The 57299-nt window shown below is 60.6% G+C and carries 49 protein-coding genes (1 of these 49 only partly in view); 27 read left to right on the top strand and 22 right to left on the bottom strand.

Annotation, left to right across the window (positions count from 1 at the left end):
- A protein-coding gene (locus K0H47_RS09725) for a DUF4404 family protein (RefSeq protein ID WP_003218929.1) crosses the window boundary here: on the top strand, positions 1–42 show its 3' portion. 225 nt of this gene lie to the left of the window's left edge; 42 of the gene's 267 nt are visible here — the last part of the coding sequence; the start codon falls outside the window, past its left edge; it ends in the stop codon at positions 40–42.
- A gap of 126 nt (positions 43–168) precedes the next feature.
- Here K0H47_RS09725 and queF read toward each other — a convergent pair whose 3' ends face one another.
- A complete protein-coding gene (gene queF / locus K0H47_RS09720) occupies positions 169–999 on the bottom strand; it encodes an NADPH-dependent 7-cyano-7-deazaguanine reductase QueF (RefSeq protein WP_219272457.1) in 831 nt (276 codons plus the stop codon).
- Between the two features lie 57 nt (positions 1000–1056).
- Positions 1057–1581: a plastocyanin/azurin family copper-binding protein gene (locus K0H47_RS09715; RefSeq protein WP_219272455.1), complete on the bottom strand. Its 525-nt coding sequence runs from the start codon at positions 1579–1581 to the stop codon at positions 1057–1059.
- Between the two features lie 156 nt (positions 1582–1737).
- Here K0H47_RS09715 and K0H47_RS09710 point away from each other — a divergent pair, with 156 nt between their 5' ends.
- Both K0H47_RS09710 and K0H47_RS09705 read left to right on the top strand, forming a co-directional pair.
- Positions 1738–2418 (top strand): heavy metal response regulator transcription factor, encoded by a 681-nt coding sequence (locus K0H47_RS09710; protein ID WP_219272453.1) that lies wholly within the window; start codon positions 1738–1740, stop codon positions 2416–2418.
- A complete protein-coding gene (locus K0H47_RS09705) occupies positions 2418–3770 on the top strand; it encodes a heavy metal sensor histidine kinase (protein ID WP_307877323.1) in 1353 nt (450 codons plus the stop codon). Before K0H47_RS09710 ends, K0H47_RS09705 begins: the two co-directional genes overlap by 1 nt.
- A gap of 115 nt (positions 3771–3885) precedes the next feature.
- Here K0H47_RS09705 and K0H47_RS09700 read toward each other — a convergent pair whose 3' ends face one another.
- Genes K0H47_RS09700 through K0H47_RS09690 form a run of 3 tightly spaced genes read right to left on the bottom strand, consistent with a single transcriptional unit; the run spans position 3886 to position 7130 of the window.
- The gene (locus K0H47_RS09700; RefSeq protein WP_201142785.1) at positions 3886–5130 is read right to left on the bottom strand and encodes a lipoprotein-releasing ABC transporter permease subunit; all 1245 of its coding nucleotides are present in this window, start codon (positions 5128–5130) and stop codon (positions 3886–3888) included.
- A 58-nt stretch (positions 5131–5188) separates the two neighbouring features.
- Positions 5189–5872, bottom strand: coding sequence for a lipoprotein-releasing ABC transporter ATP-binding protein LolD (gene lolD / locus K0H47_RS09695; RefSeq protein ID WP_017477213.1), 684 nt, complete (start codon positions 5870–5872; stop codon positions 5189–5191).
- Between the two features lie 7 nt (positions 5873–5879).
- Positions 5880–7130 carry a lipoprotein-releasing ABC transporter permease subunit gene (locus tag K0H47_RS09690; protein WP_063032243.1) on the bottom strand — a complete coding sequence of 417 codons (1251 nt, stop codon included), beginning with the start codon at positions 7128–7130 and terminating at the stop codon, positions 5880–5882.
- 94 nt (positions 7131–7224) lie between these two features.
- On the opposite strand from K0H47_RS09690, the gene K0H47_RS09685 reads away from it, so the two are divergent.
- Together K0H47_RS09685 and K0H47_RS09680 are read left to right on the top strand one after the other, a co-directional pair.
- Positions 7225–7809, top strand: a complete 585-nt coding sequence (locus K0H47_RS09685; protein ID WP_063032246.1) for a PilZ domain-containing protein — start codon at positions 7225–7227, stop codon at positions 7807–7809.
- A 66-nt stretch (positions 7810–7875) separates the two neighbouring features.
- Complete coding sequence (locus K0H47_RS09680; RefSeq protein ID WP_219272449.1) at positions 7876–8598, top strand: glycerophosphodiester phosphodiesterase family protein; 723 nt, start codon at positions 7876–7878, stop codon at positions 8596–8598.
- Between the two features lie 42 nt (positions 8599–8640).
- Here the strand turns inward: K0H47_RS09680 and sthA are convergent, their stop codons facing one another.
- Positions 8641–10035, bottom strand: a complete 1395-nt coding sequence (sthA, locus tag K0H47_RS09675; protein WP_063032248.1) for a Si-specific NAD(P)(+) transhydrogenase — start codon at positions 10033–10035, stop codon at positions 8641–8643.
- 235 nt (positions 10036–10270) lie between these two features.
- On the opposite strand from sthA, the gene K0H47_RS09670 reads away from it, so the two are divergent.
- Both K0H47_RS09670 and K0H47_RS09665 read left to right on the top strand, forming a co-directional pair.
- Entirely contained in the window at positions 10271–10813 is a 543-nt protein-coding gene (locus K0H47_RS09670; RefSeq protein ID WP_063032250.1) for a chalcone isomerase family protein, read from the top strand.
- Positions 10814–11099: 286 nt separating this feature from the next.
- Positions 11100–12398, top strand: a complete 1299-nt coding sequence (locus tag K0H47_RS09665; protein ID WP_063032252.1) for an MFS transporter — start codon at positions 11100–11102, stop codon at positions 12396–12398.
- 161 nt (positions 12399–12559) lie between these two features.
- Here the strand turns inward: K0H47_RS09665 and K0H47_RS09660 are convergent, their stop codons facing one another.
- A complete protein-coding gene (locus tag K0H47_RS09660) occupies positions 12560–14023 on the bottom strand; it encodes a glyceraldehyde-3-phosphate dehydrogenase (RefSeq protein WP_023659083.1) in 1464 nt (487 codons plus the stop codon).
- Between the two features lie 339 nt (positions 14024–14362).
- Here K0H47_RS09660 and mfd point away from each other — a divergent pair, with 339 nt between their 5' ends.
- The 3 genes from mfd to K0H47_RS09645 are packed head-to-tail and all read left to right on the top strand — an operon-like array spanning position 14363 to position 21093.
- Positions 14363–17812, top strand: a complete 3450-nt coding sequence (gene mfd, locus K0H47_RS09655; RefSeq protein ID WP_063032254.1) for a transcription-repair coupling factor — start codon at positions 14363–14365, stop codon at positions 17810–17812.
- 11 nt (positions 17813–17823) lie between these two features.
- A complete protein-coding gene (locus tag K0H47_RS09650) occupies positions 17824–18393 on the top strand; it encodes a CsiV family protein (protein WP_063032256.1) in 570 nt (189 codons plus the stop codon).
- Positions 18394–18402: 9 nt separating this feature from the next.
- The gene (locus K0H47_RS09645; protein ID WP_219272447.1) at positions 18403–21093 is read left to right on the top strand and encodes a DEAD/DEAH box helicase; all 2691 of its coding nucleotides are present in this window, start codon (positions 18403–18405) and stop codon (positions 21091–21093) included.
- Between the two features lie 93 nt (positions 21094–21186).
- Here the strand turns inward: K0H47_RS09645 and nagZ are convergent, their stop codons facing one another.
- Together nagZ and psrA are read right to left on the bottom strand one after the other, a co-directional pair.
- Entirely contained in the window at positions 21187–22197 is a 1011-nt protein-coding gene (gene nagZ / locus K0H47_RS09640; RefSeq protein WP_003218962.1) for a beta-N-acetylhexosaminidase, read from the bottom strand.
- A gap of 170 nt (positions 22198–22367) precedes the next feature.
- The gene (gene psrA / locus K0H47_RS09635) at positions 22368–23075 is read right to left on the bottom strand and encodes a transcriptional regulator PsrA (RefSeq protein WP_003218964.1); all 708 of its coding nucleotides are present in this window, start codon (positions 23073–23075) and stop codon (positions 22368–22370) included.
- A 262-nt stretch (positions 23076–23337) separates the two neighbouring features.
- Here psrA and lexA point away from each other — a divergent pair, with 262 nt between their 5' ends.
- Together lexA and sulA are read left to right on the top strand one after the other, a co-directional pair.
- The gene (gene lexA, locus K0H47_RS09630) at positions 23338–23946 is read left to right on the top strand and encodes a transcriptional repressor LexA (protein ID WP_003172575.1); all 609 of its coding nucleotides are present in this window, start codon (positions 23338–23340) and stop codon (positions 23944–23946) included.
- Positions 23947–23956: 10 nt separating this feature from the next.
- Positions 23957–24430 (top strand): SOS-induced cell division inhibitor SulA, encoded by a 474-nt coding sequence (sulA, locus tag K0H47_RS09625; protein WP_017477202.1) that lies wholly within the window; start codon positions 23957–23959, stop codon positions 24428–24430.
- Positions 24431–24541: 111 nt separating this feature from the next.
- Here sulA and K0H47_RS09620 read toward each other — a convergent pair whose 3' ends face one another.
- From K0H47_RS09620 to K0H47_RS09590, 7 genes are all read right to left on the bottom strand, one after another.
- Entirely contained in the window at positions 24542–24775 is a 234-nt protein-coding gene (locus K0H47_RS09620; protein ID WP_003218969.1) for a hypothetical protein, read from the bottom strand.
- 108 nt (positions 24776–24883) lie between these two features.
- Complete coding sequence (locus tag K0H47_RS09615; RefSeq protein ID WP_063032262.1) at positions 24884–25405, bottom strand: DUF6586 family protein; 522 nt, start codon at positions 25403–25405, stop codon at positions 24884–24886.
- Between the two features lie 126 nt (positions 25406–25531).
- Positions 25532–28153 (bottom strand): type I DNA topoisomerase, encoded by a 2622-nt coding sequence (topA, locus tag K0H47_RS09610; protein ID WP_017477200.1) that lies wholly within the window; start codon positions 28151–28153, stop codon positions 25532–25534.
- A gap of 114 nt (positions 28154–28267) precedes the next feature.
- Complete coding sequence (locus tag K0H47_RS09605; RefSeq protein WP_010176359.1) at positions 28268–28504, bottom strand: DUF1653 domain-containing protein; 237 nt, start codon at positions 28502–28504, stop codon at positions 28268–28270.
- A 97-nt stretch (positions 28505–28601) separates the two neighbouring features.
- Positions 28602–29777, bottom strand: a complete 1176-nt coding sequence (gene fadA / locus K0H47_RS09600; RefSeq protein ID WP_003218978.1) for an acetyl-CoA C-acyltransferase FadA — start codon at positions 29775–29777, stop codon at positions 28602–28604.
- A 29-nt stretch (positions 29778–29806) separates the two neighbouring features.
- Positions 29807–31954, bottom strand: coding sequence for a fatty acid oxidation complex subunit alpha FadB (gene fadB, locus K0H47_RS09595; RefSeq protein WP_219272445.1), 2148 nt, complete (start codon positions 31952–31954; stop codon positions 29807–29809).
- A 452-nt stretch (positions 31955–32406) separates the two neighbouring features.
- Entirely contained in the window at positions 32407–32844 is a 438-nt protein-coding gene (locus K0H47_RS09590) for a hypothetical protein (protein WP_063032266.1), read from the bottom strand.
- Between the two features lie 105 nt (positions 32845–32949).
- Here K0H47_RS09590 and K0H47_RS09585 point away from each other — a divergent pair, with 105 nt between their 5' ends.
- Positions 32950–33387, top strand: coding sequence for a universal stress protein (locus K0H47_RS09585; RefSeq protein WP_003218985.1), 438 nt, complete (start codon positions 32950–32952; stop codon positions 33385–33387).
- Between the two features lie 198 nt (positions 33388–33585).
- Here the strand turns inward: K0H47_RS09585 and K0H47_RS09580 are convergent, their stop codons facing one another.
- On the bottom strand, positions 33586–35505 hold the full coding sequence (locus K0H47_RS09580; protein ID WP_063032268.1) for an ATP-binding cassette domain-containing protein: 1920 nt from the start codon (positions 35503–35505) through the stop codon (positions 33586–33588).
- A gap of 212 nt (positions 35506–35717) precedes the next feature.
- Here K0H47_RS09580 and K0H47_RS09575 point away from each other — a divergent pair, with 212 nt between their 5' ends.
- Positions 35718–37646, top strand: coding sequence for a transglycosylase SLT domain-containing protein (locus tag K0H47_RS09575; protein ID WP_219272443.1), 1929 nt, complete (start codon positions 35718–35720; stop codon positions 37644–37646).
- A gap of 63 nt (positions 37647–37709) precedes the next feature.
- On the opposite strand, the gene K0H47_RS09570 is transcribed toward K0H47_RS09575, so the two are convergent.
- On the bottom strand, positions 37710–39479 hold the full coding sequence (locus K0H47_RS09570; RefSeq protein WP_093200343.1) for an ABC transporter transmembrane domain-containing protein: 1770 nt from the start codon (positions 39477–39479) through the stop codon (positions 37710–37712).
- 255 nt (positions 39480–39734) lie between these two features.
- Here K0H47_RS09570 and K0H47_RS09565 point away from each other — a divergent pair, with 255 nt between their 5' ends.
- The gene (locus K0H47_RS09565) at positions 39735–39908 is read left to right on the top strand and encodes a PA1571 family protein (protein WP_010176367.1); all 174 of its coding nucleotides are present in this window, start codon (positions 39735–39737) and stop codon (positions 39906–39908) included.
- Positions 39909–39959: 51 nt separating this feature from the next.
- Here K0H47_RS09565 and pdxB read toward each other — a convergent pair whose 3' ends face one another.
- The gene (gene pdxB, locus K0H47_RS09560; protein ID WP_177026878.1) at positions 39960–41102 is read right to left on the bottom strand and encodes a 4-phosphoerythronate dehydrogenase PdxB; all 1143 of its coding nucleotides are present in this window, start codon (positions 41100–41102) and stop codon (positions 39960–39962) included.
- A 189-nt stretch (positions 41103–41291) separates the two neighbouring features.
- On the opposite strand from pdxB, the gene K0H47_RS09555 reads away from it, so the two are divergent.
- On the top strand, positions 41292–42680 hold the full coding sequence (locus K0H47_RS09555; protein WP_003218996.1) for an MATE family efflux transporter: 1389 nt from the start codon (positions 41292–41294) through the stop codon (positions 42678–42680).
- On the opposite strand, the gene tusA is transcribed toward K0H47_RS09555, so the two are convergent.
- Together tusA and rlmM are read right to left on the bottom strand one after the other, a co-directional pair.
- Complete coding sequence (gene tusA / locus K0H47_RS09550; protein WP_063032275.1) at positions 42677–42928, bottom strand: sulfurtransferase TusA; 252 nt, start codon at positions 42926–42928, stop codon at positions 42677–42679. The genes K0H47_RS09555 and tusA overlap by 4 nt on opposite strands.
- A gap of 27 nt (positions 42929–42955) precedes the next feature.
- Entirely contained in the window at positions 42956–44029 is a 1074-nt protein-coding gene (gene rlmM, locus K0H47_RS09545) for a 23S rRNA (cytidine(2498)-2'-O)-methyltransferase RlmM (RefSeq protein WP_003219000.1), read from the bottom strand.
- 191 nt (positions 44030–44220) lie between these two features.
- On the opposite strand from rlmM, the gene acnA reads away from it, so the two are divergent.
- From acnA to K0H47_RS09530, 3 genes are all read left to right on the top strand, one after another.
- Positions 44221–46962 carry an aconitate hydratase AcnA gene (gene acnA, locus K0H47_RS09540; RefSeq protein ID WP_201142791.1) on the top strand — a complete coding sequence of 914 codons (2742 nt, stop codon included), beginning with the start codon at positions 44221–44223 and terminating at the stop codon, positions 46960–46962.
- A 111-nt stretch (positions 46963–47073) separates the two neighbouring features.
- Positions 47074–47865 carry a CPBP family intramembrane glutamic endopeptidase gene (locus tag K0H47_RS09535; RefSeq protein WP_177026880.1) on the top strand — a complete coding sequence of 264 codons (792 nt, stop codon included), beginning with the start codon at positions 47074–47076 and terminating at the stop codon, positions 47863–47865.
- Between the two features lie 84 nt (positions 47866–47949).
- Entirely contained in the window at positions 47950–49515 is a 1566-nt protein-coding gene (locus K0H47_RS09530; protein ID WP_093200349.1) for a PAS domain-containing methyl-accepting chemotaxis protein, read from the top strand.
- An 84-nt stretch (positions 49516–49599) separates the two neighbouring features.
- Here K0H47_RS09530 and K0H47_RS09525 read toward each other — a convergent pair whose 3' ends face one another.
- Entirely contained in the window at positions 49600–50292 is a 693-nt protein-coding gene (locus K0H47_RS09525; protein WP_219272442.1) for an alpha/beta family hydrolase, read from the bottom strand.
- A gap of 79 nt (positions 50293–50371) precedes the next feature.
- On the opposite strand from K0H47_RS09525, the gene ccoN (K0H47_RS09520) reads away from it, so the two are divergent.
- The 8 genes from ccoN (K0H47_RS09520) (at position 50372) to ccoP (K0H47_RS09485) (ending at position 57258) form a co-directional block, all read left to right on the top strand.
- Positions 50372–51796: a cytochrome-c oxidase, cbb3-type subunit I gene (gene ccoN, locus K0H47_RS09520; protein ID WP_219272441.1), complete on the top strand. Its 1425-nt coding sequence runs from the start codon at positions 50372–50374 to the stop codon at positions 51794–51796.
- Between the two features lie 10 nt (positions 51797–51806).
- Entirely contained in the window at positions 51807–52415 is a 609-nt protein-coding gene (gene ccoO / locus K0H47_RS09515) for a cytochrome-c oxidase, cbb3-type subunit II (RefSeq protein WP_003219010.1), read from the top strand.
- Between the two features lie 3 nt (positions 52416–52418).
- Complete coding sequence (locus K0H47_RS09510) at positions 52419–52625, top strand: cbb3-type cytochrome c oxidase subunit 3 (RefSeq protein ID WP_008437576.1); 207 nt, start codon at positions 52419–52421, stop codon at positions 52623–52625.
- Positions 52622–53569 (top strand): cytochrome-c oxidase, cbb3-type subunit III, encoded by a 948-nt coding sequence (ccoP, locus tag K0H47_RS09505; protein WP_219272439.1) that lies wholly within the window; start codon positions 52622–52624, stop codon positions 53567–53569. The genes K0H47_RS09510 and ccoP (K0H47_RS09505) overlap by 4 nt, the downstream gene beginning before the upstream one ends.
- A 473-nt stretch (positions 53570–54042) precedes the next feature.
- On the top strand, positions 54043–55485 hold the full coding sequence (gene ccoN / locus K0H47_RS09500) for a cytochrome-c oxidase, cbb3-type subunit I (RefSeq protein WP_063032286.1): 1443 nt from the start codon (positions 54043–54045) through the stop codon (positions 55483–55485).
- Positions 55485–56093 (top strand): cytochrome-c oxidase, cbb3-type subunit II, encoded by a 609-nt coding sequence (gene ccoO / locus K0H47_RS09495; RefSeq protein WP_003193167.1) that lies wholly within the window; start codon positions 55485–55487, stop codon positions 56091–56093. Before ccoN (K0H47_RS09500) ends, ccoO (K0H47_RS09495) begins: the two co-directional genes overlap by 1 nt.
- Positions 56094–56098: 5 nt before the next feature.
- The gene (locus K0H47_RS09490) at positions 56099–56284 is read left to right on the top strand and encodes a CcoQ/FixQ family Cbb3-type cytochrome c oxidase assembly chaperone (protein WP_008437575.1); all 186 of its coding nucleotides are present in this window, start codon (positions 56099–56101) and stop codon (positions 56282–56284) included.
- Positions 56281–57258, top strand: coding sequence for a cytochrome-c oxidase, cbb3-type subunit III (gene ccoP / locus K0H47_RS09485; RefSeq protein ID WP_177069559.1), 978 nt, complete (start codon positions 56281–56283; stop codon positions 57256–57258). The genes K0H47_RS09490 and ccoP (K0H47_RS09485) overlap by 4 nt, the downstream gene beginning before the upstream one ends.
- Positions 57259–57299 lie beyond the last annotated feature (41 nt).

Genomic DNA, 57299 nt, shown 5'->3' with positions numbered 1-57299 from the left:
TTGCGCAATATTGTGGTGACCCTGGGTAACATCGGGATTTAACAGCCCGACACCTCTCAAATGTGGGAGCGGGCTTGCTCGCGAATGCGGTCCGTCAGCTGATAAATAGGCTGGCTGATACACCGCATTCGCGAGCAAGCCCGCTCCCACATTTATTTTGTGTGAAGGCTACTGTCGAGCCAGGCGCAGGTTCTGGAACTGCAGATCTTCAGTACTGCGGTACGGGTTGATATCCAGCCCGCCGCGACGCACATACCGCGCATACACCGTCAGCTTTTCCGGCTTGAGCAAGCGTTGCAGATCGAGAAAGATCCTCTCCACGCACTGTTCATGGAAGTCCGAATGCTGGCGGAAGCTCACCAGGTATTCCAGCAGGCTGGCATGATCCAGCGCCGCGCCGCGGTACTCCACCGCCACACTGCCCCAGTCAGGCTGGCTGGTCACCGGGCAGTTGGACTTGAGCAGATGGCTGTGGACGCTCTCCTCCACCACCCGCGAATCGTCGCAACGCAGCAGCTCCGGACGCGGGTGCTCATAGTTGCTGACGGTAATGTCCAGGTCATCAATGCACACACCCGGCAACGCGACCACGCCTTCGGCTTCAACCTCGCTCAGGCTGCGGATGCGCACGCCAACCGGCTTGCCGGCAGCGGCACTCAGGTCAGTGCGCAAGGTGGCCTCAAGGCTTTGCACATCGACAAACGCAGTCTGGTTCAGCGAGTTGAGGTACAGCTTGAACGACTTCGACTCAATGATGTTCGGCGAGTCGGCCGGGATGCTGAACTCACCGATGGCCACCACGGGCTTGCCGGAGGGCAGGAGCCAGGACAGTTCGAAGCAGTTCCAGAAATCCACGCCTTTATACGGCAAGGTCTCGGCGCTCAGGCCAAGCTCGGCCCACTTGGCGGCGCGGGGAATCGGGAACAGCAACGACGGGGTGTAGGTGGAGATGTATTCACTGGACTTGCCCAGCGGCGAATGTTCGGCTGCGGGATGCATGGCGGAAACCTGGCTAAATAAACGCGCCTATTCTACCCGCCTTTGCATCCCAGTTGCTTACTGGCTGACCGTCAGCTTGCCCACCATGCCCGCCTGATAGTGGCCGGGGATGTTGCAGGCAAACTCCAGGCCGGTGGCCTTGGTGAAGGTCCAGGTCAGTTCGGCGGTCTTGCCCGGCTCTACCAACACACTGTTGGGGTCGTCGTGTTTCATGCCGGCCATGTCGCCGTGGCCCATCGCACTGTGGTCCATTTTGCCCATGCCGGTAGGCGTCAGCATGCCGCTGGCCTGCATTTTGAGCATTTCTTGCTGATGTGCGGCGTGCATCGCAGCGTCACCGAGGTTGAACTCGTGGAGCAACTGGCCTTTGTTGATCAATACGAAGCGCACAGTCTCACCGGCTTTTACATCGATGGCCTTGGGCGAAAAGGAAATGTCCTGCAGTACCACTTCCACGGTGCGCGTGGCCTTGGCAGCGGGCGCGGCCTCACCGAAGTCAAAGGTTGCAGCCGGGGATGCCAGCACCGGAAGACTCAGCGCCATCAGACAGCCAGCCAACAGCCAGGATTTACGCAAAAACATGGTCACACTCCAAAGGTTCGGAATCAGTCTGTGGGACACTTTACGAACGCGCCGCTGCCAGCCAGCTGACGGCCAGATTACAACTTTGTCAGCTTGAGCCTGCCGTAGGACCTGCGCTGTATAAAGTCTGTGTTTACGTAAAACCATGAGCCGCCCATGAAACTGCTGATCGTCGAAGACCAACCGAAAACTGGCCACTACCTGCGCCAGGGCCTGGCCGAGGCTGGGTTCAACACCGAACTGGTGGCTGACGGCACCAGCGGCCAGCATCTGGCGCTGACCGGTGACTACGACCTGTTGATCCTCGATGTGATGCTGCCGGGTCGCGATGGTTGGCAGATCCTCCAGGCCGTACGCAACGCCGGGCTCGACATCCCGGTACTGTTTCTTACCGCGCGGGACGCCGTGGAAGACCGGGTGCATGGCCTGGAACTGGGCGCCGACGATTACCTGGTCAAGCCCTTCGCCTTCTCCGAACTGCTGGCCCGGGTGCGCAGCCTGTTGCGCCGTGGCAGCAGCCCGCCCCAGGAAACCAGCCTGCAACTGGCCGACCTGCGCATGGACCTGATCCGCCGCCGGGTAGAGCGCGACGGCCAGCGCATCGACCTCACGGCCAAAGAGTTTTCCCTGCTGGAACTGCTGCTGCGCCGTCAGGGCGAAGTACTGCCCAAGTCGCTGATTGCCTCTCAGGTGTGGGACATGAACTTCGACAGCGACACCAACATCATCGAAGTCGCGATCCGCCGCCTGCGCCTGAAGGTCGACGATAACTTCCCCAACAAATTGATCCATACCGTACGCGGCATGGGTTACGTGCTTGAGGAGCGGTTCGGTTGATGAAACGGATTTCCCTGACCAGCCGCCTGGCACTGCTGTTTGCTGGCTGTACCGCCGTGGTTTCATTGCTGGCAGGCGTGCTGTTCAACCATGCCAGCGAGGCGCACTTTATCGAGCTGGACCAACAACTGCTCGACGGCAAGCTGATCGCGCTGCGCAGCACATTGCAAGGTGCCGACACGCCCGAACGATTTGCCTTACGAGAAACGAAGCTGCGGGAGGAACTCAATCGCCAGCCCGACCTGGCCCTGCGCATCACCGCCGGCGATCAGCGCTGGTTCGACGGTGCTCCCGGCATCGCCTTGCCCCAGGCGCCTGGCCTGTACAGCGTGCAGAACGCCGGCACCGATTACCGCGTGTACAACGCGCCACTGATTCCTGGTAACGCTGACTCGCCACGACTGACGCTGATGCTCGACATCACCCACCACCAACATTTCCTGCAACGCATGCAGCATCTGATCTGGTTGACCGTCGGCCTTTCCGCCCTGGCCACTGCCCTGCTCGGCGCCTGGGCCGCCCGTAGCGGGTTGCGGCCACTGCGGCGCATGAGCGAAGTCGCCAGTGGCGTGTCTGCCCACTCCCTGACCCAGCGCCTGCCCCAGGAACAAATGCCCGTCGAACTGGCGGAACTGGCCCAGTCCTTCAACGCGATGCTTGGTCGCCTGGACGATGCCTTCCAGCGGCTCTCGGCATTTTCTGCCGACATCGCCCATGAACTGCGCACGCCACTGTCGAATTTGCTGACACAGACTCAGGTCATCCTCACGCAGCCACGGGCGCTCGAAGACTACCGCGAGGCCCTGCACAGCAACCTCGAGGAACTGCAATGGATGGCACAGTTGGTCAATGACATGTTGTACCTGGCCAAGTCGGACCATGGGCTGCTGGCGCCCAAGCGCGAAACTCTGGTGCTGGCTGACGAAGTGGATGCATTGCTGGAATTTTTCGCGCCGCTGGCGGAGGACGTCCAGGTGCGGTTGGTTCGGGAAGGTGGCGCCAACACTTCAGGTGACCGCAGCATGTTGCGCCGGGCGATTTCCAATCTCCTGGATAACGCGCTGCGGTTCACACCACCGGGTGGCGACGTCAGCGTGAGGATTATCGAAGGCATGCAAGGCGTGACGTTAAGCGTGGAAAACACTGGGGAAGGTATTCCGGAGGCGTTGTTGCCAAGGTTGTTTGACCGGTTTTACCGGGCAGATCCGGCGCGTCATGAAGGGAGCAGCGAGCATGCGGGGCTGGGGCTGGCGATTACCCAATCGATTGTGCGAGCCCATGGAGGGCGGATTTTCTGTGAGTCGGGGGCGGGGTGGACGCGGTTTGTGATGGAGTTGCCGCGAGGGTATTGATGCAAGCTGCACCGGCCTCATCGCGGGCAAGCCCGGCTCCCACATTAGACTGAGTTGTTCTGGCGAACGCGGTCAAATGTGGGAGCTGGCTTGCCTGCGATAGCGGTCTTAAGAATTACGAATACCTGAGGGCATGCGCCGGCTCAATCTTCGCCGCCCGATACGCCGGATAGATCGTCGCCAAAAAGCTCAACACAAACCCCGCCGAGCAAATCAGCAACACATCCCCGCCCTGCAGTTCCGAAGGCAGGTTGCTGACGAAATACACGTCCGAACTGAAGATATGCTGCCCGGTCACCCGCTCCAGCCAACCCACCAGTTCACTGACGTTCAGCGCCGCAATCACGCCCAGGATGCCGCCGATCAAGGTACCGACGATCCCGATCACCGTACCCTGCACCATAAAGATCGCCATGATCTGCCGTGGCGTGGCGCCGATAGTGCGCAGGATCGCAATGTCGGCGCCCTTGTCGTTCACCACCATGATCAAGGTCGCGATGATGTTGAACGCGGCCACCGCGACGATCATCAGCAACAGCAGGCCGATCATGGTCTTTTCCATCTTCATTGCGCTGAACAGGCTGCCCTGGGTGTGAGTCCAGTCGTCAGCCTTGTAGTCGGCGCCGAGGCTGGCGGCGATATCCGCCGAGACCTTGGGTGCGGCATACAAGTCTTTCACCGCCAGGCGCACGCTTTGTACCTGGTTCGGTTCCCAATGCTGAATCTCGGCGGCGTCGGCCATGTGGATCAAGGCCATGGAGCCATCCAGCTCAGCGCCTACCTTGAACACACCGACCACGTTCAAGCGCTGCATGCGCGGGGTGATGCCACCCGGTGCGCTGCTGATTTCCGGCACGATCAGGGTCAGCTTGTCGCCAACGTTCAGGCGGAAACGCCGGGCCGTAATCTCACCGATCACCACACCGAACTCGCCCGGTTTCAGGTCTTCAAGGTGGCCCTGGACAATGTGCTGGGCCACGATCGACACCTTGCCTTCCTGGGCCGGATCAACACCACTGATCTCGATCGGCTGCATCGCGCCCTTGTAGGAGAGCATGCCGTCCATCTGTGTGAACGGTACGGCAGCGGTGACTTCCGGATTCTTCATCGCCGCAGCCGCCACCGGCTGCCAGTCGCTGATGGGCTTCACGCCAACGATGGTCGCGTGGGGCACCATGCCAAGAATGCGTGAGCTCATTTCTCGCTGGAAACCGTTCATTACCGACAACACCACGATCATCGCCAGCACGCCCAGGGCGAGGCCAATCATCGAGGTCATCGAGATAAACGAAACAAAACGGTTGCGGCGCTTGGCGCGGGTATAGCGCGTGCCGATGAAAATCGATAACGGTCTGAACATTCGCGGGCACCGTTGAAAAAATAGAAAACCCGGCGCCGGGCGCCGGGCTTGAAACAGGTCAGATGGCGACCAGATGACCTTCCTGCAGGTGCAGCACACGGTCCATCTGGCGGGCCATGCTCATGTCATGGGTCACCACCAGGAACGCGGTGCGCATCTGGGTGCTCAGTTCCAGCATCAAGTCCTTGATGCCCTGGGCGGTGTGGGAGTCGAGGTTGCCGGTGGGCTCGTCGAGCATCACCAGGCCCGGGTTGTTGACCAGGGCACGGGCAATTGCCACACGCTGGCGCTCGCCGCCGGACAATTCGGCCGGTTTGTGCTCCAGGCGATGGCCCAGGCCGACCCGCTCCAGCAGCGCCTTGGCACGCTGACGCGCCTCGGGAATCGCGGTCTTGCCGATCAACAGCGGCATGCAGACGTTTTCAAGGGCGGTGAACTCAGGCAGCAAGTGGTGGAACTGGTACACGAAACCCAGCGAACGGTTGCGCAACTGTCCACGGGCCTTCTCGCCCAGGGCCGACAGTTCTTCGCCGGCCAGCCAGACGCTGCCCTGGGACGGCGTATCAAGGCCGCCCAACAGGTTCAGCAAGGTACTTTTACCGGAACCGGAACTGCCGACGATCGCCACGCGCTCGCCCGGGTGCAGTTCCAGTTGCAGGTTGGACAGCACCACCACGGATTCCGGGCCTTCCTCGTAGGATTTGCCCAGGTTGCGGCAGCTCAGGATTGCTTTTTCACTCATGCCCGATTCACTCATAACGTAAAGCCTGCGCCGGCTGGGTACGTGCCGCGCGCCAGGCTGGATACAGGGTGGCAAGGAAACTCAGGACCAACGCAGCGGCGCCGACCATCAACACGTCCTGGCTCTGCACCTGGGACGGCAAGTAGTCGATGAAGTAGACGTCGGAGTTCAAGAATTTGTGGCCGATCAACACTTCCAGCCCGGCGATGGCGGCACTCACGTTCAGCGCGGCGAGAATCCCCACCGCGGTGCCGATCAAGGTACCGACCACGCCGATCACCGTGCCCTGGACCATGAAGATCGCCATGATCTGCCCCGGCGTGGCGCCAAGGGTGCGCAGGATGGCGATATCGCCCTTCTTGTCATTCACCACCATTACCAGGGTGGAAATGATGTTGAAGGCGGCGACGGCGACGATCAGCAGCAACAGCAGGCCGATCATGGCTTTTTCCATGCGGATGGCCTGGTACAGGTTGCCGTGGGTGCGAGTCCAGTCGCGAGCGTAGTACTGGTTTTCACCCAGGTGCTGGGCGATTTCCCACGAGGTGCGCGGCGCGTCGAACAGGTCGTTGAACTTGAGGCGCAGGCCCTGCACTTGATCCGGCTTCCAGCGATGCAGGCGGGCCAGGTCGGTCAGGTTGGTGAGGCCCAGGTAGCCGTCGATCTCACCGGCGCCGACATGGAAGATGCCGACCACGGTAAAGCGCTTCATACGCGGGAACATGCCGGCCGGGGTCACGGTGACTTCCGGCGCAACGAAGGTCAGCTTGTCGCCGATGCCCACGCCGAGCTTGGCCGCGGCCTTGTCGCCGATAGCGATGCCAAAGCTGCCGGGCGACAAGTCGTCCAGTTTGCCCTGTTGCATGAAGTTATCGATGATCGAGACGTTGCGTTCCTGCGCCGGGTCGATGGCATTGAGCAGGACTTTCTGTACCTTGCCGTCGTTGGTCAACAGGCCCTGCATCTGGGTGAAGGGCGCAACCGCCAGCACTTTGGGGTTCTGCTTGACCTTGGCGGCCAAGCTTTGCCAGTCGCTGATGGGCTCACCCGACTCAATGGTCGCGTGGGGCACCATGCCCAGCACGCGGGTGCGCATCTCATGATCGAAGCCGTTCATCACCGACAGCACCACGATCATCACGACAACGCCAAGGGCGAGCCCGATCATCGAGGTCAAGGAAATGAACGACACAAAATGATTGCGACGTTTTGCACGGGTATAACGCGTGCCAATAAATACGAAGAGAGGTCTGAACATGTCGGGGCTTGTTCGGAGGAAAAGAAGACGTCCTTGTGGCGGGGTCAGGTAAGCAGCTTTACACTCAGACCATCACCGCTGCCTTGGGTTCGCCATGTCGACATTAGATGAAGAAGATCGCCGCGAATACTACCGTATCGAGGACATGATCGCACTGGAAATTACCCCGCTGTCGGGCCCGGAAGCGCTGAGCAAGGAAGTGTTGCTGGATGATTCGCCGCTGTTCAATCTGCTCAGCGAGTTACACCTGAGTGAATTCGAATCCCAGCACCTGCTGCGCCAGATCGGCGAGCGGGACCGAACCCTGGCCGCCTTCCTCAAAGTGCAGAACAAACGCATGGATTTGCTCAGCCAGATCATGGCGCAAAGCCTACTGGGCGAGATCGGTACGCCGCAACCCGTGGTCATCTCCGAAGGCGGCATCGAGTTCCTGAACCCCACGGCAATCCAGCCCGACAGCCACCTGGCGGTCAAGCTGGTGCTGATGCCACAAGCCTTAGGCCTGCTGCTGAGGGCCAAGGTGACCCATTGCGACGCCAAGACCGGCGGCTACGAAATCGGCACCGAATTCGAAGCCATGACCGATGCCCAGCGCCAATTGCTGGCGCGCTATATCCTGCAGAAACAGGCCCAGGAACGGCGTCTGGCGCGGGAAAAAAGCGACGAATCCGACACCTGAATACGAACACTGAATGGCGCGTCGCGTCATCCATCCAGCCAGCAATCCTGGCGTAAAGGAGCAACTGTGACCCTGATTTATGGCCACCGCGGTGCCAAAGGCGAAGCACCGGAAAACACCCTGACCAGCTTCCAGGAATGCCTCAAGCACGGCGTGCGCCGTTGCGAACTGGATTTGCACCTGTCCATGGACGGCGAGCTGATGGTCATTCACGACCCTACGCTCAAGCGCACCACCGACCGGCGCGGCAAGGTGGTCGAGTATTCCGCCGCCGACCTGGTGAAGATGGACGCGCGCAAAGGCGGCCCGGGCTGGGTCAATCCCTGCCCGATCCCACGCCTGGAAGAGTTGTTCGAAAAATGCGATTTCGACCACTGGCAACTGGAAGTCAAAAGCGCATCGCGCACCCGCGCGGCAACTACTGTGCTGGCGATCCGGGAAATGGCTCAGCGTTTCGGGCTGATGGACAAGGTCACCGTGACCTCAAGCTCGCGGGAAGTGTTGAAAGCAGCGCTGGACCTCACCCCGGACCTGTCCCGCGGACTGGTAGCCGAATACGCCTGGCTCGACCCGTTGAAGGTCGCGGCCAACTATGGCTGTGAGATTCTGGCGTTGAACTGGACGCTGTGCACCCCTGAGCGTCTGGAAAAAGCCCAGCGCCAGGGTTTGCACGTGTCCGTGTGGACGGTCAACGAACCCGCGCTGATGCGCAGGCTCGACGACTTCGGCGTAGATAGCCTGATTACAGACTTTCCCGGTTTGGCCACTGCCACCCTCGGGAATTACTGAAATCGGTCTCCCCGGCCGGCTCAGGCCACCGGCCGGAGCCGCTCAAAAAAGCCGGTTGAGGCCGTCGTAAGCCGCTACCCGATAGGCTTCAGCCATGGTCGGGTAGTTGAACGTGGTGTTGACGAAATACTTGAGGGTATTTTGCTCACCCGGCTGGTTCATGATCGCCTGGCCGATGTGCACGATCTCCGACGCTTGATAGCCGAAGCAATGCACGCCGAGCACTTCCAGCGTCTCGCGGTGGAACAGGATCTTCAGCATGCCTTGGGGCTCACCGGCGATCTGCGCACGCGCCATGCTCTTGAAGAACGCCTTGCCGACTTCATAAGGCACCTTGGCCTTGGTCAGTTCATGCTCGTTCTTGCCGATCGAGCTGATCTCGGGAATCGTGTAGATCCCGGTCGGCACGTCGTTGACGTAGCGCCAGCTGCCGTTGTCGACGATGCTGCCAGCGGCCGAGCGGCCCTGGTCGTGGGCGGCACTGGCCAGGCTCGGCCAGCCAATCACGTCACCGGCACCATAGATGTTCGGTACGCAGGTGCGGTAGTTCTCGTCCACCTCGATCTGGCCACGGCTGTTGACCTTGACCCCGATGTTTTCCATGCCCAGCTTGTCGGTGTTGCCGGTACGGCCGTTGCACCACAGCAAGGCGTCGGCCTTGATCTTCTTGCCGGACTTGAGGTGCAGGATCACACCGTTGTCCAGGCCTTCGACCCGCTCGTACTCTTCGTTGTGGCGCACGGTGATGTTGTTGTTGCTGAAGTGGTAACTCAACGCCTGGGAAATTTCCGAGTCGAGGAAACTCAGCAACTGGTCGCGGTTATCCACCAGCTCGACCAATACACCCAGGCCGCTGAAGATCGAGGCGTATTCACAGCCGATCACGCCGGCGCCGTAGATGATCAGTTTGCGCGGGGTGTGGCCCAGGCTGAGGATGGTGTCGCTATCGTAGATACGCGGGTGGTGGAAATCGATATCCGCCGGGCGATACGGACGCGAGCCGGTAGCAATGATTATGTGCTTGGCTACCAGCTTCTCGACCACGCCGTTGGCGCAGACCACTTCGACGGTTTGCTCGTCGGCGAAGCTGCCGGTGCCGAAGAACAGGTCGACCCGGTTACGGGCATAGAAGCCGGTACGCGAGGCCACCTGCTTGGAAATGACTTTTTCAGCGCTCTTGAGCACGTCCGGGAACGAGAACCAGCGCGGCTCACCAATGGCCCGGAACATCGGGTTGGTGTTGAACTGCATGATCTGGCGCACCGAGTGACGCAAGGCCTTGGACGGGATGGTTCCCAGGTGGGTGCAGTTACCGCCGACCTGGCGACGGCTATCGACCATCGCCACCTTGCGCCCTGCTTTGGCGGCGTTCATCGCCGCACCTTCTCCAGCTGGGCCGGAACCCAGTACCACTACGTCGTAGTTGTAGACAGCCATGCGTACTCCTCAGAACAGGCCAGGGCGCACGGTTGGACGCCTGGCTAAATCATGCCGCGGCCAGCGGTCATGAAGGATCAATGTGGCTCAAGTGTGTGAGCCGGGGCACAGTCTATAGAACGCTCAACGTCGCGCACATTAACCCTTGGTCGCGTCGTAGGCCAGTTTTGCCTTTACTACAGGGTGTTCGTAATTGAATTAACCTCTAGGCAAGCACCTTTCAGGACGGGCCATTATGCGACATGTGATTGTTTGTTTATTGCTGATGTTGTCGGTCCCGGTGCTGGCGAATGAGGCTGATCGCCTCAAACAAGCCAATTTTCCGGCGCAATCTCATCAACTGGTGCTGAAAAACCAGGCCGTCCTGACCTATCTGTGGGCAGATGTGTATGCAGCCGCACTCTTCGCCCAAGCTGACTTGAGCGCCAAACAGGCGCTGGACCGGCAAAAAGACCTGCGCCTGGAGCTGTATTACTTTCGCGATATCGATCGCAACGATGTCATCAAGGCCGCCACCGCCACCCTTGAACGCCAGCAAACACCCGCCGCCCTCGCCCGCCTGAAACCTGAACTGGAGCAATTGCACAAAAGCTTTCGCGACATCCGCAGCGGCGACCGTTATGCGTTGGACTTCCAGCCTCAGCGCGGCCTGAACCTGGAAATCAACGGCACGGTGGTGTTCAGCAGTCGCAATGACGAATTGGCCAAGGCTTACTTGGGAATCTGGCTGGCACCAAAAGGCTTGTCCGACAGCCTGCGTAATACCCTCCTCAACTGATCGCAAAAACCCTATGGGAGCAGGCTTGCTCGCGAATGCGGTGTATCAGTGACTCATTAGCTGACTGACACACCGTTTTCGCGAGCAAGCCCACTCCCACATTGGATTTTCATCGCCCGGGGGCCTGCGGCAATTTGCCAGCTTGCCATCGGTTTTTTGTTGCCTGTGGTGGCTTATACACATATCGTTACAAAACTGTTCAGCGCCAGCCTCGTGCCAAAGCTTTAACAGCAAGGACGGTTGCGACCAGGGATTACTAATAAGATAGCCAAAATGAGTGCATGACATGTCCACTACAACGGGCAAGGGCAAGGCGATCTTTCGCGTTGTCAGCGGTAACTTCCTCGAGATGTTCGACTTCATGGTCTATGGCTTCTACGCCACGGCCATTGCCAAGACATTTTTCCCCACCGACAGCGCGTTCGCGTCCCTGATGCTGTCCCTGGCGACCTTTGGCGCCGGGTTCCTGATGCGTCCGCTGGGCGCGATTTTCCTCGGTGCCTACATCGACCGTCACGGCCGTAAAAAGGGCCTGGTGATCACCCTGGCACTGATGGCTGCCGGTACCGTCCTGATTGCCTGCGTTCCCGGGTACGCCACCCTGGGTGTCGCGGCGCCACTGATCGTGCTGTTCGGTCGCCTGCTGCAAGGCTTCTCCGCCGGTGTCGAGCTAGGGGGCGTGTCGGTGTACCTGGCGGAAATCGCCACTCCAGGCCGCAAAGGCTTCTTCGTCAGCTGGCAGTCCGCCAGCCAGCAAGCCGCCGTGGTATTCGCCGGCCTGCTGGGTGTGGGCCTGAACCACTGGCTCAGCCCGGAAGAAATGGGTGACTGGGGCTGGCGCGTGCCGTTCCTGATCGGCTGCCTGATCGTGCCGGTGATCTTCGTGATTCGTCGCTCCCTGGAAGAAACCCCGGAATTCCAGGCGCGTAAACACCGCCCTACCCTGCAGGAAATCGTCCGTTCGATCGGCCAGAACTTCGGCATCGTGATCGCCGGCATGGCGCTGGTGGTGATGACCACCGTGTCGTTCTACCTGATCACCGCCTACACCCCGACCTTCGGCAAGGCCGAATTGCACCTGTCGGACTTCGACGCGTTGCTGGTAACCGTGTGCGTCGGCATCTCCAACTTCATCTGGCTGCCGGTAATGGGGGCTGTGTCCGACAAGATCGGGCGTAAACCCCTGCTGCTGGGGGCGACGATTCTGGCGATCCTCACCGCGTATCCGGCGCTGTCCTGGCTGGTGGCCAACCCGAGCTTCAGCCATCTGTTGATCGTGCTGCTCTGGCTGTCGTTCCTGTATGGCTCGTACAACGGTGCGATGGTTGTAGCGCTGACCGAGATCATGCCGGTAGAAGTGCGCACCACCGGCTTCTCCCTGGCCTATAGCCTGGCAACGGCGACCTTTGGTGGTTTCACACCAGCGGCCTGCACCTACCTGATCCACGTGCTGGACAACAAGGCGGCACCGGGCATCTGGCTGAGCGGCGCAGCGGTGCTGGGCCTGATCGCCACACTGATCCTGTTCAAGGGCAACCGGCATGAACTGCGGACCGCGCAGGCTTCGATAGTCGGCGGCGCTTGATAGGTCGCTATCGCAGGCAAGCCAGCTCCCACATTTGAATGTATTCACACATCAACATGTGGGAGCTGGCTTGCCTGCGATGAGGCCGGTACAAACAATACAAAACCCACAGACATAAAAAAGCCCCGACTCGTCGGGGCTTTTTCATTTACCGCTGATGCTTAGCGCGGGAATGCTGGCGGGTTAACCCCGGCCATGTCTTCCATCACACGAACCACCTGGCAGCTGTAACCGAATTCGTTGTCGTACCAAACGTACAGAACAACGCGATTGTCTTGGGTAATGGTCGCTTCAGCGTCCACCACACCGGCGTGGCGCGAGCCAACGAAGTCGGTGGACACCACTTCCTGCGAGTTGACGAAGTCGATTTGCTTATGCAGATCGGAGTGCAGCGCCATGTAGCGCAGGTACTCGTTCATCTCTTCACGGGTGGCGGCTTTCTCAAGGTTCAGGTTGAGAATGGCCATCGACACGTTCGGCGTCGGAACGCGGATCGCGTTACCGGTCAGCTTGCCGGCCAGCTCAGGCAGGGCCTTGGCAGCAGCAGTGGCAGCACCGGTCTCGGTGATCACCATGTTCAGCGCGGCGCTACGGCCACGGCGATCGCCCTTGTGGAAGTTGTCGATCAGGTTCTGGTCGTTGGTGTACGAGTGAACCGTTTCAACGTGACCGTTAACGATGCCGAACTTGTCGTTCACGGCTTTCAGCACCGGCACGATGGCGTTGGTGGTGCAGGAAGCGGCGGACACGATCTTGTCGTCAGCGGTGATTTCACCGTGGTTGATGCCGTGCACGATGTTCTTCAGCTTGCCCTTGCCAGGCGCCGTCAGGACAACGCGGTCGATACCCGGGCACGCCAGGTGCTGGCCCAGGCCCTCGGCATCACGCCACACACCGGTGTTGTCCACCAGCAGTGCGTCCTTGATGCCGTACTGGGTGTAATCCACCTCAGACGGGTTCTTCGCGTAGATCACCTGGATCAGGTTACCGTTGGCGGTGATGGTGTTGTTTTCTTCGTCGATGACGATGGTGCCGTTGAACGGACCGTGTACCGAGTCGCGACGCAGCAGGCTCGCACGCTTGGTCAGGTCGTTTTCTGCACCTTTACGAACAACGATGGCACGCAGGCGCAGGCCGTCGCCGCCACCGGTTTTTTCGATCAGGATGCGCGCCAGCAGACGGCCGATACGACCGAAGCCGTAAAGCACAACGTCGGTGCCTTTGCGGGCAGCAGCGTTTTGCTGGCCAACCACGTCGGCCATTTCTTCACGCACGAACTGCTCGGCGGTACGGCCAGCACCTTCCTTGCGGAATTTATAGGCCAGCTTGCCCAGGTCTACCGAGGCCGCGCCGAGCTTGAGCTCGCTCATGGCTTTAAGCAGGGGGAATGTTTCGTGGACGGAGAGTTCGCTGTCGTCGGCGGAACGATGGCGAGCAAAGCGATGAGCCTTGAGAATCGCGATGACTGATTGGTTGATCAGGCTGCGGCCATAGATCGAGCTCACCACGTTGTTATTGCGGTAGAGCTGACCGATAAGCGGAATCATCGCTTCAGCGAGTGCTTCACGGTCGATCCATTCACCAAGACACTGGTCGGGCTTCTGAGTCACGGGAACCTTCCACATGTAGGGGCAGAAAAAAGGGGCTACATTATGCCGCCCGACTGCCCTCGGAGCAATGCGCGACCCGCAACAAAACTCCTTGCAAAAAAATATCGCCCCGCTGGAGCCCAGTAAATACGTGGCTTCCAGCGCACCCCCTTCTGAGCCATTGTGACAAAGTGTCCGTAACCCTCCGAAACATACACCGATTTCGGCACTACATAATGAGTCAAAAGGCGCCTTTGTTTGTCTTAGCCACTACATTTCCTACAAACCGTAATAGGCTCAGTCAGCAACTGACAGGCGGCACTCCGGGCCGTTACAATTACCGACTTTGTCGCAACGCTTGGAGCTCAACCTTCCGTGCCCGTTCTGCGTCTACCGCTTCTCCCTGCCGCGGCAGGTAAACAGCACTGGGGCAATCTGCCCGGTGCCGCCCTGAGCCTGGCCATTGCCGAGGCTGCCAGCGCTGCCAAGCGCTTTACCCTGCTGCTCACCGCCGACAGCCAAAGTGCCGAGCGGCTGGAACAGGAGCTGAGTTTCTTCGCCCCCGATTTGCCGGTACTGCATTTCCCGGACTGGGAAACCCTGCCCTACGACCTGTTCTCACCGCACCAGGACATCATTTCCCAGCGCATCGCCAGCCTGTACCGCCTGCCGGAACTGGCCCACGGCGTGCTGGTGGTGCCGATCACCACGGCCCTGCATCGCCTGGCGCCGACCAAGTTCCTGCTGGGCAGCAGCCTGGTGCTGGATATCGGCCAGAAGCTCGACGTGGAACAGATGCGCACCCGGCTTGAGGCCAGTGGTTATCGCTGCGTCGACACGGTGTATGAGCACGGTGAATTCGCTGTGCGTGGCGCGCTGATCGACCTGTTCCCGATGGGCAGCAAACTGCCCTACCGGATCGACCTGTTCGACGACGAAATCGAAACCCTGCGTACCTTCGATCCGGAAAACCAGCGTTCCATCGACAAGGTCGACTCGGTCAAGCTGCTGCCGGCCCGGGAATTCCCGCTGCAAAAAGACGCGGTCACGCGCTTCAAGGCGCGTTTCCGCGAGCGCTTTGACGTGGACTTCCGCCGCTGCCCGATCTTCCAGGACTTGAGCAGCGGGATTACGCCCGCCGGTATCGAGTACTACCTGCCGCTGTTCTTCGACGAAACCTCCACCCTCTTCGATTACCTGCCCCAAGACACCCAAGTGTTCTCGCTGCCGGGCATCGAACAGGCGGCGGAGAACTTCTGGAATGACGTACGCAACCGTTATGAAGAACGCCGCGTCGACCCGTCCCGTCCTTTATTGCCACCGGCCGAACTGTTCCTGCCCGTGGAAGATTGCTTCGCCCGCCTGAAAAACTGGCCGCGCGTAGTCGCCAGCCAACAGGATGTGGACGCCGGCGCCGGCCGCGAGCGCTTCCCGGCGCAAGCACTGCCGAACCTGGCGATTGAAGCCAAGGCCAACCAGCCGCTGGAAGCGCTGTCGAGTTTCCTCGGTGACTTTCCCGGCCGCGTGCTGTTTACCGCCGAGTCCGCCGGGCGCCGCGAGGTGCTGCTGGAGTTGCTGGAACGCCTGAAGCTACGGCCGAAAACCGTCGACAGCTGGCCGGACTTTGTCGCGAGCAAGGATCGCCTGGCGATCACCATCGCACCGCTGGACGAAGGCCTGCTGCTGGACGACCCGGCCCTGGCACTGATTGCCGAGAGCCCGCTGTTCGGCCAACGGGTGATGCAGCGTCGCCGCCGCGAAAAACGCGCCGACGCCAACAACGATGCGGTGATCAAGAACCTCACCGAACTGCGCGAAGGCGCGCCAGTGGTGCATATCGACCACGGTGTGGGCCGTTACCTGGGCCTGCAAACCCTGGAGATCGATAACCAGGTGGCTGAATTCCTCACCATGGAATACGCCGAGGGCGCCAAGCTCTACGTGCCCGTGGCCAACCTGCACCTGATCGCCCGCTACACCGGCAGCGACGACGCCCTCGCGCCGTTGCACCGCCTCGGCTCCGAGACCTGGCAGAAAGCCAAGCGCAAGGCCGCCGAACAGGTACGCGATGTGGCCGCCGAGTTGCTCGACATCTATGCCCGCCGTGCCGCCCGCGAAGGTTATGCCTTCGCCGACCCGAAAGCCGACTACGCAACCTTCAGCGCGGGCTTCGCCTTCGAAGAAACCCCGGACCAGCAAACCACCATCGACGCCGTGCGCGCCGACATGCTGGCGCCCAAGCCAATGGACCGCCTGGTGTGCGGCGACGTGGGCTTCGGCAAGACCGAAGTGGCGATGCGCGCGGCCTTTATCGCGGTGCACGGTGGCCGGCAAGTGGCGATTCTCGTACCGACCACCCTGCTCGCCCAGCAGCACTACAACAGCTTCCGCGACCGCTTTGCCGACTGGCCGGTGACCGTGGAAGTGATGAGCCGCTTCAAGTCGGCCAAGGAAGTGAACGCAGCCATCGCCGACCTGGCGGAAGGCAAGATCGACATTGTCATCGGCACTCACAAGCTGCTGTCGGATGACGTGAAGATCAAAAACCTGGGCCTGGTGATCATCGACGAAGAGCACCGCTTCGGTGTCCGTCAGAAGGAACAGCTCAAGGCCCTGCGCAGTGAAGTCGACATCCTGACCCTTACCGCCACGCCGATCCCGCGCACGCTGAACATGGCGGTGTCGGGCATGCGTGACCTGTCGATCATCGCCACGCCGCCGGCGCGTCGGTTGTCGGTGCGCACCTTCGTCATGGAGCAGAACAAAAGCACGGTCAAGGAAGCCCTGCTGCGTGAGTTGCTGCGCGGCGGCCAGGTGTACTACCTGCACAACGATGTGAAAACCATCGAGAAATGCGCCGCCGACCTCGCCGAGCTGGTACCGGAAGCAAGGATCGCCATCGGCCACGGGCAGATGCGCGAGCGCGAACTCGAACAGGTGATGAGCGACTTCTATCACAAGCGCTTCAACGTGCTGATTGCCTCGACGATCATCGAGACCGGCATCGACGTGCCGAGCGCCAACACCATCATCATCGAGCGCGCCGACAAGTTCGGCCTGGCGCAGTTGCACCAGTTGCGCGGCCGGGTCGGGCGCAGTCACCACCAGGCGTATGCCTATCTGCTGACGCCGCCCCGCCAACAGATCACCTCCGACGCCGAGAAGCGCCTGGAAGCGATCGCCAACACCCAGGACCTCGGCGCCGGCTTTGTGCTGGCCACCAACGATCTGGAAATCCGTGGTGCCGGCGAACTGCTGGGGGACGGCCAGAGCGGGCAAATCCAGGCCGTGGGTTTCACCCTTTATATGGAAATGCTCGAACGGGCAGTAAAAGCCATTCGCAAGGGCGAACAACCGAACCTCGACCAACCGCTGGGTGGCGGCCCGGAAATCAACCTGCGCTTGCCGGCGTTGATTCCCGAAGACTACCTGCCGGATGTGCACGCACGCCTGATCCTGTACAAGCGCATCGCCTCGGCCACCGACGAAGACGGCCTCAAGGACCTGCAAGTGGAGATGATCGACCGCTTCGGCCTGTTGCCGGAACCGACCAAGAACCTGGTACGCCTGACCCTGCTCAAATTGCAGGCCGAGCAACTGGGTATCAAGAAGGTCGACGCCGGGCCGCAGGGCGGGCGTATCGAGTTCGAAGCCCAGACGCCGGTGGACCCACTGGTGCTGATCAAGCTGATTCAGGGCCAGCCCAATCGCTACAAGTTCGAAGGGGCTACGCTGTTCAAATTCATGGTGCCGATGGAACGCGCCGAAGAACGCTTTAATACACTGGAGGCGCTGTTTGAGCGCCTCATCCCGAAATCTGCTTGAAGGACGCCCCAATGCGCCTGTTCCGCATTTTGAGCTTGTTGTTGGTGGTCGTTGCGCCTTCGGCGTTTGCCGACAGCCCGTACCTGGTGGAGATGATCCTGGTGCGGCAGAACGCCGAGCCGGCGATCAATAGCCGTGCGGCGCCGGAAAACTGGGACGCGGGCGCGCCGCGCCTGGGGACCGACAAAATGAGCCCGCCGCGACTGGGCAATATTGTCGAGAAGCTGCAAGCCAGCAGCGACTACACCGTGCTGCTGCACAAGTCCTGGGAGCAGAATCTCGGTGAACAACCGGTGAAGCTGGCCATCAGCGACGGCCAGGAACAGTTCGGCCAGTTCCCTATCGAAGGCACCCTCAACCTGCAGCTTGGGCGCTTCACCGATATCGACGCGGACTTCTGGGTCAACCAGTTCGACGCCAACGGCAGCGTCATTGCCAGCGAACACCTCAGCCAGCAAGACGTGCGCACCAAGAACAACCAGCTCAACTACCTGGACGGCGGCCACCTCGCCCTGCTGATCAAGATCACTTCGCTGACTGCCAAGCCGCCCAGCGCACCACCGCCCGATGTCCAGGACTGATCCAGCACCATGCCCCTGACGTCGTCGTTGACCAAACCCCTGGCCCCTTCGTGGGCCAATCGCTTTAAAGAGCAAAGCCTTGAGCGCGGCCGGCGCTACGCCCTGGAAAACCGCGTGCGGATCGTCGAGTCCGGCGACAGCACCATCATTGCCAGTTGCGAAGGCTCGGGCGGCAACGTCTACCGCCAGACCATTTCACTGCGCGAATCCGCCAAGGGCACGTTGATCCTGGTGGACAGCCGCTGCACCTGCCCCGTGCACACCAACTGCAAACACATCGCGGCGGTGCTGCTCAAGGTCCAGGAAACCCTGGCCTACCCGGCGGCGGCCCAGGATGCCGAGTTGCTGGAGAAGCTCCAGGCGGTGCTGGATAACCGCGTGGTATTGCCGCAAGTGGTAATGGAAGACGTCCAACCGGTTCCGCGCCTATGGCTGGCGAGTATCGAGTTCAGCGCCTTCGAGCCGCGCAACGGCAAAATGCAGCGTTATATCCAGCATCGCGCAGCATTGTCCTTCAACTATTTGGGCAACTACGTCAGCGGTCAGAAGAACGCCGACATCATCGTGCGCCAGGAACAACAGAGCCTGCGGATCAAGCGCCACCCCGATGTGGAGCAGCAGTTTCGCGAACAACTGCGCCTGCTGGGCTTCAAGATCGCCACGCGCCAGAGCAAGGCCCTGCCGGAAAGCGCCGGCGAGCTGTTCGAGATGGTCAATGACAGCGCCTGGCTGAACTTCACCCTGAATGCATCGCCGACTCTGCGCGTCCAGGGCTGGGAACTACAGATCGATGAAGATTTCGGCTTCGACCTGAGCACCGTCGACGATTGGTACGCCAGCGTCGACGAAATGCCGGAGCGCGACTGGTTTGATCTGGAACTTGGGATCATCGTCAACGGCGAACGCCTGAGCCTGCTGCCGATTCTGTTGAACCTGATGCGCTCCCACACCGAGATTCTCAACCCGGAAAAACTCGCGCGGCGCCGCGATGACGAACTGATCCTGGTGAACATTCCCGGCCTGCCTAACGGCCACGGCCCGCTGCAAGTGGCACTGCCTTACGGGCGGCTGAAACCGGTGCTGGCGACCCTGGGCGAGTTCTACCTGCAAGAGCCGGGCACCACTGCGCTGCGCCTGGCCAAGGCCGACGCCATTCGCCTGAACCCGCTGGAAGACTTGCCGCTGCAGTGGGAAGGCGGCGAAAAGATCCGCAACTTCGCCCAGCGTCTGCGGGACATCAAAGATTTCAGCTGCGAAGCGCCCGAGGGCTTGAACGCCACATTGCGTCCTTATCAGTTGGAAGGCCTGAGCTGGATGCAGTCGCTGCGCCAGCTCGACGTCGGCGGGATTCTTGCGGACGACATGGGCCTGGGTAAAACCCTGCAGACCCTGGCGCATATTCTCAGCGAGAAAATCGCCGGGCGCCTGGACCGGCCGTGCATGGTGGTGATGCCCACCAGCCTGATCCCGAACTGGCTCGACGAAGCGGCGCACTTCACACCGCAGCTCAAAGTATTGGCGTTGTACGGCGCCGGGCGTAAGAAACATTTCCCTCAGTTGCAGGACTACGACCTGCTGCTGACCACCTACGCCCTGCTGCCCAAGGACATCGAGCAACTGGCTGCCCTGCCCTTGCACGTGTTGATCCTCGACGAAGCGCAGTACATCAAGAACCCCAACAGCAAGGCCGCCCAGGCTGCCCGCGAGCTGAACGCCCGCCAGCGCCTGTGCCTCAGCGGTACACCGCTGGAAAACCACTTGGGCGAGCTGTGGTCGCTGTTCCACTTTCTGCTGCCAGGCTGGTTGGGAGATGTGAAGAGCTTCAACCGCGATTACCGTGTGCCAATCGAAAAGCGCGGCAGCGATGTGCGATTGCAGCACCTTAATGGTCGGATCAAGCCGTTCCTGCTGCGCCGTACCAAGGAGCAGGTGGCGACGGAATTACCGCCCAAGACCGAGATCATTCATTGGGTCGACCTCAACGAAGCCCAGCGCGACGTGTACGAGACCATGCGCCTGGCGATGGACAAGAAAGTCCGCGACGAGATTACCCGCAAAGGCGTGGCCCGTAGCCAGATCATCATCCTGGAAGCGCTGCTCAAGCTGCGCCAGGTGTGCTGTGATTTGCGTCTGGTCAATGATGCGACATTGCCGGCGAAGGGCAGCAGTTCGGGCAAGCTCGACAGCTTGATGGAGATGCTCGACGAGCTGTTTGCCGAAGGCCGCAGAATTCTGCTGTTTTCCCAGTTCACCTCGATGCTGAGCCTGATTGAGGCTGAGCTGAAGAAGCGTGGCGTTGACTATGCGCTGCTGACCGGGCAAACCCGGGACCGACGCACGCCGGTGAAGGATTTCCAGAGCGGCAAGCTGCAGATCTTTCTGATCAGCCTGAAGGCCGGTGGCGTCGGGCTTAACTTGACGGAAGCGGACACGGTGATTCACTACGACCCGTGGTGGAACCCGGCGACGGAAAACCAGGCGACCGACCGTGCGTATCGCATTGGCCAGGAAAAGCCGGTGTTCGTCTACAAGATGATTGCCCGGGGTACCGTGGAAGAGAAAATCCAGCATTTGCAGAAGGAAAAGTCTGATCTGGCGGCAGGCGTTCTGGATGGGCGGACGACGGGGGATTGGAAGCTGGGGAATGAGGATATCGAGGCGCTGTTTGCGCCGTTGCCTCATAAGCAGGAAAAGCGCTGACATTAAGATCGCCATCGCGGGCAAGCCCGCTCCCACATTTGGAATGCATTTCCCTGTGGGAGCTGGCTTGCCTGCGATGGACGCGACGCGGTCTTAATCAATCAATTGAGCATCTCGCAGCGCACCCAACGCTGCCAACCAACGCGGATCCTGCTTGTACTCGGTCGAAGCCACAGCTTGTCCACGCATCCGCGCAATACGCGCCGATGGCGTGACCTTCATGCGCTGGGCAGCACTCAGGGCCAATTCAGCGGCAGCGCGATCGTTGCACACCAGGCCCATGTCGCAGCCTGCAGTCAGCGCCGCCTCGATACGGCTCGCAGCATCACCGACCACGTGAGCGCCAGCCATCGACAGGTCATCACTGAAAATCACCCCGTCGAACTGCAACTCACCGCGCAGGATGTCCTGCAGCCAGCGCCGGGAGAAGCCGGCCGGTTGCGCGTCGACCTGTGGATAAATCACGTGGGCCGGCATGACGGCCGCCAACTGCTTGCTCAGGCGTGCGAAAGGCACCAGGTCATTGGCGCGAATCTGTTCCAGGCTGCGCTCATCATTGGGAATCGCGACGTGGGAATCGGCTTCGGCCCAGCCGTGGCCGGGGAAGTGTTTGCCGGTAGCGGCCATGCCAGCGCTGTTCATCCCGCGAATAAAGGCACCGGCAAGCACCGCGGCGCGCTCGGGGTCGCCTTCGAATGCGCGCGTGCCCACGACTGCGCTGCGTTGGTAATCGAGGTCCAGTACCGGCGCGAAGCTCAGGTCCAGGCCGACCGCCAGTACTTCTGTCGCCATGATCCAACCGCACTGCTCGGCCAGTTGTTCGGCATTCGGGTTGTCGGCCAAGGCGCGCATCGCCGGCAGGCGGACGAACCCTTGGCGCAAGCGCTGCACCCGGCCGCCTTCCTGATCGACCGCCAGCAGCAGGTCCGGGCGCACGGCGCGAATCGCGGCGCTCAACTCACGCACCTGGCGCGGATGCTCAATATTGCGCGCAAAAATGATCAGGCCGCCCACCTCGGGCTGGCGCAACAAGTGGCGGTCTTCAGCCGTCAGCCAGGTACCGGCGACGTCCACCATCAAAGAGCCTTGCAGGGCTTGGGTCATAAAGCTTCCTTAAATAACGCACGCAGCCCGGAGCCCTCGCGAGATCGCATCGCCAGGGTTGAATCTGGAGACGGACGCTCAGCGAGAGCAACGGGCTGTGGGTAAATAGCTGAAATCGGCATGGGCGGCTAGCTTAGCGGATGCAAGCGGCCGCGCACACCCGGACGGGGTTAAACCTTGGCCGGTACCGGTACCGACTTGCTGCGGGGACGCAACTGGGCGGCGGCCATGGCCTGGTCGGTAACGCCGGTTTCGGCACGCATGCCGGCAGCGAGAAACGGCACCATCAGGCGCATCACCTGCTCGATGGAGGTGTTCACGCCAAAGTCGGTCTCGGCAATCGCACGCAGGGCCTTGATCCCGGACATGCTGAACGCCGCGGCACCGAGCATGAAGTGCACGCGCCAGAACAGCTCGATCGGCGGAATACGCGGTGCGGCTTCGTTGACCAGCAACATATAGCGGCGGAACACCTTGCCGTACATGTCTTCCAGATAGCGACGCAGGTGACCCTGGCTCTGGCTGAATGCCAGGCCCAACAGGCGCATGAAGATCGACAGGTCGTTGCCGCTGCGAGGCTGGACCACCAGGGCTTGTTCTACGAGGATTTCCAGCAGGTCTTCCAGGCTTGGCTTGTTTTCAGGCTTGGCCTGGCGACGCTCCAGCTCACGGTCGAGGCTGATACAGAAAGGCCCCAGGAACCGAGAGAACACGGCCTGGATCAGCGCCTTCTTGGAGCCGAAGTGGTAGTTCACTGCTGCCAGGTTGACCCCGGCCTTGCTGGTGATCAGCCGCAATGAGGTTTCAGCAAATCCTTTTTCCGCGAACAACTGCTCGGCAGCATCGAGAATGCGTTCAACGGTTTCCGACTGGGCCATGGCTACTCCGCCTGACAAACACTTGTTTGAAACATACGTTTCAAGCTGTGTCTTGTCAAGCCTGCAGGTCGCTTTGCGGCTGGTCGGTCACCGATTTCATGGCCATTTAATCACATTCGCCAAGGTCTGTAGGCAGTGCTGTTTTCAGCCTGTAGGACGTATGACAAACGACCGTCCAGCGGAGTGACTGAAAACGGTGATTGCCAAGCGCAGTCCACTGTATATAATCCCAGTCACTGTATAAAAAGACAGAGCGATCAACATGCTAAAACTGACGCCACGCCAAGCTGAGATTCTGGCTTTTATCAAGCGCTGCCTCGATGACAACGGCTACCCGCCGACCCGAGCGGAAATTGCGCTGGAACTGGGATTCAAGTCGCCCAACGCCGCTGAAGAACACCTCAAGGCCCTCGCCCGCAAAGGTGCGATCGAGATGACCCCGGGTGCCTCACGGGGCATTCGTATCCCTGGCTTCGAAGCCAAGGCCGACGAGTCGACACTGCCGATTATCGGGCGGGTCGCAGCCGGTGCGCCGATCCTGGCGCAACAGCACGTCGAGGAATCCTGCAATATCAACCCGACGTTCTTCCATCCCCGTGCCGACTACCTGTTGCGAGTCCACGGCATGAGCATGAAGGATGTGGGTATTTTCGACGGCGATCTGCTGGCCGTCCATACCACACGTGAAGCCCGCAATGGCCAGATCGTCGTCGCCCGTATTGGCGATGAAGTGACGGTCAAACGCTTCAAGCGCGAAGGCAGCAAGGTCTGGCTACTGGCCGAGAACCCTGAGTTTGCGCCGATTGAAGTGAACCTGAAGGATCAGGACCTGGTGATTGAAGGCTTAAGCGTCGGCGTTATTCGCCGCTAACGGAGGCATCATGCAGTTCCTACAGACCCCACAACACACTCAGCTGTCGCTGTTTGAGGCCTTTATGGCCCAGCCCCTTGCGCCCATCCTCAAGGAAACGGTCGAAGCGCCCTGGAGCGCCGAACCCGAGGCGTTCAGTGAACTGTCGTTGCGCGGTGCTGCCGGGAGCTGCCTGAGCCTGCTGGCGCCGATCCTTCGCGAATTGAGCGAGGAACAGGATGCACGCTGGCTGACGCTGATCGCCCCACCGTCCAGCCTGACCCAGGCCTGGCTGCGGGACGCCGGCCTGAACCGCGAGCGCATCCTGTTGCTGCAACCCCGCGGCACCCAAAGTGCCCAGCAGCTGACCTGCGAAGCCTTGCGCCTGGGCCGTAGCCACACGGTAGTCAGTTGGCTGAACCCGCTGACAACAGCGGCCAGGCAGCAGCTGATCAGCGCCGCACGTACGGGCGATGCGCAGAGCTTGAACATTCGGTTGGGATAAAACGATGCGCGTATAACTGACTCTGTCAGGATCCGCCATGACGCGAGGCTTCTTCAGGCTTGAGAAGCCGATCTGCACGACTAAAGCTTACAAAAAAGCCGACAAACGGACTCAGTGAAGAATCCGTGGGCCGTCTTCCTTCTCCGGCTCGCCCTCAGCCAGGCGCCCTGCCATCTGCACACCTACGCTCAACATGGCTTTTGCCACTTCCACGTGCTGGCCCTGCAGGAATGCTTTTGCATCTTCGGAAAAATCCAAAATTACCAGAGAACCCTCGTCCTCAGCCCGGCGCAGCTCAATTCGGCCGTCGGGCAGTTCAACAATTTCCAGAAAGGACGTTGGCATAAAAGTCTGTTCTCCACGAAAGGCCGGCATTATATCAGTCATCAGCGCGGCCTCGCTCAGGATCTGAACAGCTTTCTTTACGGCTTGATGAATGGTGCCTGACTTAACTCAGCACTCGTTCAGCCCATCCCGAAAACGAATGGCCAACTTCTTCAACTCCTGTCGCCAGCTTTCCAGCTCTTCACGGCTTAATGGCGCAGGCCCCTCTTCTTCCAGGCTCACGGCCAGGATCAGCGGCTGGGTCACATCCCCCTTGGGCTTGTGAGGTACACGAGGCGGCTGGAACATCTCGGCGTGAGCTACCAGCAAGCGTGCCAACCAGCTGTCCGGGCTCTGCGCCATTTCCACCAGCTCGGCCAACTCCGGAATGGCCATGGACTCCAGCACATCACGGTTGATGATCATCTCTGCACGCGGTGAACCGGCCTGAGGCAAGCGGTAGAACCCGGCAATTTCATGGCACAAGCCAAGCAAGGCGCCATACAGGTGAAACAGCGCCGCTTCACGCCCGGCCTGCACCAGCGCGATAGCGTTCATCTCCTTTCCTTCCTCGGCGCGGCCAAGGGCTTCCAGGGACAAACCCGCGAAGTAAATTTTCTGGTTGGTACGGGTATAGAGTTCGTTGGCCATGAAGGCAGTCTCCACAACGAATAAGGCGTGATGCTGGCTGAACAGTGTCAGGGATCAGCCAAGTCCACTGCAAGCGCAAAAAAAGGCCGCCTATAAAGGCGGCCTTTGTTCATATGGCTGATCGTATCAAGCGCCCTGGCGCTTGTCCTCGACCTTCCACTTGCCACCGTCGTAGAACGCTTTCCAGCCGGTAGGCTTGCCTTCCACTTCAGTCTGCACGTACTGCTCCTTGGTCTTGCGGCTATAGCGGATTACGGACGGGCGACCGTCCGGGTCCTTCTTCGGCGCTTCACAGAGGAAGTGGTACTTCGGATCGATCTCGTCCTTGTGGGGCACGATCTCGATCACCAGCGGAGCACGGGTCTCGCGATTTTTCGGGAACTGGCTGGCAGCCAGGAACAGCCCCGAAGCGCCATCACGCAGGATGTAGGTGTCGTTGACCTTCTCGCACTTGAGTTCAGGCATCTTCACCGGGTCCATCTTCGGCGGCGCCGCATCACCGCTTTTCAGCAGTTTGCGGGTGTTCTTGCACGTCGGGTTGGTGCAACCGAAGAACTTGCCGAAACGGCCGGTCTTGAGCTGCATCTCGCTGCCGCATTTGTCGCATTCCAGGCTCGGACCTTCGTAGCCCTTGATGCGGTAAGTGCCTTCTTCGATCTCATAGCCGTTGCAATCCGGGTTGTTACCGCAGATGTGCAGCTTGTGCTTCTCGTCCAGCAGATAGGCGTCCATCGCCGTGCTGCAGATCGGGCAACGGTGCTTGCCACGCAGTACCAGCGACTCGGATTCACCCTCGTCATCGGCAGCGATTTCATCACCTGGCACCAGGTTGACGGTGGCCTTGCAACGCTCTTTCGGCGGCAGGCTATAACCCGAGCAACCGAGGAACACACCAGTGGACGCGGTACGAATCTGCATCGGACGACCGCAGGTGAGGCACGGAATGTCCGTCATCACCGGCTGGTTGGCACGCATGCCGTTCTCGGCGCTTTCAGCCACTTCGAGTTTCTTCTTGAAGTCGCCGTAGAATTCGTCGAGCACGTTTTTCCAGTCGCGTTCGCCCTGGGCCACGTCATCGAGATTCTCTTCCATGCCGGCGGTGAAGCCGTAGTCCATCAGGTTGGAGAAGCTCTCGGACAGGCGCTCGGTGACGATGTCGCCCATCTTTTCCGAGTAGAAACGACGGTTGTGCAAGGCAACGTAGCCGCGGTCCTGGATGGTGGAGATGATCGCCGCATAGGTCGAAGGACGACCGATACCGCGTTTTTCCATCTCCTTGACCAGGCTGGCTTCCGAATAACGCGCCGGCGGCTTGGTGAAGTGCTGGGACGGATCGAGCTTGATCAGCTTCAACACATCGCCCTGGGCCATGTCCGGCAGCACGTCATCGTCGCCCGGCTTGGCGATTTGCGGCATCACGCGGGTGTAACCGTCGAACTTGAGGATACGGCCCTTGGCACGCAGCTCGAAGTCACCAGCACCCACGCTGACAGTCGTCGACAGGTATTGCGCCGGCAGCATCTGGCACGCCAGGAACTGGCGCCAGATCAGCTCGTAGAGGCGCTCAGCGTCGCGCTCCATGCCGCTCAGCTTGCTTGGCTCGGTGTTGGCGTCGGAGGGACGAATCGCTTCGTGAGCCTCTTGTGCGCCTTCCTTGCTGCTATAGACGTTCGGCTTCTCCGGCAGGTACTTCTTGCCGAACTCGCTTTCAATATAAGTGCGCGCCATCGCCACCGCGTCTTGCGACAGGTTGGTGGAGTCGGTACGCATATACGTGATGTAGCCCGCTTCATACAGACGCTGGGCCATCATCATGGTCTTCTTGACCCCGAAGCCCAGGCGGTTGCTCGCAGCCTGTTGCAGGGTGGACGTGATGAATGGCGCCGACGGCTTGCTGCTGGTGGGCTTGTCTTCACGCTTGACGATGCTGTAGCTGGAAGCCTTGAGCTTCTCCAGCGCAGCCATGGCCTGGGCTTCGTTGAGCGGCTTGAAGGCCTCGCCTTTCTCGCGGGCCACTTCAAAGCGCACGTTGTTGCCCTTGGCAGTGCCCAGGTCAGCGTGCACTTCCCAATATTCTTCAGGGTTGAACGCACGAATCTCGCGCTCACGCTCCACCACCAGCTTTACCGCAACCGATTGCACACGGCCGGCGGACAGGCCACGGGCGATCTTCGCCCACAGCAGCGGCGAGACCATGTAACCCACGACGCGGTCGAGGAAGCGACGGGCCTGCTGGGCATTGACGCGGTCAATGTCCAGTTCGCCCGGCTTGGAGAAGGCTTCCTGGATTGCCTTCTTGGTAATTTCGTTGAACACCACGCGCTTGTAGCGGCTGTCGTCACCACCGATGGCTTCCCGCAGGTGCCAGGCAATAGCCTCCCCTTCGCGGTCCAAGTCGGTTGCGAGATAGATGGTGTCAGCATCTTTGGCGAGCCGGCGCAGCTCTTCGATGACCTTCTCCTTGCCCGGGAGGATCTCGTACTTGGCTTTCCAGCCATGATCGGGATCGACACCCATGCGCGAGACCAGCTGCTTGCGCGCTTTCTCTTTAGGCGTGAGCACCGGACCTTCGCCCGCAGCCGCCTTGCCGCGCTTGGCGGCAGGCTCCTTGCTGGCGCTAGCCGAACCGCTGGTGGGCAGGTCTCGGATATGGCCGATACTCGACTTCACCACGTACTCGTTACCCAAGTACTTGTTGATGGTCTTGGCCTTAGCCGGGGATTCCACAATGACCAGCGATTTGCCCATGGATCGGAAAATTCCTGAATTCGAGAAGTGAAAGGCGGTTGGCGCCTGACGCGGCAACGCTATATATAGTGGCAACAAGGTGAGGTCAAGCGCAGCATTCTGCGCGGCCTGCCTTTATTGCGCGGAAAAAAGGCTGGGTTCGACCTGGATCAAAGCAAAGCGCGGGACCTGTTCGCCGTCAACTTCGACGGTCTCCAGGAACATGCTCAAGGGACGCACCCAAAAGCCGTAATCGCCATACAGTGCTTGGTAAAACACCACTTCCTCTTCGGTCTCGGAATGCCGCGCCACATTAAAAACGCGGTACTGCGGACCTTTATAATGCTGGTAGAGCCCTGGTTCGACTTTCATGCTCTGGCCCTCTTACAAAATTTGTTAAAAAAAAATATAAAAAATTCCAAAAAACAAAAACCGGGGCACTGGGCCCCGGCTTCCGTCAGCGAAACGTTTAGATACGTTCGAAGACGGTGGAGATGCCTTGGCCGAGGCCAATGCACATGGTCGCAACCCCAAGGTTGCCGCCATTTTGCTTCATCACGTTCAGCAACGTGCCGGAGATACGAGCACCGGAACACCCAAACGGGTGACCCAGGGCAATCGCGCCGCCGTGCAGGTTAACCTTCTCGTTCATCTTGTCGAGCACTTTCAAATCTTTCAGCACTGGCAGGGCCTGTGCGGCGAAAGCTTCGTTGAGCTCGAAGAAGTCGATATCGGAGATGGTCAGGCCCGCGCGCTTCAATGCTTTTTGTGTGGCCGGTACTGGACCATAGCCCATGATTGCCGGGTCCACACCTGCGACTGCCATCGAACGGATCACGGCCATCGGCTGGATGCCCAGGTCCTGGGCACGCTGGGCCGACATCACGATCATGCACGAAGCACCGTCGGTGATCTGCGACGAAGTACCGGCTGTCACGGTGCCGCCCTTTGGATTGAAGGCAGGCTTCAAGGCCGCCAGGCTTTCCAGGGTGGTGTCCGGACGAATGGTTTCATCGTAGTCGAACAGTTTCAGGAAACCGTTCTCGTCGTAGCCGTTCATCGGGATGATTTCATCCTTGAACTTGCCTTCCACGGTCGCCTTGTGGGCCAACTGGTGGGAACGCAGGCCGAATGCATCCTGGGCTTCGCGGGTAATGCCGTGCATTTTGCCGAGCATTTCCGCAGTCAGGCCCATCATGCCCGAGGCTTTCGCCGCGTACAGGGACATGTGCGGGTTCGGATCGACACCGTGCATCATGCTGACGTGGCCCATGTGCTCCACGCCGCCGACCACGAACACATCACCGTTACCGGTCATGATCGCTTGGGCAGCGGTGTGCAACGCGCTCATGGACGAGCCACACAGGCGGCTGACGGTCTGGCCGGCAGCGGTGTGCGGGATCTGCGTCATCAAGGAAGCCATGCGGGCGATGTTCCAGCCCTGCTCCAGGGTCTGGTTGACGCAGCCCCAGATCACGTCTTCGACTTCGTTCGGGTCGACCTTGACGTTGCGTTCCAGCAATTTGCTGATCAGGTGCGCCGACATGTCTTCAGCGCGGGTGTTGCGGTGCATGCCGCCCTTGGAGCGGCCCATCGGCGTACGACCGAAGTCGACAATCACGACGTCTCTTGGATTCAAGCTCATAAATATTCTCGCTCTAGTCGTCTGGGCACTTAACCGAAGAAGCTCTGGCCGTTCTTGGCCATCTCACGCAGCTTCGCAGTCGGGTGGTACAGCGGGCCCAGATCAGCGTATTGATCAGCCAGGGCAACGAACTCGGCCACACCGATGGAATCGATGTAACGCAGCGCACCACCACGGAATGGAGGGAAACCAATACCGTAGACCAGGCCCATGTCGGCCTCGGCTGCGGTTTCAACGATGCCATCTTCCAGGCAGCGCACGGTTTCCAGGCACAGGGCGATCATCATCCAGTTGACGATGTCCTCGTCGGACACTTCACGCTGTTCGTAGATGACCGGCGCGAGTACTTCGTGAACCGATGGGTCGGCCACTTTCTTCTGCTTGCCCTTCTTGTCGGTCTCGTAGGCGTAGAAACCCTTGCCGTTCTTCTGGCCCAGGCGCTTGGCTTCGTAGAGCGCGTCGATCGCCGAGCGGCGGTCGTCTTTCATGCGGTCCGGGAAGCCTTCAGCCATTACGTCGCGACCGTGGTGGCCGGTGTCGATGCCGACCACGTCCATCAGGTACGCCGGGCCCATTGGCCAGCCGAATTTTTCCATGACCTTGTCGATGCGCACGAAGTCCACACCGGCGCTGACCAGCTTGGCGAAACCGCCGAAGTACGGGAACAGTACGCGGTTGACCAGGAAGCCCGGGCAGTCATTGACGACGATCGGGTTCTTGCCCATTTTCTTGGCGTAGGCAACGGTGGTGGCAACGGCCAACTCGCTGGACTTCTCGCCACGGATCACTTCCACCAGCGGCATCATGTGCACCGGGTTGAAGAAGTGCATGCCGACGAAGTTTTCCGGACGCTTGAGGGCCTTGGCCAGCAAGGTGATGGAAATGGTCGAGGTGTTGGAAGCCAGGATAGTGTCTTCTTTAACCTGGGCTTCAACTTCAGCCAGTACCGCCTGCTTGACCTTCGGGTTCTCGACAACCGCTTCGACCACCAGGTCGACGTGGCCGAAATCGCCGTAGGACAGCGTAGGACGAATGCCGTTAAGCACTTCAGCCATTTTCGCTGCCGTCATGCGGCCTTTATCCACGCGGCCTACCAGCAGTTTCGCGGCTTCTGCCAGACCCTGTTCGATACCGTGTTCGTTGATGTCTTTCATCAGGATCGGCGTGCCTTTGGACGCCGATTGATAGGCGATACCGCCACCCATGATACCGGCGCCGAGTACGGCAGCCTGTTTCACATCGCGGGCGATTTCGTCGTAGGCCTTGGCCTTTTTCTTCAGTTCCTGGTCGTTCAGGAACAGACCGATCAAGCTCTGCGCCGCAGAAGTCTTGGCCAGTTTGACGAAGCCGGCAGCTTCGATTTCCAGGGCCTTGTCGCGACCGAAGTTCGCGGCCTTCTGGATGGTCTTGATCGCTTCAACCGGCGCCGGGTAGCTCGGGCCGGCCTGGCCAGCCACGAAACCTTTGGCGGTTTCGAACGACATCATTTGTTCGATGGCGTTGAGCTTGAGTTTTTCCAGCTTTGGCTGACGCTTGGCCTTGTAGTCAAATTCGCCGCTGATGGCGCCTTTGATCAGGTTCAGTGCGGCTTCTGCCAGCTTGTCGGGAGCCACCACGGCATCCACGGCGCCGACTTTCAGCGCGTCTTCAGCACGGTTTTCCTTGCCGGCGGCAATCCACTCGATGGCGTTGTCGGCACCGATGATGCGCGGCAGGCGCACGGTACCGCCGAAGCCTGGGTAGATACCCAGCTTGACTTCCGGCAGGCCGATTTTCGCGGTGGCAGACATCACGCGGAAGTCGGCGGCCAGGCACATTTCCAGACCGCCGCCCAAGGCGATGCCATTGATCGCGGCAACGGTCGGCACGTTGAGGTCTTCGAAATCGCTGAAAATCTTGTTGGCTTCGAGGTTGCCAGCCACAAGCTCGGCATCGGGCAGCTTGAAGTTGTCGACGAATTCGGTGATGTCAGCGCCGACGATGAACACGTCCTTGCCGCTGGAGACGATCACGCCCTTGACCGATGCATCTGCTTTGATGGTGTCTACGGCCTGACGCAATTCATTCAGGGTTAGACGGTTGAACTTGTTGACGGACTCGCCCTTGAGGTCGAATTTCAATTCGACGATGCCACTTTCAAGAGCCTTAACCGTGATGGCTTTACCTTCGTAAATCATCAACTGATCTCCACGATATGGAAGCTGAACAGTACACGTCGGACGCAGGATTCAGCGTAGACACTGACGTTACCGTCGATGCTAACGCCAATTTGCCAGGCACACCCGCCAACGCGATAGTCGGGATTCTGTACGAACGGTCTGAAAGACAAACGCTCAATTCATACGCCCGTTTGATTTGGGTACGTCACCTTCAGCCAAATCCGATGAATTGTCAATCGCTCGAAAGGGCCGCTAAGACGCGACTTTTCAGTCATTTCAGAACCCGAAGCAGCCGGCATCGCCCCGCCAATGTTTAATCATTCGCGAAATCAATAATGAGAAATATGATTTAAAGGGCTGTACAGAACCGAATATGCGGCTAGGCTAGCGGCACGTAAAACGAATTACCGGCCTGCCTGGCCAACTCCAGCCCGATGATGCTTTCGGGCTTTTTAATGCCTGCAGGAATCTCAGGCCAGCGCCTTGAGCACCGCGTCAATGTCCTGCAACACGCTCAACTCGCCCTTCTCGCCCCAGTACAGGGTGATCATTTGCTTGTCGGCTTCGACTTTGTAGACGTTCTCAGGCAGCGTCGCAAAATGCGGCAACAACTTTTCATCAACGCAGATTTCCTGCCACTGATTGACCCACACCCCCGGTTCCAACTGCCAATAACTCCAGGTCACAAGCTTGGTGCCGCGTCGCGGCCGGTGATACTGCGCGCACGGGCTCGGCGGCTCGTGCTTGAGCCAGTGCGGCCACTCCTGAGGTGTCAGTTGCATGGCCAAACCGATGCGCCGCGCCTCCATGCGCAAAGCCATGCGCCCGCTCGAATGGCGCGAAGGACGCAGCCACGCCAGCGGACTCAAAACCAGCGCAAGGATTGACACCACTATCCAGACCGTCATATGTGTACTCCCGAATTTCTTGATGAGCGGATTTGACCTGACGCAACCCCATCCGCTTGAAACAAGCCATACTGAACTTATCGCTTTCCTTTGGAGAAACTCCTCATGCCCTACGAACATATTCTGGTCGCCGTGGACCTGACCGAAGAATGCGACCCCGTGATCAAGCGGGCCGTAGGCCTTGCAGGCGATTCGGTGAAGCTGTCCCTGGTGCATATCGTCGAACCGATGGCCATGGCCTTTGGTGGCGACGTGCCAATGGACCTTTCCCAGCTGCAACAGCAGCAGTTCGACCAGGCCAAGGAACGCCTTGATCGACTGATCAACAAGTACCCCGCCCTGAAAAAAGACCAGAGCCACCTGACCTACGGCCAGCCGCGCCAGGAAATCCACCACCTGGCCAAGGAACAAGGTTGCGACCTGATCGTGGTCGGGAGCCATGGCCGCCACGGGCTGGCCCTGCTGCTGGGCTCCACCGCCAATGACGTGCTGCACGGCGCACCTTGCGATGTGCTGGCAGTGAAACTGGTAAAGAGCTCGTAAGACCAACAGCAATTTAATATGGGAGCGGGCTTGTGTGGGAGCGGGCTTGCTCGCGAAAGCAGTGGATCAGTCGACAAATATATGGACTGACACACCGCATTCGCGAGCAAGCCCGCTCCCACATTTGAACCGCGTTTCATACAAAAAACCCGGCGCTCATACAAATGAGCGCCGGGTTTTTTATTGCGCTTGAATCACTCAGGCATCCAGCTCGGCCCAGCGCTCAACCAGGGCTTCCAGCTCGCTGTTCAACTGCTCGAGGGATGCAATCACCTTGGCGGTTTCGGCAGCAGGGCGCAGATAGAAACCCGCGTCCGCCATTTCAGCTTCAACGGCAGCGATCTGCTGTTCCTTGGCATCGATATCGCCCGGCAGTGCTTCCAGCTCGCGTTGCAGCTTGTAGCTGAGCTTCTTCTTGGCCGCAGGCGCTTCTTGCGCAGGGGCAGGAGCAGCAGCCACCGGGGCAACCACGGCCGAGGTCAGGTCAGCCTTGCCGGATTTGCTTTCGGTCACGCCCAGCAGGCGCGGCGAACCGCCCTGACGCAGCCAGTCCTGATAACCACCGACGTATTCACGTACCTTGCCTTCACCTTCGAAGACCAGGGTGCTGGTGACCACGTTGTCGAGGAATGCCCGGTCGTGACTGACCATCAGCACGGTGCCGTTGAAGGTCAGCAAGACCTCTTCCAGCAGTTCCAGGGTTTCAACGTCGAGGTCGTTGGTCGGTTCGTCGAGCACCAGCAGGTTGGCTGGCTTGCTGAACAGCTTGGCCAGCAGCAGACGCGCACGCTCACCACCAGACAAGGCTTTCACCGGTGTACGTGCACGCTGCGGGCTGAACAGGAAGTCGCCCAGATAGCTCAATACGTGGCGGCTCTGGCCGTCGATGTCGATAAAGTCGCGACCTTCGGCGACGTTGTCGATCACGGTTTTTTCCAGGTCCAACTGGTGACGCAACTGGTCGAAGTAGGCCACGTCGATGCGCGTGCCCTCTTCCACTGTGCCGCTGGTCGGTTGCAGGCCATTGAGCATCAGCTTGAGCAAGGTGGTCTTGCCGGTACCGTTGGCGCCGAGCAGGCCGATACGGTCGCCGCGCTGCAGGACCATGGAGAAGTCCTTGATCAGGAACGGGCCGTCCGGGTGATGGAAGCTGACGTTTTCCAGGACCATCACCTGCTTGCCGGACTTGTCGGCGGTATCCAGCTGAATGTTGGCCTTGCCGGTGCGCTCGCGACGCTCGCTGCGCTCAACGCGCAAGGCTTTCAGGGCGCGTACGCGGCCTTCGTTACGGGTGCGACGGGCCTTGATACCCTGGCGGATCCAGACTTCTTCCTGAGCCAGCTTTTTGTCAAACAGCGCATTGGCGGTTTCTTCGGCGGACAGTGCAGCTTCTTTATGCACCAGGAAGCTGGCGTAGTCGCCATTCCAGTCGATCAGGCCGCCACGATCCAGTTCGAGAATGCGTGTGGCGAGGTTTTGCAGGAAAGAACGGTCGTGCGTGATGAACAGCACGGCGCCCTGGAAATCCTTGAGGGCTTCTTCAAGCCAGGCGATTGCGCCGATGTCCAGGTGGTTGGTCGGTTCGTCGAGCAGCAGCAGATCCGGTTCGGAAACCAGGGCCTGGGCCAGCAGGACGCGGCGACGCCAGCCGCCGGACAATTCGGCGAGGGTCTTGTCGGCCGGCAGTTGCAGGCGGCTCAGGGTGCTGTCGACCAATTGCTGCAGGCGCCAGCCGTCACGGGCTTCGAGGTCTTGCTGGACGTGCATCAGCTTGTCCAGGTCTTCTTCGGTGACGCAGTTCTGTGCCAGGTGATGGTATTCGGCGAGCAATGCGCCCACGCCATCAAGGCCTTCGGCAACCACGTCGAACACTGTCCGTCCGTCGGCCACCGGCAGTTCTTGCGGCAATTCGCCAATCTTGAGGCCCGGTGCGCGCCAGACAGAGCCGTCATCGGGCTTCTGGTCGCCTTTTACCAGCTTCATCATGCTGGACTTGCCGGTGCCGTTACGGCCGATGATGCACACCCGCTCACCACGGGCGATCTGCCAGGACACCTTGTCCAACAACGGCATAGCGCCGAAAGCAAGGGACACATCGCTGAATTTGAGCAGGGTCATACGCTTCTCCAAAAACTGGGCGCGCATTCTACCTGACTTAGGGCGCGAGGCGGCCGGCATTTTCGCCGTTGACATGTTCTGTTGGACATTTCAGATGAACTTGAACGAAGCGACCGGCAAAGCTTTCACCGGTTGCAGCCAAAAGGCTAAGCTAGGGGCAATCAGTGTCGGCGACGTCGGCACTAGTCCAGATTCCTCTGCACGGACGTCTCATGCGCAGTCGCCTTTTCAGCTTTTTATCTTGTCTGCTTCTTTCTGCCACCGCCGTTCAATCCGCCCAGGCCGTGGACCTCACCACCCAACGTCAATATTACGATGAAGCCAAACGAGCCCTCGCCAAAGGCGACAGCGGCCCGTATTTCCAGTACAGCCAGTCCCTGGCCGACTACCCGTTGACGCCATACCTGGCCTACGACGAACTGACCGCGCGCCTGAAAACCGCGAGCAACGAGGAAATCGAACAATTCCTCGCCAAGAACGGCGACCTGCCCCAGGCCAACTGGATGAAACTGCGCTGGTTGCGCTGGCTGGCCGACCGTGGCGACTGGCAAACCTTTGAAAAGTACTACGACCCAAAACTCAATTTCGTCGAACTGGACTGCCTGCACGGACAGTTCCAGCTGACCCATAACCAAAAAGCCGAAGGTTATAAAACCACCGAGAAACTGTGGCTGACCGGTAAATCCCAGCCTGCTGCCTGTGATGCCACCTTTGGCCAGTGGGCCGCCGACGGCCAACTGACCGAACAAAAAATCTGGGACCGCGCCAAGCTGGCCGCCGAAGCGCGCAACTACCCGCTGGCCAACAGCCTGGTGAAAACCCTGCCGACCCTCGGCGCCCAAGGCCGCCTGATGGTAGACGTGGCGCAGAAGCCCGACATGCTCAGCGACCCGTCGCGCTTCCTGCCGGCCAACGAGGCGATGTCCGACGCCGTCGGCCTGGGCCTTCGCCGCCTGGCCCGCCAGGACCCGGACAAGGCCATGGCCCTGCTCGACGGTTATGCCAGCAGCATGCACTTCTCTCGTGACGAAAAAGTGTCGATCGCCCGGGAAATCGGCCTGACCCTGGCGCGCCGCTACGACCCGCGCGCCCTCGACGTGATGACCAAATACGATCCGGAACTGCGGGACAACACCGTTTCCGAATGGCGCCTGCGCCTGCTGCTGCGCCTGGCCCGTTGGGAAGACGCCTACCAGTTGACCCGCAAGCTGCCCCAGGATCTGGCCACCACCAACCGCTGGCGTTACTGGCAGGCCCGCAGCCTGGAACTGGCAGAGCCGAAAAACCCGCAAGCCCTGGTGATGTACAAGGGCCTGGCCAAGGAACGTGACTTCTACGGCTTCCTGGCGGCGGATCGCTCCCAGTCGCCGTACCAACTGAACAACAAGCCGCTGGTGATGAGCCAGGCGCTGATGAACAAGGTGCGCAACACCCCGGGCGTACGCCGCGCCCTGGAGTTCTACGCCCGCGGCCAGATCGTTGATGGCCGTCGCGAGTGGTACCACGTGAGCCGGCACTTCAACCGCGACGAAATGGTCGCCCAGGCCAAGCTGGCCTATGACATGAAATGGTACTTCCCGGCGATCCGCACCATCAGCCAGGCGCAGTACTGGGATGACCTGGATATCCGCTTCCCGATGGCCCACCGCGACACCCTGGTGCGTGAAGCCAAGGTCCGTGGCGTGCATTCAAGCTGGGTGTTTGCGATCACCCGCCAGGAAAGCGCCTTCATGGACGACGCCCGCTCTGGCGTCGGCGCCACCGGCCTGATGCAGCTGATGCCGGGCACCGCCAAAGAGACCGCACGCAAATTCAGCATCCCGCTGGCCTCGCAACAGCAGGTGCTCGACCCGGACAAGAACATCCAGCTCGGCGCGGCGTACCTGAGCCAGGTCCATGCCCAGTTCAACGGCAACCGCGTGCTCGCCACCGCTGCCTACAACGCTGGCCCGGGCCGTGTACGCCAATGGCTGCGCGGCGCCGATCACCTGAGTTTCGATGTGTGGGTGGAAAGCATCCCGTTCGACGAAACCCGTCAGTATGTGCAGAACGTGCTGTCTTATTCGGTGATCTACGGGCAGAAGCTCAATGCGCCACAGCCGCTGGTGGATTGGCATGAGCGGTATTTTGATGATCAGTAAGTAACGCTGTCCCATAAAAAATGCCCGCATTGAGAGATGCGGGCATTTTTTATGGGCGGTAATTTAGTGGCTGCTCGATTCACCATCACTGAACTGCAACGCCGCCAGCCGTGCGTACAGTGGATTACTCGCAATCAGTTGCTGATGCGTCCCCACCGCCACCAGCTTGCCTTGGTCCATCACGGCAATCCGGTCGGCGTTCTTCACGGTGGCCAACCGGTGGGCGATCACCAGGGTGGTGCGCCCTTCCATCAACTGCGGCAGCGCTTGCTGGATCAAGTGTTCACTCTGGGCGTCCAGCGCGCTGGTGGCTTCGTCCAGCAGCAGGATCGGTGCATCCACCAACAAGGCCCGGGCGATGGCCAGGCGTTGGCGCTGGCCGCCGGAAAGGCCCATGCCGCCGTCGCCCAGGTGGGTCTGGTAGCCGTCGGGCATTTGCAGGATGAAATCGTGGGCGTGGGCGATGCGCGCCGCTTCTTCGACCTGGGCAAAGGTGGCCGATGGATTGCCGTAGCGGATGTTCTCTTCGACAGTGCCAAAGAACAGCGCCGGACTCTGGGACACCAGGGCGAAACAGCGGCGCAGGTCCAGCGGGTCCAGTTCGGTCAGCGGGTGGCCTTCAAGCAGGATGCGGCCTTGCTGAGGATCGTAGAAACGCAGCAACAGATCGAAGATCGTCGATTTTCCCGCGCCCGACGGGCCGACCAGGGCCAGGGTTTCACCGGCATTGATGCTCAGGCTCAAGCCGTCGATAGCAAAACGATCCGGGCGCGACGGATAGGAGAAACGCAAATCCTGGACTTCCAGGCGGCCGCTGACCCGCTCCGGCAGCTTGACGACGTTTGCCTCGGGCGCTTTGATCTCGTTGCTCGACTGCAGCAACTCGCCAATCCGCTCTGCTGCACCGGCCGCTCGTTGCAACTCGCCCAGCACTTCACTCAAGGTGCCGACGGCACTGCCGACGATCAGGCTGTAGAACACGAACGCGGCCAGTTCACCACCGGAAATCCGCCCGCTAATTACGTCCATGCCGCCGACCCAGAGCATCACGCCCACGGCGCCCAGTACCAGCATGATTACCAGGGTAATCAGCCACGAACGCTGCAGGATGCGTTTGCGCGCGGTGGTGAACGCCTCCTCCACTGTCACCGCAAAGCGCCGCTCGTCCTGCACCTGGTGGTTGTAGGCCTGCACCGTCTTGATTTGGCCAAGGGTCTCGGACACGTAGCTGCCCACGTCGGCGATGCGGTCCTGGCTCAGGCGCGACAGGCTGCGCACCCGGCGGCCAAAGATCAAAATCGGCGCCAGCACCAGCGGCAGCGCGATCACAACGATGCTGGTGAGCTTGGGGTTGGTGACAAACAACAGCACAATCCCGCCGATCACCATCAGGGCGTTGCGCAGGAACAGCGACAGCGAGGAGCCGATCACCGATTGCAGCAAGGTGGTGTCGGTGGTCAACCGGGACTGGATTTCCGAACTGCGGTTGTTTTCGTAGAAACCCGGATGCAAGTAGATCAAGTGGTTGAACACCTGCCGCCGGATGTCGGCCACCACCCGCTCGCCGATCCACGACACCAGGTAAAACCGCGTAAAGGTGCCCACCGCAAGGCCCAGCACCAGAATCATGAACAGGCCGATGGACTGATTGAGCAGGTGCGGCGACTGGGTCATGAAGCCTTGGTCCACCAGCAGGCGAATGCCCTGCCCCATGGACAAGGTGATGCCAGCGGTGACGATCAACGCCAACAAGGCCCCCAGGGCCTGCCAGCGGTAGGGAGCGACGAAGCGGCTGGCCAGGCGAATCGCGCGGCGTTGACGGGCTGAGAGCATGGCGAGTTTCACCTGAGGCTGGGAGACGGGAACCTACGTAGCTACATGGGGGGAACTTGAGCGAATCACAATGAGTCAGGTTAATTATGCTTACCGAACCTAGCCCCTAGAGGCTATCGGTCTAAGGCCTGGCTGGAAATTTGTATCGGTTTCTGCTGGACTGGGCATTCGATCTGCTGACCGCGCAAGGAGTTGTAACAACGCGGTCACGCAGTGATTTTAAGGTAGGTACACAACCTGATGAGGAGACGGGCCATGTCCTTGCAAAACAGCAGCAACGCCAAAATTGAAGTGATCCGCCAACCGCAGCAGTTGCCTTGCTCGTACATCGACGCTCAAGGCCGCGAAGTGCAAATCACCGAAGAGATGATCCAGAGCGCCTGTGCCGAACTGGAACAGAAATTGGTCAAGCCTGCCAAGCGAGGCTGAATCGCCCACGCTCTTTTAAACCCGGCCTTGATGGCCGGGTTTTTTATGCCTTCAGATTGCCTGCGCGCCCAATGCCGCCACGATGTTAGACAAGGCCGCAGAGTCGCCGCTGATTCGCACCTTCAAACCCTCAATCTCGCGCCGCGGCGGGTAGAGCTTGCGCAGTTGGTCAAACGCCTTGCGCTGCTCGTCCACGGTGCCTACCAGGCTGCGGCGAAAATCCGCGTCATCACGGCGCGGGTCGTAAACGCCACGGCATAGGGCCGCCAGCGCCCAGGCCGGGTCGGTATTGGCGTTGAGGGTAACTTCGGCCAACCACGGTTCCGGCAGCAAGTCGCTGAGTTGAATGATCGCCTCCTGGCCAAGATACCGGCACAGCGCCTGGTAGATCTGCGCCGTACCGCGCTGCCTGCCGTCCAGGCTGTAGCCGGCGATATGCGGGGTGGCCAACACACACAAGTCGGCCAGGTCGACGTCCACCTGGGGCTCGCCTTCCCACACATCCAGCACGGCCTGCAGGTCTTCGCGTTCCAGCAGCACCTCCTTGAGGGCGGCGTTGTCCACCACCGGGCCACGGCTGGCGTTGATCAGCCAGGCGCCGGGCTTGAGCTGGTTGAGGCGCTCGCGGTCGAACAAGTGCCAGGTGGAACCGTTGCCGGATTTGTTCAGCGGCGTGTGCAGGCTGATCACATCGCATTGCTCGACAATCTGCTCCAGGCTGACGTAATCACCGTCCTCGGCGATCTGCCGGGGCGGATCGCACACCAGCACCTTCCAGCCCAACGCCTTGAGCACCTTGACCAGGCGCCCGCCGACTTCACCGGCACCCACCACGCCATAGGTGCGTTGGGCCAGGTCGGCGCCTTCGATTTCGGCCAGGGTCAGCAGGCTGCCCAGCACATAGTCGACCACGCCACGGGCGTTGCAGCCGGGGGCACTGGACCACTGGATGCCAGCGCGCTGGAAGTAATCAAGGTCGAGGTGGTCGGTGCCGATGGTGCAGGTGCCGACAAACCGCACGGGTGTGCCTTCGAGCAAAGCCCGGTTGACGTTGGTCACCGAACGCACCAGCAGCACATCGGCCTGTTCGATCGTCGCGCGGTCGATGGACCGGCCTGGAACCCGGCGAATCTCGCCAAATCCTTCGAAGAATGCATCGAGCAGCGGGATATTTTCGTCGGCAACAATCAGCATGGCAGGCTCCTTTCGCGGATCAGCAGTGTACAGCGGTTTTCCTTGTGGTGAGGGAGCAAGCTCCCTCGCCACAAAAAGCAATATTTGCGCTGGGCTGTGTTTACAAATCCACAACACAGGTTTTTTCCTGACCAACACGTCAAGGCGTAGAATGCGCCGTCCTGCGCTCCCCCTATCGGACATCCGTACGTGAACACTGCCACAACCACCACCGCCCTCTCCCGCCCCGCCCGCGTCAGCCTTGAAGTGCGCAACCTGCTGGCCCTGGCCCTGCCGATCATGATCGGGCAACTGGCGACCACCGCCATGGGCTTTGTCGATGCCGTGATGGCCGGGCGTGTCAGCTCCCGGGACCTGGCGGCGGTCGCCCTGGGCAACTCCATCTGGATCCCGGTGTACCTGCTGATGACCGGCACGCTGCTGGCCACCACACCGAAAGTTGCCCAACGCTTTGGCGCCGGCACCCACGGTGAAATCGGCCCGCTGGTGCGGCAGTCGATGTGGCTGGCGTTGGTGGTGGGAATTACCGCGTTGCTGTTGCTGATCAGCGCCGAACCGATCCTGCACCTGATGAAGGTCGATCCCGAACTGATCAAGCCGTGCATGGGCTACCTGCACGGCATCGCCTCGGGCATGCCGGCCATTGCGCTGTATTACGTGTTGCGCTGCTTCAGCGACGGCCTGGGCCGAACGCGGCCGAGCATGGTCATGGGCCTGTGCGGGCTGGCGCTGAATATTCCGCTGAACTATGTATTTATCTACGGCCACTTTGGCGTGCCGGCCATGGGCGGCATCGGTTGTGGCTGGGCCACGGCGATCGTGATGTGGGTGATGATGCTCGGCCTGGCCGCCTGGACCCGCTGGGCGCCGGTGTATCAGAGCAGCGAGCTGTTCAAGCGCTTTGACTGGCCGCAATGGTCGGTGATCAAGCGCGTGCTGAGCATTGGTTTGCCCATCGGGATTGCGGTGTTTGCCGAGTCGAGCATCTTCGCGGTGATCGCGCTGCTGATCGGCAGCCTCGGCGCCACGGTGGTGGCCGGGCACCAGATTGCGCTGAACTTCAGCTCGCTGGTGTTCATGATTCCGTATTCCCTGAGCATGGCGGTCACCGTGCGCGTCGGCCAGGCCCTCGGCCGCGGCGAACCCCGTGAAGCGCGCTTCGCGGCAGGTGTCGGCATGGGCACGGCGCTGGTGTATGCCTGCCTGTCCTGTAGCCTGATGCTGCTGTTTCGCGAACAGATCGCCACCATCTACACCCAGGACCCGCTGGTGATCCAGGTGGCGGCGATGCTGATTGTGTTTGCGGCGTTGTTTCAGTTCTCGGACGCGATCCAGGTCACGGCCGCCGGCGCGTTGCGCGGTTACCAGGACACACGGGTGACCATGGTGCTGACGCTGTTTGCGTATTGGGGCGTGGGCTTGCCGGTGGGCTACGCGCTGGGGCTGACCGAGTGGCTGGGCCAGGCGCGCGGCCCGAGCGGCTTGTGGCAGGGGCTGATCGTGGGCCTGAGCTGTGCGGCGGCGATGCTGGTGATCCGCCTGGTGCGCAGTGCACGCAAGCGGATTCGCCGGGCCTAAGCGGACTTCTTGCGGATCCAGTACAGGTAGGTGCCCGCCTGTTCCTGCTGGCCCACCAGTTCATGGTCGAGAAACACGCAGAACTTGGGAATATCGCGACGGGTCGACGGATCGGTCGCGATCACCTTGAGCAAGCCGCCGGGCGCCAGGTCACGGATGTGCTGGTGCAGCATCATCACCGGTTCGGGGCAGTTGAGGCCGGTGGCGTCCAGGGTGCCATCGACCGGGGTGTCAAAAATGTCGCTCATCATTCACTCCTGAAACAGGCCGCCAGTTTACCGGGCCTTTGGCTTCTTCACATCCAACCGGCGCAAATGGCAGGTCACTTCTTCACGGTCGTGGTACAGCTGCTTACAGCCAATCTCCACTCGAATACCCCGTTCCTTGAAGCCTTCCGCGATGCGTTCAAGCAAGCGCTTCACTTCGGCATAACGCTGCTTCATCGGCAACTTCAGGTTGACCACCGCTTCGCGGCAATGCCCTTCGCCGATCCAGGTTTCCAGCAGGGCCGCATTGCGCGCCGGTTTCTCGACGATGTCGCACACCATCCAGTCCACCGGCTGCTTGGGCGTGTAGATGAAGCCGTCGGCCATCAAGTGCTGCACCAGGCCGGTATCCATCAGGCTTTCGGCCATCGGGCCGTTGTCGATGGCGGTCACCAGCATGCCACGGTTGACCAGCTGCCAGGTCCAGCCCCCAGGCGCTGCGCCGAGGTCGACACCGGTCATGTCGCTGTGCAGGCGCTCGTCCCACTGATCACGGGGGATAAAATGGTGCCAGGCTTCTTCCAGCTTCAAGGTCGAGCGGCTTGGCGCGTCCCGCGGGAATTTCAGGCGCGGAATGCCCATCGGCCACATCGCCGAGTTGTTCGACTCGGCCAGTCCCATGAACACTTCACGGCCACTCTTGAAGGTCAGCAACAGGCGCGGCTTGCTGGCGTCTTCCACCAGCTTGCCGGCAGCCATCAGCGCCTTGCGCAGGTGCACTTCGAATTTCTTGCAGAAGTTCGACAGCTCCTTGCCATCGTTGGTGTCGACCATCTCCAGCCACAGGCTGCCGCACACCGGGAAATCCCGCAGGTGCGCCAGGATCACGCTGATGCGGTCGGTTTCCGGCAAATCGATGAACACCCCGCGCGCCCACTGCCTTGGGAAGATCAGCTCGGCAAAGCGTTGGCCGCGCATCAGGCGCTGGGCGCCGTCTTCTTCGGTGCAGACAAATTCGGCGCAGGCGCTGCCGGTCTTGGCCTTGGCGTAGCCCGAAACGTTCAGGCGAGCGGCGTGTTCCGCGATCTCGGAACAGACTTCGCCTTCAAAACCCGGGCGGCAGTGCATAAAAAGGGTGTTCATCAACTCTCCTGGATCACGGGCTTGCTATAGCGCAATGCCTGTCATGAAAACGCGCGCATGATAGCCGAGTTCGGAACCTTGGACTTATTGATAGAGTCCAGTAATTAGCCAGCTACTTAAAACAGGGCTAATTTGTAAGCTCTGTTCGTCCCGTCAGGTCCGTAGCCGTGCGGACCATAAGGAGTCATGTAATGTCATCCCTTGATAGTCTGAGAACCCTTAAAACCTTACAGATCGACGACAAGACCTATCACTACTTCAGCCTGCCCGAAGCCGCCAAGAGCCTGGGTGATCTGGACAAGCTGCCGATGTCCCTCAAGGTACTGCTGGAAAACCTGCTGCGCTGGGAAGACGAAAAGACCGTCACCGGCGCCGACCTCAAGGCCATTGCCGCCTGGCTCAAGGAGCGCCGCTCCGACCGCGAGATTCAATACCGCCCCGCCCGGGTGCTGATGCAGGACTTTACCGGCGTGCCCGCCGTGGTCGACCTGGCCGCCATGCGCGCCGCCGTGGCCAAGGCCGGCGGTGACCCGCAGCGCATCAACCCGCTGTCACCGGTGGATCTGGTGATCGACCACTCGGTGATGGTCGACAAGTTCGCCACCACCGGCGCCTTCCAGGAAAACGTCGACATCGAAATGCAGCGCAACGGCGAACGCTACGCCTTCCTGCGCTGGGGCCAGAGCGCCTTCGACAACTTCAGCGTAGTGCCACCGGGCACCGGCATCTGCCACCAGGTCAACCTGGAATACCTCGGCCGCACCGTGTGGACCAAGGATGAAGACGGCCGCACCTACGCCTTCCCCGACACATTGGTAGGCACAGACTCCCACACCACCATGATCAACGGCCTCGGCGTACTGGGCTGGGGCGTGGGCGGGATCGAAGCGGAAGCCGCGATGCTCGGGCAGCCGGTGTCGATGCTGATCCCGGAAGTGATCGGCTTCAAGCTCACCGGCAAACTGAAAGAAGGCATCACCGCCACCGACCTGGTGCTGACCGTCACCCAGATGCTGCGTAAAAAAGGTGTGGTCGGGAAATTCGTCGAATTCTATGGCGACGGCCTGGCCGACCTGCCACTCGCCGACCGTGCCACCATCGCCAACATGGCCCCGGAGTACGGCGCCACTTGCGGCTTCTTCCCGGTGGACGACGTGACTCTGGACTACCTGCGCCTGTCGGGCCGCCCTGCGGAAACCGTGAAGCTGGTGGAGGCCTACACCAAGGCGCAGGGCCTGTGGCGCAATGCAGGCCAGGAACCGATCTTCACCGACAGCCTGGCCCTGGACATGGGCAGCGTCGAAGCCAGCCTCGCGGGGCCAAAACGCCCACAAGACCGTGTTTCCCTGCCGAACGTCGGCCAAGCCTTCAGCGACTTCCTCGACCTGCAATTCAAACCCACCAACAAGGAAGAAGGCCGCCTGGAAAGCGAAGGCGGCGGCGGTGTTGCGGTGGGCAACGCCGACCTGATCGGTGAAGCCGACTACGACTTCGAAGGCCAGACCTATCGCCTGAAGAACGGCGCGGTGGTAATCGCGGCGATTACCTCCTGCACCAACACCTCCAACCCCAGCGTGATGATGGCAGCGGGCTTGGTGGCGAAAAAGGCCGTGGAGAAAGGATTGAAGAGCAAGCCATGGGTGAAAACGTCCCTGGCGCCCGGTTCCAAGGTGGTCACCGACTACTACAAAGCGGCGGGGCTGACCCAATACCTCGACAAGCTGGGCTTCGACCTGGTGGGTTATGGCTGCACCACCTGCATCGGCAACTCCGGGCCGCTGCCCGAGCCGATCGAAAAAGCCATCCAGAAAGCCGACCTGGCGGTAGCGTCGGTGCTTTCGGGCAACCGTAACTTTGAAGGCCGGGTGCACCCCCTGGTGAAAACCAACTGGCTGGCGTCCCCGCCCCTGGTGGTGGCCTATGCCTTGGCCGGCACCGTGCGCATGGACATCAGCAGCGAACCGCTGGGTACCGGCTCTGACGGCAAACCGGTGTACCTGCGGGACATCTGGCCCAGCAGCAAGGAAATCGCCGACGCCGTCGCGCAAGTCAGTACCAAGATGTTCCACAAGGAATATGCCGAAGTGTTTGCCGGCGACGAACAGTGGCAAGCCATTGAAGTGCCGCAGGCCGCCACCTACGTCTGGCAAAAGGACTCCACCTACATCCAGCACCCACCGTTCTTCGACGACATTGGCGGCCCGCTTCCGGTGATCGAGGACGTCAAGGGCGCCAACGTGCTGGCATTGCTGGGGGACTCGGTGACCACCGACCACATCTCTCCTGCCGGCAACATCAAGACCGACAGCCCGGCCGGCAAATACCTGCGCGAGCAAGGCGTCGAACCGCGGGACTTCAACTCCTACGGCTCACGTCGCGGCAACCATGAAGTGATGATGCGCGGCACCTTCGCCAACATCCGCATCCGCAACGAAATGCTCGGCGGTGAGGAAGGCGGCAACACGATCTACATCCCTACCGGCGAGAAAATGCCGATTTACGATGCCGCCATGAAATACCAGGCCTCGGGCACCCCGCTGGTGGTGATCGCGGGCCAGGAATACGGCACCGGCTCTAGCCGTGACTGGGCGGCAAAGGGTACCAACCTGCTGGGGGTCAAGGCGGTGATCGCCGAGAGTTTCGAGCGGATTCACCGCTCCAATCTGGTAGGCATGGGCGTGCTGCCCCTGCAGTTCAAGCTGGACCAGAACCGCAAGGCACTCAAGCTGACCGGCAAGGAGAAGATCGACATCCTCGGGCTGACCCACGCCGAGATCGAGCCGCGCATGAACCTGACGCTGGTGATCACCCGTGAGGATGGCAGCAGCGAGAAGGTCGAGGTGCTGTGCCGCATCGACACCCTGAATGAGGTCGAGTACTTCAAGGCGGGCGGTATCCTGCACTACGTGTTGCGGCAGTTGATTGCCTCGTAACTGACACGCGCTACACAAAACACCGCCTCCCCAGGCGGTGTTTTCATTTTTACCGTCGGTGACGCTCGTTATACTGCCGCCCTCAGATTTTGACTGTCACAAGGATTTCCCATGCTTGCATTGCCATGGCTGTACCTGGCGCTTCTTTCCATCGGCTATGTATTCGCCTTGAGCTACGGGCAATTGGGTTTGATGGCGGCGTTGTCCGTCGCCATGTTGCTGTTGGCCGGATTTGCCGTGCGCCAGCAGCGAAATCCTTGGGTGCGCTATCTCGGCCACGGCCTGTTTATCGTACTGGCGCTGGGGTTGGCGATGCATTGGCTGCCGGGGTTCTACAACGGTCGCGGGATCGCCCCGCAGCGCTTTACTGACGATGCCGTACCGTTTTCGATGTACTTGAACCAGGACAAGCCGCTGATCGGCTTCTGGCTGCTGCTGGCCTGCCCGTGGATTGTTGCGCGCCGGTCATTGCGCCTGTCGATCTATGCCACGGCGCTGGCATTGACCCTGACGGCGATTGCCGCACTGGGCGGTGCTGCGTTGCTGGGGGTTATCAGTTGGGCGCCGAAGTGGCCGGAACAGGCATGGCTGTGGGTGCTGAATAACCTGCTGCTGGTGACTCTCGTGGAGGAAGCGCTGTTTCGCGGTTACATCCAGGGCGGGCTGAGCCGGCGCTTCAAGCAGTTGCCCTATGGTGAAAACCTCGCGCTGTTACTGGCAGCGCTTTTGTTCGGCCTGGTCCACCTGGGCGCAGGCTGGCAGTGGACCCTGCTGGCAACCATCGCCGGCCTGGGATACGGCCTGGCGTATCGCTTTGGTGGGTTGGGCGCCGCGATCGTCACGCACTTCGGCTTGAACCTGCTGCATTTCGGGTTGTTTACCTATCCGATGCTGGCGGGCTGAGGCTGAGCCGATTGTTGCAAAAATAAGTTAAATAAAACCCCGCAGCGGCCGACAACCCATCAAAGCCTTGCGGATTGAACAATCATGCGTAATAACCAACCCGTTACCCAGCGCGAACGTACCTTCCCCGCTCAGCAACGGTTGATCTCCACCACGGATGCCAAAGGCGTGATCACCTACTGCAACGACGCCTTTGTCGAGATCAGTGGGTTTTCCCATGACGAACTGTTGCGTGCCCCGCACAACCTGGTTCGTCATCCGGATGTTCCGGCGGCAGTGTTCGCACACATGTGGTCGACGCTCAAACAAGGCTTGCCATGGATGGGCATCGTCAAGAACCGCTGCAAGAGCGGTGATCACTATTGGGTCAACGCCTATGTGACACCGGTCTTCGACGGCAATCAGGTGATCGGCTACGAGTCGGTTCGGGTCAAGCCCACCGCCGAGCAGATTCGCCGTGCTGAGGCGCTTTACCAGCGCATCAACCAGGGCAAGCCGGCCATCCCGCGCCGCGACAAGTGGCTGCCGGTGTTGCAGGACTGGCTGCCGTTTATCCTGGTCAGCCAGTTGAGCTTTCTGATTGGCGTCTGGCTCAATTCCCACTGGGGCTTCGCCTTGGCCGCCGCGCTGTCGGTACCGCTGGGCCTGCTGGGCCTGAGCTGGCAACAGCGCGGGCTCAAGCGTTTGCTGCGCCTGGCCGAGCAGACCACGTCCGACCCGCTGATTGCGCAGATGTACACCGACAGCCGCGGCGCCCAGGCACGCCTGGAGATGTCGATCCTCAGCCAGGAAGCGCGCCTGAAGACGTGTCTTACCCGTTTGCAGGACACGGCTGAACACCTCAACTCCCAGGCGGCACAGTCCAATACCCTGGCGCATAACAGCTCCAGCGGTCTTGAACGCCAACGTGTGGAAACCGAACAGGTGGCCACTGCGGTCAACCAGATGGCCGCGACGACTCAGGAAGTCGCCAGCCACGTGCAACGCACCGCCGATGCCACCCAGGAAGCCAATCGCCTGACCGGCCGTGGCCGTGATATCGCCGGCGAAACCCGCGAGGCGATTCAGCGCCTGTCGGTAGCGGTCGGGGAAACCGGTGTGACCGTGACCCAACTGGCCAAGGACAGCGATGAGATCGGCGGCGTGGTGGATGTGATCAAAGGCATCGCCGACCAGACCAACCTGCTGGCGCTGAACGCGGCCATCGAAGCGGCCCGTGCCGGCGAGATGGGCCGGGGCTTCGCAGTGGTGGCCGACGAAGTGCGGCAACTGGCCCAGCGTACCAGCGAGTCCACCGGGCAGATTCACGCGCTGATCGCCAAGCTGCAACAGACCGCCAACGCCGCCGTACAGACCATGGACGCCGGGCATCGCCAGGCGGAGGAAGGTGTGGCGCGGGTGATGGAGGCGGACCAGGCGCTGATCGGGATCAGTGAAGCGGTAGCGCATATCACTGACATGACGGCGCAGATTGCGGCGGCGACCGAAGAGCAAAGCTCGGTGGCTGAAGAGATCAGCCGTAATATCAGCACCATTGCGTTGCTGGCGGATCAGACGTCGGAACAGGCGTTGAACTCGGCGCAATTAAGTGAAGAGCTGACGCATACCGCCAATACCCAGTACTCGCTGGTAGAGCGGTTTAACCGGTAAATCGCTATCGCAGGCAAGCCAGCTCCCACATTTGACTGTGTTCACACATCAAAATGTGGGAGCTGGCTTGCCTGCGATGAGGCCCTAAAGGCCAGCAAGAAAGCTTGAGACCTTCACCGCCGCAGCCTCCAGATGCTGCTCATGACTAAATCCCGAAGCCTTCAACGGCTTCAAATCATGATCCCCCGCCACCCGCCACATCACCTCGATACTCGGCGACAACACATACCCTTCCACCGCCGCCCGATTGCCCAGCGCATCCCGCTCGCCCTGCACAATCAACGTCGGCGTCTTCAGCCCGGCCAGATGCTCGGTTCGTGGTTTCTCCGGCTTGCCCACCGCATAAAACGGATAACCCAGGCACACCAGCGCATCCGCGCCCAATTCATCCGCCAGCAAACTGGCCATCCGCCCGCCCATGGACTTGCCGCCAACCGCCAGTTTCCCAGCGACATGACGTCGCACCTCGGCATACACCTCACGCCAGCATTCCAGCAGTTTCGGGGCTGGATTGGGTGGGCGTTTGCCTCCGTCCACACGGCGCTGGGCCATGTACGGAAACTCGAAGCGCAACACGTTCACGCCATGCCCGGCAAGGCGTGCAGCCATGTCGTTCATGAAGCCCGAGTCCATCGGCGCACCCGCGCCGTGGGCCAGGATCAACGTCGCGGGCGTACCCGCGATAGACCCTGCCGCGGCATCCCACAACCAGCCGCGTTCCCGCACACACTGCGCCCATTGATCCCCGTCAATACTGGCCTTGTGCTCTTTGCCCATGCTTGCCTCGCTTTTTAGTCTGCCTATAACTCCAGCCCAAGTGCCGCATTTGCTTGGGTTGAACCGTGGATGGGGAACCATGAACACTACTTTAAGTACCGCCTATAACTACAAGGTGGTCCGCCAATTCGCCATTATGACGGTGGTGTGGGGCATCATCGGCATGGGGCTCGGGGTTTTTCTCGCAGCCCAGTTGGTATGGCCCGAACTCAACTTCAATTTGCCCTGGACCAGTTTCGGCCGTTTGCGCCCACTGCACACCAACGCGGTGATCTTTGCCTTTGGCGGTTGCGCGCTGTTTGCCAGCTCCTTCTACTCGGTGCAGCGCACCTGCCAGACCCAGCTGTTCGCACCCAAACTCGCGCAGTTCTGCTTCTGGGGCTGGCAGTTGGTGATTGTGCTGGCCGCGATCAGCTTGCCGCTGGGCTACACCACCTCCAAGGAATACGCCGAGCTGGAATGGCCGATCGCCATTCTCATCGCCGTGGTCTGGGTGGCCTACGGCGTCGTGTTCTTCGGCACAGTGATGAAGCGCAACACCAAGCATATCTACGTCGGTAACTGGTTCTTCGGTGCGTTCATCATCACCGTGGCTATCCTGCACATCGTCAACCACGCGTCCCTGCCGGTGAGCTGGACCAAGTCCTACTCGGCCTACGGCGGTGCGACGGATGCCATGGTGCAGTGGTGGTACGGGCATAACGCGGTAGGCTTTTTCCTCACCGCAGGCTTCCTTGGGATGATGTACTACTTCGTGCCGAAACAGGCCGAACGTCCGGTGTATTCCTATCGCCTGTCCATCGTCCACTTCTGGGCACTGATCACCCTGTACATCTGGGCCGGCCCCCACCACTTGCACTACACCGCGTTGCCGGACTGGGCACAGTCTCTGGGCATGGTGATGTCGCTGGTGCTGCTGGCACCGAGCTGGGGCGGGATGATCAACGGCATGATGACCTTGTCGGGCGCCTGGCATAAGTTGCGCAGCGACCCGATCCTGCGCTTCCTTGTCGTGTCTCTCGCGTTCTACGGCATGTCGACCTTCGAAGGGCCGATGATGGCCATCAAGACGGTGAACGCCCTCTCCCACTACACCGACTGGACCATCGGCCACGTACACGCCGGCGCCCTCGGTTGGGTGGCGATGATTTCCATCGGCGCGCTGTACCACATGATCCCGAAAGTCTTCGGTCGTGAGCAGATGTACAGCGTCGGCCTGATCAACGCGCACTTCTGGCTGGCCACCATCGGCACCGTGCTCTACATCGCTTCGATGTGGGTCAACGGCATTGCCCAGGGCCTGATGTGGCGTGCGGTCAACGAAGACGGCACCTTGACCTACTCCTTCGTCGAAACCCTGGTGGCCAGCCACCCAGGCTTCATCGTGCGGCTGGTGGGTGGGGCGATCTTCCTCAGCGGCATGTTCCTGATGGCTTACAACACGTGGCGCACCGTGCGTTCGGCACAACCCGCCGAAGTCGCCGCTGCGGCACAGATGGCCTGAGGAGTCGATGATGAAACACGAAACCATTGAAAAGAACGTCGGCCTGCTGATGCTGCTGATGGTGCTCGCCGTGAGTATCGGCGGCCTGACCCAGATTGTGCCGCTGTTCTTCCAGGACGTGACCAACAAGCCGGTGGAAGGCATGAAGCCCTACACCGCGCTGCAACTGGAAGGCCGCGACATCTACATCCGCGAAGGTTGCGTACAGTGCCACTCGCAGATGATCCGCCCGTTCCGCGCCGAAACCGAGCGCTACGGCCACTACTCGGTGGCCGGTGAAAGTGTGTGGGATCACCCCTTCCTGTGGGGATCCAAACGCACCGGGCCGGACCTGGCCCGCGTCGGCGCGCGCTACTCGGACGACTGGCACCGCGCGCACTTGTATAACCCGCGCAACGTGGTGCCGGAATCGAAGATGCCGGCGTACCCATGGCTGGTCACCGCTCCGGTCGACAGCAGCCACACCGAGACCAAGCTCAAAGTGATGCGCACCCTCGGCGTGCCGTACACCGACGATGACATCGCCGGCGCCGTGGCCTCCCTCAAGGGCAAGACCGAGATGGACGCGCTGGTTTCGTACCTGCAAGTGCTCGGCACTGCCATCAAGAGCAAGAGGTGAGCCATGGGATTTGATTTCGATGCTGGAACCATCCGCGGGCTTGGCACGCTGGTCGTGGCCATCGCCTTCATCGGCTTGTCGCTGTGGGTGTTCAACTCCCGGCGCAATTCGGAGTTCGCCGAAGCCTGCCTGCTGCCGTTTGCCGATGAACCGCTACCGCCAACCCCCGACGCTCAAGAAGAGCCTGCAACAAGGAGCAACCGGCCATGACTACCTTCTGGAGTACATGGATCTGTGTACTGACCCTCGGCAGCCTGATCGGGCTGACCTGGCTGTTGATCGGCACCCGCAAGGGCGAGACCAAGGGCAGCGTGGACCAGACCATGGGCCACGCCTTCGACGGGATCGAGGAATACGATAACCCGCTGCCGCAATGGTGGTTCATGCTGTTCGCCGGCACCCTGGTGTTTGCCGTCGGCTACCTGATCCTCTACCCGGGCCTGGGCAACTGGAAGGGCGTGCTGCCGGGCTATGAAGACGGCTGGACCCAGACCAAGGAATGGGACAAGGAGATGGCCAAGGCCGACGCCAAGTTCGGGCCGATCTTCGCCAAATTCGCAGCCATGCCCGTGGAAGAAGTCGCCAAGGACCCGCAGGCGCTGAAAATGGGCGGTCGCCTGTTTGCCTCCAACTGCGCGGTTTGCCACGGCTCGGATGCCAAGGGCGCCTACGGCTTCCCGAACCTGGCGGACAACATCTGGCGCTGGGGCGGTTCGGCGGACGCCATCAAGATGACCATCATGAATGGCCGTCATGCCGCGATGCCGGCCTGGGGTGAAGTGCTGGGCGAAGACGGTGTGAAAAACGTCGCGGCCTATGTGCGCCATGAACTGGCGGGCCTGCCGTTGCCGGCAGACAGCACCGCTGACGTTGCGGCGGGCCAAGTGGCGTTCAGCACCACCTGTGTCGCCTGCCACGGTCCGCAAGGCCATGGTGTGGAAGCCATGGGTGCGCCGAACCTGACGCAACCCAGCGGCTTTATCTACGGCACCAGCCTGGCACAGTTGCAGCAGACCATTCGCCACGGCCGCCAAGGCCAGATGCCCGCGCAGGAAGCGCTGCAAGGCAATGACAAGGTGCATTTGCTTGCGGCCTACGTCTACAGCCTGTCCCATAACGCCGATGGCGCGACGCCTGACAGCCAACCCGAGTAATCCTGCACTCCCCAAAAGCCGCGCCTGCTTCAGGTGCGGCTTTTTTGCGACCCATTGTCGCACCCTTCCGATCAGCGACTTTCCCCTCCTGCCATTCGGGTCTACGCTTGTTTGCACAGTGGACCGGCATTGGCCGGTCGATGGCCGACTTGCACTCGATGGGTTGAAACATTTCTGCTCGATGACAGGCGCAAAGGCTGGTACTTACCGGCTGTCGTGCCACTGACCACTCGTCACCCGAGCGGCTTGTTTACACACACTCAGTTACAAGTACCTTCGACCCGCTTAAAATCCTGTCCAAGTCGTCAGCTTTTAACCCTGGATTTTGTCCTTACGCCAAACATGGAAAGGGCGCAGAATCTGGTTTGGAACGCATTGACGCAGGTCACCTTGCGTTGCAATGGAATCTTGCTTTCTCCATACTTGCGACCGATTTTTACCCTATAAAAAAACCTAAACCGTGGAACCTTAGAATGAGCACAGCAATCAGTCCGACTGCTTATAACTATAAGGTAGTCCGCCAGTTCGCCATCATGACGGTGGTCTGGGGGATCCTTGGCATGGGGCTCGGTGTCTTCATCGCCTCGCAACTGGTTTGGCCAGAGTTGAATTTTGGCCTGCCATGGACGACGTTTGGACGCCTGCGCCCGTTGCACACCAACCTGGTGATTTTTGCCTTCGGTGGATGTGCACTGTTTGCCACTTCTTACTACGTCGTGCAGCGAACCTGCCAAACGCGACTGATTTCCGATGCATTGGCTGCCTTTACCTTCTGGGGCTGGCAAGCGGTCATCGTTGGCGCGATCATCACCCTGCCGCTGGGCTACACCACCACCAAGGAATACGCCGAGCTGGAATGGCCGATCGCCATTTTGCTGGCGATTGTCTGGGTGACCTACGCGGTGGTGTTCTTCGGCACCATCGTCAAGCGCAAGACCAAGCACATCTACGTCGGCAACTGGTTCTACGGGGCGTTTATCCTGGTGACGGCGATGCTGCACATCGTCAACCACGCCTCCTTGCCGGTGAGCTTCTTCAAGTCCTACTCGGCCTACGCCGGTGCGACGGACGCGATGATCCAGTGGTGGTACGGCCACAACGCCGTAGGCTTCTTCCTCACCACCGGCTTCCTGGGGATGATGTACTACTTCGTGCCGAAACAGGCCGAGCGTCCGATCTACTCCTATCGCCTGTCCATCGTGCACTTCTGGGCGCTGATCACCCTGTACATCTGGGCCGGTCCGCACCACCTGCACTACACCGCGTTGCCGGACTGGGCCCAGTCCCTGGGCATGGCCATGTCGATCATCCTGCTGGCGCCAAGCTGGGGCGGCATGATCAACGGCATGATGACCCTGTCGGGCGCCTGGCATAAATTGCGCACCGACCCGATCCTGCGGTTCCTCGTGGTCTCCCTGGCGTTCTACGGCATGTCGACCTTCGAAGGCCCGATGATGGCCATCAAGACCGTCAACTCGCTGTCCCACTACACCGACTGGACCATCGGCCACGTACACGCCGGCGCCCTTGGTTGGGTAGCGATGATCTCCATCGGTGCGCTGTACCACATGATCCCGAAACTGTTCGGCCGTGCGCAGATGCACAGCGTCAGCCTGATCAACACGCACTTCTGGCTGGCCACCATCGGTACCGTGCTCTACATCGCCTCGATGTGGGTCAACGGCATCACCCAGGGCCTGATGTGGCGTGCGATCAACGACGACGGCACCCTTACTTACTCCTTCGTCGAAGGGCTGCAAGCCAGCCATCCGGGTTACATCGTGCGCGCCCTCGGCGGTGCGATCTTTGCCAGCGGCATGCTCTTCATGGCCTACAACGTCTGGCGCACCGTGCGTGCCTCCGACCCTAAAGAAGCCGAAGCCGCCAGCCAGATCGCCGTTGTGGGAGCTCACTGATGAAGCATGAAGTAGTCGAGAAGAATATCGGCCTGCTGGCCTTCTTCATGGTCATCGCCGTGAGTATCGGCGGCCTGACCCAGATCGTTCCGCTGTTTTTCCAGGACGTGACCAACAAACCGGTGGAAGGCATGAAGCCGCGCACCGCCCTTGAACTGGAAGGCCGCGACGTCTACATCGCCAACGGCTGTGTCGGCTGCCACTCGCAGATGATCCGTCCATTCCGCGCCGAAACCGAACGCTACGGCCACTACTCGGTGGCCGGTGAAAGCGTGTGGGACCACCCGTTCCTGTGGGGTTCCAAGCGTACCGGCCCGGACTTGGCCCGGGTCGGCGGTCGTTACTCCGATGACTGGCAGCGTGCGCACTTGTACAACCCGCGCAACGTGGTGCCCGAGTCGAAAATGCCGGCGTACCCGTTCCTGGTCGAAAACAAACTCGACGGCAAGGACACCGCCAAGAAGATGGAAGTCTTGCGCACCCTCGGCGTGCCCTACACCGACGAAGACATCGCCGGCGCGGCAGCTGCCGTGAAGGGCAAGACCGAAATGGACGCACTGGTGGCCTACTTGCAAGGCCTTGGCACCATCATCAAAAGCAAACGGTGATCACGATGGATATCGGGATGATTCGAGGCCTGGGCACCGTTGTCGTGATGGTGGCCTTTATCGGCCTGGCGTTGTGGGTGTTCAGCCCCAAGCGCAAGTCGGAGTTTGAAGACGCGACGTTGCTGCCCTTCGCGGATGATCCCGAAGCCATCAAGCACGTCGTAGAAGCGTCTAGGAGTAACAAAGAATGACTACGTTCTGGAGTCTGTACGTCACAGTCCTCAGTCTGGGTACCATTTTCGCCCTGACCTGGCTGCTGCTGTCGACCCGCAAGGGCCAGCGCGCCGAGCAAACCGATGAAACCGTCGGCCACTCGTTCGACGGCATCGAGGAGTACGACAACCCGCTGCCGAAATGGTGGTTCATGCTGTTTGTCGGCACCATCATCTTCGCCCTCGGTTACCTGGCGCTGTACCCCGGCCTGGGCAACTGGAAAGGCCTGCTGCCGGGCTATAACTACCTCGACAACGACAAGCAAACCCCCTTCGCCAACGGCCAGACCGGCTGGACCGGCGTGCACGAATGGGAAAAGGAAATGGCCAAGTCGGACGCCAAGTTCGGGCCGATCTTCGCCAAGTTCGCCGCGATGCCGATTGAAGAAGTGGCCAAGGACCCGCAAGCCTTGAAGATGGGTGGCCGCCTGTTCGCCTCCAACTGCTCGGTGTGTCACGGTTCCGACGCCAAGGGCGCGTATGGCTTCCCCAACCTGACCGACGCCGACTGGCGCTGGGGCGGTGAGCCGGCCACCATCAAGGAAACCATCATGAAAGGCCGCCACGCGGTGATGCCGGCCTGGGCCGAAGTCATTGGCGAGCAAGGCGTGGCCGATGTGGCCGGCTTTGTGGTGACCAATCTCGATGGCCGTAAACTGCCGGAAGGCGCCAAGGCTGACGTGGCCAACGGCGAGAAACTCTTCGCCGCCAACTGCGTGGCGTGCCACGGTCCCGCCGGTAAAGGTACACCCGCCATGGGCGCACCTGACCTGACCCACCCGGGCGCCTTCATCTACGGTTCGAGCTTCGCGCAACTGCAGCAGACCATCCGTTATGGCCGTCAGGGCCAAATGCCTGCGCAGGAGCAATTGCAGGGCAATGACAAGGTGCATTTGCTGGCGGCGTATGTTTACAGCCTGTCCCATGGGGACAAGCCGGCGGACGCCGAGTAAGGCAAAACGGCCATAAAAACGGCTCTGTCAGCGGAAGCTGA

Source organism: Pseudomonas sp. Xaverov 83, from assembly GCF_019352905.1.
GTDB lineage: Bacteria > Pseudomonadota > Gammaproteobacteria > Pseudomonadales > Pseudomonadaceae > Aquipseudomonas > Aquipseudomonas yamanorum.
The sequence above is the reverse complement of the archived record's forward strand: the minus strand, read 5'-3'. Positions and strand labels throughout refer to the sequence as shown.

Bases quoted from the DNA above. Each gene is read 5' to 3' on its own strand.
- queF (WP_219272457.1), bottom strand. From the start codon at position 999: ATGCATCCCGCAGCCGAACATTCGCCGCTGGGCAAGTCCAGTGAATAC.
- K0H47_RS09715 (WP_219272455.1), bottom strand. From the start codon at position 1,581: ATGTTTTTGCGTAAATCCTGGCTGTTGGCTGGCTGTCTGATGGCGCTG.
- K0H47_RS09710 (WP_219272453.1), top strand. From the start codon at position 1,738: ATGAAACTGCTGATCGTCGAAGACCAACCGAAAACTGGCCACTACCTG.
- K0H47_RS09705 (WP_307877323.1), top strand. From the start codon at position 2,418: ATGAAACGGATTTCCCTGACCAGCCGCCTGGCACTGCTGTTTGCTGGC.
- K0H47_RS09700 (WP_201142785.1), bottom strand. From the start codon at position 5,130: ATGTTCAGACCGTTATCGATTTTCATCGGCACGCGCTATACCCGCGCC.
- lolD (WP_017477213.1), bottom strand. From the start codon at position 5,872: ATGAGTGAAAAAGCAATCCTGAGCTGCCGCAACCTGGGCAAATCCTAC.
- K0H47_RS09690 (WP_063032243.1), bottom strand. From the start codon at position 7,130: ATGTTCAGACCTCTCTTCGTATTTATTGGCACGCGTTATACCCGTGCA.
- K0H47_RS09685 (WP_063032246.1), top strand. From the start codon at position 7,225: ATGTCGACATTAGATGAAGAAGATCGCCGCGAATACTACCGTATCGAG.
- sthA (WP_063032248.1), bottom strand. From the start codon at position 10,035: ATGGCTGTCTACAACTACGACGTAGTGGTACTGGGTTCCGGCCCAGCT.
- K0H47_RS09670 (WP_063032250.1), top strand. From the start codon at position 10,271: ATGCGACATGTGATTGTTTGTTTATTGCTGATGTTGTCGGTCCCGGTG.
- K0H47_RS09665 (WP_063032252.1), top strand. From the start codon at position 11,100: ATGTCCACTACAACGGGCAAGGGCAAGGCGATCTTTCGCGTTGTCAGC.
- K0H47_RS09660 (WP_023659083.1), bottom strand. From the start codon at position 14,023: ATGTGGAAGGTTCCCGTGACTCAGAAGCCCGACCAGTGTCTTGGTGAA.
- K0H47_RS09650 (WP_063032256.1), top strand. From the start codon at position 17,824: ATGCGCCTGTTCCGCATTTTGAGCTTGTTGTTGGTGGTCGTTGCGCCT.
- K0H47_RS09645 (WP_219272447.1), top strand. From the start codon at position 18,403: ATGCCCCTGACGTCGTCGTTGACCAAACCCCTGGCCCCTTCGTGGGCC.
- nagZ (WP_003218962.1), bottom strand. From the start codon at position 22,197: ATGACCCAAGCCCTGCAAGGCTCTTTGATGGTGGACGTCGCCGGTACC.
- psrA (WP_003218964.1), bottom strand. From the start codon at position 23,075: ATGGCCCAGTCGGAAACCGTTGAACGCATTCTCGATGCTGCCGAGCAG.
- lexA (WP_003172575.1), top strand. From the start codon at position 23,338: ATGCTAAAACTGACGCCACGCCAAGCTGAGATTCTGGCTTTTATCAAG.
- sulA (WP_017477202.1), top strand. From the start codon at position 23,957: ATGCAGTTCCTACAGACCCCACAACACACTCAGCTGTCGCTGTTTGAG.
- K0H47_RS09620 (WP_003218969.1), bottom strand. From the start codon at position 24,775: ATGCCAACGTCCTTTCTGGAAATTGTTGAACTGCCCGACGGCCGAATT.
- K0H47_RS09615 (WP_063032262.1), bottom strand. From the start codon at position 25,405: ATGGCCAACGAACTCTATACCCGTACCAACCAGAAAATTTACTTCGCG.
- topA (WP_017477200.1), bottom strand. From the start codon at position 28,153: ATGGGCAAATCGCTGGTCATTGTGGAATCCCCGGCTAAGGCCAAGACC.
- K0H47_RS09605 (WP_010176359.1), bottom strand. From the start codon at position 28,504: ATGAAAGTCGAACCAGGGCTCTACCAGCATTATAAAGGTCCGCAGTAC.
- fadA (WP_003218978.1), bottom strand. From the start codon at position 29,777: ATGAGCTTGAATCCAAGAGACGTCGTGATTGTCGACTTCGGTCGTACG.
- fadB (WP_219272445.1), bottom strand. From the start codon at position 31,954: ATGATTTACGAAGGTAAAGCCATCACGGTTAAGGCTCTTGAAAGTGGC.
- K0H47_RS09590 (WP_063032266.1), bottom strand. From the start codon at position 32,844: ATGACGGTCTGGATAGTGGTGTCAATCCTTGCGCTGGTTTTGAGTCCG.
- K0H47_RS09585 (WP_003218985.1), top strand. From the start codon at position 32,950: ATGCCCTACGAACATATTCTGGTCGCCGTGGACCTGACCGAAGAATGC.
- K0H47_RS09580 (WP_063032268.1), bottom strand. From the start codon at position 35,505: ATGACCCTGCTCAAATTCAGCGATGTGTCCCTTGCTTTCGGCGCTATG.
- K0H47_RS09575 (WP_219272443.1), top strand. From the start codon at position 35,718: ATGCGCAGTCGCCTTTTCAGCTTTTTATCTTGTCTGCTTCTTTCTGCC.
- K0H47_RS09570 (WP_093200343.1), bottom strand. From the start codon at position 39,479: ATGCTCTCAGCCCGTCAACGCCGCGCGATTCGCCTGGCCAGCCGCTTC.
- K0H47_RS09565 (WP_010176367.1), top strand. From the start codon at position 39,735: ATGTCCTTGCAAAACAGCAGCAACGCCAAAATTGAAGTGATCCGCCAA.
- pdxB (WP_177026878.1), bottom strand. From the start codon at position 41,102: ATGCTGATTGTTGCCGACGAAAATATCCCGCTGCTCGATGCATTCTTC.
- tusA (WP_063032275.1), bottom strand. From the start codon at position 42,928: ATGAGCGACATTTTTGACACCCCGGTCGATGGCACCCTGGACGCCACC.
- rlmM (WP_003219000.1), bottom strand. From the start codon at position 44,029: ATGAACACCCTTTTTATGCACTGCCGCCCGGGTTTTGAAGGCGAAGTC.
- acnA (WP_201142791.1), top strand. From the start codon at position 44,221: ATGTCATCCCTTGATAGTCTGAGAACCCTTAAAACCTTACAGATCGAC.
- K0H47_RS09535 (WP_177026880.1), top strand. From the start codon at position 47,074: ATGCTTGCATTGCCATGGCTGTACCTGGCGCTTCTTTCCATCGGCTAT.
- K0H47_RS09530 (WP_093200349.1), top strand. From the start codon at position 47,950: ATGCGTAATAACCAACCCGTTACCCAGCGCGAACGTACCTTCCCCGCT.
- K0H47_RS09525 (WP_219272442.1), bottom strand. From the start codon at position 50,292: ATGGGCAAAGAGCACAAGGCCAGTATTGACGGGGATCAATGGGCGCAG.
- ccoN (WP_219272441.1), top strand. From the start codon at position 50,372: ATGAACACTACTTTAAGTACCGCCTATAACTACAAGGTGGTCCGCCAA.
- ccoO (WP_003219010.1), top strand. From the start codon at position 51,807: ATGAAACACGAAACCATTGAAAAGAACGTCGGCCTGCTGATGCTGCTG.
- K0H47_RS09510 (WP_008437576.1), top strand. From the start codon at position 52,419: ATGGGATTTGATTTCGATGCTGGAACCATCCGCGGGCTTGGCACGCTG.
- ccoP (WP_219272439.1), top strand. From the start codon at position 52,622: ATGACTACCTTCTGGAGTACATGGATCTGTGTACTGACCCTCGGCAGC.
- ccoN (WP_063032286.1), top strand. From the start codon at position 54,043: ATGAGCACAGCAATCAGTCCGACTGCTTATAACTATAAGGTAGTCCGC.
- ccoO (WP_003193167.1), top strand. From the start codon at position 55,485: ATGAAGCATGAAGTAGTCGAGAAGAATATCGGCCTGCTGGCCTTCTTC.
- K0H47_RS09490 (WP_008437575.1), top strand. From the start codon at position 56,099: ATGGATATCGGGATGATTCGAGGCCTGGGCACCGTTGTCGTGATGGTG.
- ccoP (WP_177069559.1), top strand. From the start codon at position 56,281: ATGACTACGTTCTGGAGTCTGTACGTCACAGTCCTCAGTCTGGGTACC.